Annotated in this window: 57 protein-coding genes and 1 tRNA gene (1 of these 58 cut by a window edge); 37 read left to right on the top strand and 21 right to left on the bottom strand. The window is 61.9% G+C overall.

Annotated features, from left to right (window positions below):
• From NKH28_RS16730 to NKH28_RS16710, 5 genes are all read right to left on the bottom strand, one after another.
• On the bottom strand, positions 1-1,626 hold the 5' portion of the coding sequence (locus NKH28_RS16730; RefSeq protein ID WP_352682898.1) for a monovalent cation:proton antiporter-2 (CPA2) family protein. 210 nt of this gene lie to the left of the window's left edge; only the first 1,626 of its 1,836 coding nucleotides appear in the window; it begins with the start codon at positions 1,624-1,626; its stop codon lies off the left edge, out of view.
• 365 nt (positions 1,627-1,991) lie between these two features.
• Positions 1,992-2,546, bottom strand: a complete 555-nt coding sequence (locus NKH28_RS16725; RefSeq protein WP_023674843.1) for a hypothetical protein — start codon at positions 2,544-2,546, stop codon at positions 1,992-1,994.
• An 87-nt stretch (positions 2,547-2,633) separates the two neighbouring features.
• A complete protein-coding gene (locus NKH28_RS16720) occupies positions 2,634-3,728 on the bottom strand; it encodes a YcjF family protein (protein ID WP_352471717.1) in 1,095 nt (364 codons plus the stop codon).
• Positions 3,725-5,203, bottom strand: coding sequence for a YcjX family GTP-binding protein (locus NKH28_RS16715; RefSeq protein ID WP_352502493.1), 1,479 nt, complete (start codon positions 5,201-5,203; stop codon positions 3,725-3,727). Before NKH28_RS16715 ends, NKH28_RS16720 begins: the two co-directional genes overlap by 4 nt.
• A 62-nt stretch (positions 5,204-5,265) precedes the next feature.
• Complete coding sequence (locus NKH28_RS16710; protein WP_352471715.1) at positions 5,266-5,769, bottom strand: SixA phosphatase family protein; 504 nt, start codon at positions 5,767-5,769, stop codon at positions 5,266-5,268.
• 260 nt (positions 5,770-6,029) lie between these two features.
• Here NKH28_RS16710 and dksA point away from each other — a divergent pair, with 260 nt between their 5' ends.
• A complete protein-coding gene (gene dksA, locus NKH28_RS16705) occupies positions 6,030-6,446 on the top strand; it encodes an RNA polymerase-binding protein DksA (RefSeq protein WP_023674847.1) in 417 nt (138 codons plus the stop codon).
• A gap of 83 nt (positions 6,447-6,529) precedes the next feature.
• On the opposite strand, the gene NKH28_RS16700 is transcribed toward dksA, so the two are convergent.
• Entirely contained in the window at positions 6,530-7,282 is a 753-nt protein-coding gene (locus tag NKH28_RS16700; protein ID WP_352979717.1) for a hypothetical protein, read from the bottom strand.
• A 203-nt stretch (positions 7,283-7,485) separates the two neighbouring features.
• On the opposite strand from NKH28_RS16700, the gene cckA reads away from it, so the two are divergent.
• A complete protein-coding gene (gene cckA / locus NKH28_RS16695) occupies positions 7,486-10,059 on the top strand; it encodes a cell cycle histidine kinase CckA (RefSeq protein WP_352979776.1) in 2,574 nt (857 codons plus the stop codon).
• An 83-nt stretch (positions 10,060-10,142) separates the two neighbouring features.
• Positions 10,143-10,853, top strand: a complete 711-nt coding sequence (locus NKH28_RS16690) for a purine-nucleoside phosphorylase (protein WP_352613778.1) — start codon at positions 10,143-10,145, stop codon at positions 10,851-10,853.
• 42 nt (positions 10,854-10,895) lie between these two features.
• Here NKH28_RS16690 and NKH28_RS16685 read toward each other — a convergent pair whose 3' ends face one another.
• Positions 10,896-11,291: a hypothetical protein gene (locus NKH28_RS16685; protein WP_352502497.1), complete on the bottom strand. Its 396-nt coding sequence runs from the start codon at positions 11,289-11,291 to the stop codon at positions 10,896-10,898.
• Between the two features lie 300 nt (positions 11,292-11,591).
• Here NKH28_RS16685 and urtA point away from each other — a divergent pair, with 300 nt between their 5' ends.
• The 6 genes from urtA to NKH28_RS16655 all read left to right on the top strand — a co-directional run bounded on the left by urtA (position 11,592) and on the right by NKH28_RS16655 (position 17,781).
• A complete protein-coding gene (urtA, locus tag NKH28_RS16680) occupies positions 11,592-12,902 on the top strand; it encodes an urea ABC transporter substrate-binding protein (RefSeq protein ID WP_352979715.1) in 1,311 nt (436 codons plus the stop codon).
• A gap of 100 nt (positions 12,903-13,002) precedes the next feature.
• Positions 13,003-14,619: an urea ABC transporter permease subunit UrtB gene (urtB, locus tag NKH28_RS16675; protein WP_352979713.1), complete on the top strand. Its 1,617-nt coding sequence runs from the start codon at positions 13,003-13,005 to the stop codon at positions 14,617-14,619.
• The gene (urtC, locus tag NKH28_RS16670) at positions 14,616-15,848 is read left to right on the top strand and encodes an urea ABC transporter permease subunit UrtC (RefSeq protein WP_352979711.1); all 1,233 of its coding nucleotides are present in this window, start codon (positions 14,616-14,618) and stop codon (positions 15,846-15,848) included. The genes urtB and urtC overlap by 4 nt, the downstream gene beginning before the upstream one ends.
• Before the next feature lie 7 nt (positions 15,849-15,855).
• Positions 15,856-16,602: an urea ABC transporter ATP-binding protein UrtD gene (gene urtD / locus NKH28_RS16665; RefSeq protein WP_023674855.1), complete on the top strand. Its 747-nt coding sequence runs from the start codon at positions 15,856-15,858 to the stop codon at positions 16,600-16,602.
• Positions 16,603-16,672: 70 nt separating this feature from the next.
• Positions 16,673-17,368: an urea ABC transporter ATP-binding subunit UrtE gene (gene urtE, locus NKH28_RS16660; protein WP_352979774.1), complete on the top strand. Its 696-nt coding sequence runs from the start codon at positions 16,673-16,675 to the stop codon at positions 17,366-17,368.
• Positions 17,369-17,580: 212 nt separating this feature from the next.
• Positions 17,581-17,781 carry a hypothetical protein gene (locus NKH28_RS16655; RefSeq protein WP_352471707.1) on the top strand — a complete coding sequence of 67 codons (201 nt, stop codon included), beginning with the start codon at positions 17,581-17,583 and terminating at the stop codon, positions 17,779-17,781.
• Between the two features lie 46 nt (positions 17,782-17,827).
• On the opposite strand, the gene NKH28_RS16650 is transcribed toward NKH28_RS16655, so the two are convergent.
• The 9 genes from NKH28_RS16650 to NKH28_RS16610 form a co-directional block, all read right to left on the bottom strand.
• Positions 17,828-18,634, bottom strand: coding sequence for a DUF72 domain-containing protein (locus NKH28_RS16650; RefSeq protein WP_352979709.1), 807 nt, complete (start codon positions 18,632-18,634; stop codon positions 17,828-17,830).
• 28 nt (positions 18,635-18,662) lie between these two features.
• A complete protein-coding gene (locus NKH28_RS16645) occupies positions 18,663-19,133 on the bottom strand; it encodes a GNAT family N-acetyltransferase (protein WP_352979707.1) in 471 nt (156 codons plus the stop codon).
• Positions 19,130-19,540, bottom strand: coding sequence for a DUF302 domain-containing protein (locus tag NKH28_RS16640; RefSeq protein WP_352540604.1), 411 nt, complete (start codon positions 19,538-19,540; stop codon positions 19,130-19,132). Before NKH28_RS16640 ends, NKH28_RS16645 begins: the two co-directional genes overlap by 4 nt.
• Positions 19,540-22,461: an excinuclease ABC subunit UvrA gene (gene uvrA / locus NKH28_RS16635; protein WP_352979704.1), complete on the bottom strand. Its 2,922-nt coding sequence runs from the start codon at positions 22,459-22,461 to the stop codon at positions 19,540-19,542. Before uvrA ends, NKH28_RS16640 begins: the two co-directional genes overlap by 1 nt.
• Positions 22,462-23,157: 696 nt before the next feature.
• A complete protein-coding gene (locus NKH28_RS16630) occupies positions 23,158-23,454 on the bottom strand; it encodes a hypothetical protein (RefSeq protein WP_352979702.1) in 297 nt (98 codons plus the stop codon).
• A gap of 98 nt (positions 23,455-23,552) precedes the next feature.
• Complete coding sequence (locus tag NKH28_RS16625) at positions 23,553-24,158, bottom strand: ATP-dependent Clp protease proteolytic subunit (RefSeq protein ID WP_352455702.1); 606 nt, start codon at positions 24,156-24,158, stop codon at positions 23,553-23,555.
• Between the two features lie 26 nt (positions 24,159-24,184).
• Positions 24,185-24,709: an SRPBCC family protein gene (locus NKH28_RS16620; protein ID WP_352979700.1), complete on the bottom strand. Its 525-nt coding sequence runs from the start codon at positions 24,707-24,709 to the stop codon at positions 24,185-24,187.
• On the bottom strand, positions 24,706-25,020 hold the full coding sequence (locus NKH28_RS16615) for an ArsR/SmtB family transcription factor (RefSeq protein ID WP_352448759.1): 315 nt from the start codon (positions 25,018-25,020) through the stop codon (positions 24,706-24,708). The genes NKH28_RS16620 and NKH28_RS16615 overlap by 4 nt, the downstream gene beginning before the upstream one ends.
• 82 nt (positions 25,021-25,102) lie before the next feature.
• A complete protein-coding gene (locus tag NKH28_RS16610) occupies positions 25,103-25,492 on the bottom strand; it encodes a cupin domain-containing protein (protein WP_352979698.1) in 390 nt (129 codons plus the stop codon).
• A gap of 208 nt (positions 25,493-25,700) precedes the next feature.
• Between NKH28_RS16610 and NKH28_RS16605 the strand changes: the two genes are divergently transcribed.
• Both NKH28_RS16605 and NKH28_RS16600 read left to right on the top strand, forming a co-directional pair.
• The gene (locus tag NKH28_RS16605; protein ID WP_352448761.1) at positions 25,701-26,213 is read left to right on the top strand and encodes a single-stranded DNA-binding protein; all 513 of its coding nucleotides are present in this window, start codon (positions 25,701-25,703) and stop codon (positions 26,211-26,213) included.
• Between the two features lie 123 nt (positions 26,214-26,336).
• A complete protein-coding gene (locus tag NKH28_RS16600; protein WP_023674868.1) occupies positions 26,337-26,762 on the top strand; it encodes an OsmC family protein in 426 nt (141 codons plus the stop codon).
• Positions 26,763-26,770: 8 nt separating this feature from the next.
• Here NKH28_RS16600 and NKH28_RS16595 read toward each other — a convergent pair whose 3' ends face one another.
• A complete protein-coding gene (locus NKH28_RS16595; protein WP_352979696.1) occupies positions 26,771-27,400 on the bottom strand; it encodes a MarC family protein in 630 nt (209 codons plus the stop codon).
• A 74-nt stretch (positions 27,401-27,474) separates the two neighbouring features.
• Complete coding sequence (locus NKH28_RS16590) at positions 27,475-28,005, bottom strand: hypothetical protein (protein WP_352816473.1); 531 nt, start codon at positions 28,003-28,005, stop codon at positions 27,475-27,477.
• 86 nt (positions 28,006-28,091) lie between these two features.
• Here NKH28_RS16590 and NKH28_RS16585 point away from each other — a divergent pair, with 86 nt between their 5' ends.
• Complete coding sequence (locus NKH28_RS16585; RefSeq protein ID WP_352979694.1) at positions 28,092-28,919, top strand: helix-turn-helix transcriptional regulator; 828 nt, start codon at positions 28,092-28,094, stop codon at positions 28,917-28,919.
• A 148-nt stretch (positions 28,920-29,067) separates the two neighbouring features.
• Positions 29,068-31,872 (top strand): DNA gyrase subunit A, encoded by a 2,805-nt coding sequence (gene gyrA / locus NKH28_RS16580; protein ID WP_352979692.1) that lies wholly within the window; start codon positions 29,068-29,070, stop codon positions 31,870-31,872.
• A 53-nt stretch (positions 31,873-31,925) separates the two neighbouring features.
• Here the strand turns inward: gyrA and NKH28_RS16575 are convergent, their stop codons facing one another.
• Entirely contained in the window at positions 31,926-32,078 is a 153-nt protein-coding gene (locus tag NKH28_RS16575; protein ID WP_352502504.1) for a hypothetical protein, read from the bottom strand.
• Between the two features lie 196 nt (positions 32,079-32,274).
• Here NKH28_RS16575 and coaD point away from each other — a divergent pair, with 196 nt between their 5' ends.
• The 8 genes from coaD to NKH28_RS16535 all read left to right on the top strand — a co-directional run bounded on the left by coaD (position 32,275) and on the right by NKH28_RS16535 (position 38,476).
• Positions 32,275-32,775: a pantetheine-phosphate adenylyltransferase gene (gene coaD / locus NKH28_RS16570; RefSeq protein ID WP_352448768.1), complete on the top strand. Its 501-nt coding sequence runs from the start codon at positions 32,275-32,277 to the stop codon at positions 32,773-32,775.
• 76 nt (positions 32,776-32,851) lie between these two features.
• Positions 32,852-33,442: a peptidylprolyl isomerase gene (locus NKH28_RS16565; protein WP_352471695.1), complete on the top strand. Its 591-nt coding sequence runs from the start codon at positions 32,852-32,854 to the stop codon at positions 33,440-33,442.
• Between the two features lie 29 nt (positions 33,443-33,471).
• The gene (locus NKH28_RS16560; RefSeq protein ID WP_254817363.1) at positions 33,472-33,984 is read left to right on the top strand and encodes a peptidylprolyl isomerase; all 513 of its coding nucleotides are present in this window, start codon (positions 33,472-33,474) and stop codon (positions 33,982-33,984) included.
• Positions 33,981-34,379, top strand: a complete 399-nt coding sequence (locus tag NKH28_RS16555; RefSeq protein ID WP_352540594.1) for a hypothetical protein — start codon at positions 33,981-33,983, stop codon at positions 34,377-34,379. The genes NKH28_RS16560 and NKH28_RS16555 overlap by 4 nt, the downstream gene beginning before the upstream one ends.
• A gap of 12 nt (positions 34,380-34,391) precedes the next feature.
• Complete coding sequence (gene queA / locus NKH28_RS16550; protein WP_352540593.1) at positions 34,392-35,477, top strand: tRNA preQ1(34) S-adenosylmethionine ribosyltransferase-isomerase QueA; 1,086 nt, start codon at positions 34,392-34,394, stop codon at positions 35,475-35,477.
• Complete coding sequence (locus NKH28_RS16545) at positions 35,467-35,736, top strand: hypothetical protein (RefSeq protein ID WP_352471691.1); 270 nt, start codon at positions 35,467-35,469, stop codon at positions 35,734-35,736. Before queA ends, NKH28_RS16545 begins: the two co-directional genes overlap by 11 nt.
• An 8-nt stretch (positions 35,737-35,744) precedes the next feature.
• Positions 35,745-36,875, top strand: a complete 1,131-nt coding sequence (gene tgt / locus NKH28_RS16540) for a tRNA guanosine(34) transglycosylase Tgt (protein ID WP_352979689.1) — start codon at positions 35,745-35,747, stop codon at positions 36,873-36,875.
• A gap of 221 nt (positions 36,876-37,096) precedes the next feature.
• The gene (locus tag NKH28_RS16535) at positions 37,097-38,476 is read left to right on the top strand and encodes a glycosyltransferase family protein (RefSeq protein WP_352682859.1); all 1,380 of its coding nucleotides are present in this window, start codon (positions 37,097-37,099) and stop codon (positions 38,474-38,476) included.
• 9 nt (positions 38,477-38,485) lie between these two features.
• Here NKH28_RS16535 and NKH28_RS16530 read toward each other — a convergent pair whose 3' ends face one another.
• Entirely contained in the window at positions 38,486-38,905 is a 420-nt protein-coding gene (locus NKH28_RS16530) for a DUF4864 domain-containing protein (protein WP_352455762.1), read from the bottom strand.
• Positions 38,906-39,141: 236 nt separating this feature from the next.
• On the opposite strand from NKH28_RS16530, the gene NKH28_RS16525 reads away from it, so the two are divergent.
• The 15 genes from NKH28_RS16525 to glpK all read left to right on the top strand — a co-directional run bounded on the left by NKH28_RS16525 (position 39,142) and on the right by glpK (position 55,614).
• Complete coding sequence (locus tag NKH28_RS16525) at positions 39,142-39,378, top strand: Lrp/AsnC ligand binding domain-containing protein (RefSeq protein ID WP_023674883.1); 237 nt, start codon at positions 39,142-39,144, stop codon at positions 39,376-39,378.
• Between the two features lie 172 nt (positions 39,379-39,550).
• On the top strand, positions 39,551-40,963 hold the full coding sequence (locus NKH28_RS16520; RefSeq protein WP_352925235.1) for a circularly permuted type 2 ATP-grasp protein: 1,413 nt from the start codon (positions 39,551-39,553) through the stop codon (positions 40,961-40,963).
• A 206-nt stretch (positions 40,964-41,169) separates the two neighbouring features.
• Positions 41,170-42,111, top strand: a complete 942-nt coding sequence (locus NKH28_RS16515) for an alpha-E domain-containing protein (RefSeq protein WP_352540590.1) — start codon at positions 41,170-41,172, stop codon at positions 42,109-42,111.
• 61 nt (positions 42,112-42,172) lie between these two features.
• A complete protein-coding gene (locus NKH28_RS16510; RefSeq protein ID WP_352455718.1) occupies positions 42,173-42,967 on the top strand; it encodes a transglutaminase family protein in 795 nt (264 codons plus the stop codon).
• Between the two features lie 31 nt (positions 42,968-42,998).
• Positions 42,999-43,730, top strand: a complete 732-nt coding sequence (locus NKH28_RS16505; RefSeq protein ID WP_352540589.1) for a proteasome-type protease — start codon at positions 42,999-43,001, stop codon at positions 43,728-43,730.
• A 58-nt stretch (positions 43,731-43,788) separates the two neighbouring features.
• The gene (locus tag NKH28_RS16500; protein WP_352979687.1) at positions 43,789-45,201 is read left to right on the top strand and encodes a pyridoxal phosphate-dependent decarboxylase family protein; all 1,413 of its coding nucleotides are present in this window, start codon (positions 43,789-43,791) and stop codon (positions 45,199-45,201) included.
• Positions 45,202-45,329: 128 nt separating this feature from the next.
• Positions 45,330-46,097, top strand: coding sequence for a DeoR/GlpR family DNA-binding transcription regulator (locus NKH28_RS16495; protein WP_023674889.1), 768 nt, complete (start codon positions 45,330-45,332; stop codon positions 46,095-46,097).
• A gap of 125 nt (positions 46,098-46,222) precedes the next feature.
• Positions 46,223-47,749 (top strand): glycerol-3-phosphate dehydrogenase, encoded by a 1,527-nt coding sequence (gene glpD, locus NKH28_RS16490; RefSeq protein ID WP_352833086.1) that lies wholly within the window; start codon positions 46,223-46,225, stop codon positions 47,747-47,749.
• A gap of 39 nt (positions 47,750-47,788) precedes the next feature.
• Positions 47,789-48,868, top strand: coding sequence for an ABC transporter ATP-binding protein (locus NKH28_RS16485; RefSeq protein ID WP_352979685.1), 1,080 nt, complete (start codon positions 47,789-47,791; stop codon positions 48,866-48,868).
• Between the two features lie 9 nt (positions 48,869-48,877).
• On the top strand, positions 48,878-49,945 hold the full coding sequence (locus NKH28_RS16480; RefSeq protein WP_352979683.1) for an ABC transporter ATP-binding protein: 1,068 nt from the start codon (positions 48,878-48,880) through the stop codon (positions 49,943-49,945).
• Position 49,946: 1 nt separating this feature from the next.
• A complete protein-coding gene (locus NKH28_RS16475; RefSeq protein WP_023674893.1) occupies positions 49,947-50,813 on the top strand; it encodes a carbohydrate ABC transporter permease in 867 nt (288 codons plus the stop codon).
• A gap of 1 nt (position 50,814) precedes the next feature.
• On the top strand, positions 50,815-51,729 hold the full coding sequence (locus NKH28_RS16470) for a carbohydrate ABC transporter permease (RefSeq protein ID WP_502896460.1): 915 nt from the start codon (positions 50,815-50,817) through the stop codon (positions 51,727-51,729).
• A 173-nt stretch (positions 51,730-51,902) separates the two neighbouring features.
• A complete protein-coding gene (locus tag NKH28_RS16465) occupies positions 51,903-52,169 on the top strand; it encodes a DUF2160 domain-containing protein (RefSeq protein ID WP_031211283.1) in 267 nt (88 codons plus the stop codon).
• 78 nt (positions 52,170-52,247) lie between these two features.
• Positions 52,248-53,975, top strand: a complete 1,728-nt coding sequence (locus NKH28_RS16460) for an ABC transporter substrate-binding protein (protein ID WP_352979681.1) — start codon at positions 52,248-52,250, stop codon at positions 53,973-53,975.
• 145 nt (positions 53,976-54,120) lie between these two features.
• A complete protein-coding gene (gene glpK / locus NKH28_RS16455; RefSeq protein WP_352502511.1) occupies positions 54,121-55,614 on the top strand; it encodes a glycerol kinase GlpK in 1,494 nt (497 codons plus the stop codon).
• A 78-nt stretch (positions 55,615-55,692) separates the two neighbouring features.
• On the opposite strand, the gene NKH28_RS16450 is transcribed toward glpK, so the two are convergent.
• Positions 55,693-56,166 (bottom strand): BA14K family protein, encoded by a 474-nt coding sequence (locus NKH28_RS16450; RefSeq protein ID WP_352979679.1) that lies wholly within the window; start codon positions 56,164-56,166, stop codon positions 55,693-55,695.
• A gap of 308 nt (positions 56,167-56,474) precedes the next feature.
• Between NKH28_RS16450 and NKH28_RS16445 the strand changes: the two genes are divergently transcribed.
• Positions 56,475-56,550 (top strand) — tRNA-Lys (locus NKH28_RS16445).
• The last annotated feature ends 148 nt before the right edge of the window (positions 56,551-56,698 follow it).

The raw sequence follows: 56,698 nt of genomic DNA, 5'->3' as shown, positions 1-56,698 counted from the left end.
TTCCGGATCGACGCCGAGAGCTTCCAGTGTCGAGCCGCCGAAGACAAGCGCCGATTCGAACGTCTCGCGGAGCTGATAGTCGACGCCGGCACGAATGAGCTGCAATGCCGTGCCGCGGTCGAAAGCCCGCGCCAGCACCGTCAGCAACGGAAACTCCGCCTTGATGAGCTCGGCGATGCGCACGGCGGCATCGGGCTTGTCAACGCAGATCAGCACGGCGCGTGCGCGCCCGGCTCCCGCGGCACGCAGGATGTCCAGCCGCGTGCCGTCGCCGTAATAGACCTTGAAGCCGAAATCGGCCGCCGCCTGGATCATCTCGACCTCATTGTCGATGATCGACACATCAATCCCGCGCAACAAAAGCGGCTGGCTGGCGATCTGGCCGAACCGGCCAAAGCCGATGATCAGCACGCTGCCGGTCAGGCCTTCGGCGACATCGACGCCTTCAAGCGACTGCTCGTCGCGTGGCGTCAGATACCGCAATGCTATGATCGCTAAGGGCGTCAGCACCATGGAAATGATGACGATGGCGGTCAGCATCGCATTGGCCTGGCTATCGATGATACCGACAGCCGCCGCTGCGGAATAGAGGACGAAGGCGAATTCGCCGCCTTGCGCCATGAAGACCGCGCGCTCGAGCGCTTCCCGGTGGCCGGTTTTGAGAATGCGGGCGACGATATAGATGCCGATCGCCTTCATCATCATGTAGGCGACGACATAGATGGCAATGAGCTGCCAGTTGACGACGACCACATGCAGGTCGAGCGACATGCCGACGGCGAGGAAGAACAGTCCGAGCAGAATGCCACGGAACGGTTCGATGTCCGCCTCCAGCTGATGGCGGAAGGTCGATTCCGACAAAAGCACGCCGGCCAGGAAGGCGCCCATCGCCATCGACAGGCCGGAAAGCTGCATGGCGAGCGCCGACCCGAGCACGACCAGAAGGGCGGCTGCGGTCATCACCTCACGGGCGCGCGCGTCCGCCAGGATACGGAAGAACGGATTGAGCAGATAGCGTCCTGCAAGCACCAGCCCGACGATCGCGGCAAGGCCGATGCCGACCTCCGTCAACCGATCCGACAGGCTCATGTCGGCGCCGCCCGGCGCGAGGAAGGCGATCAGCGCCAGCAGCGGCACGATGGCCAAGTCTTCCAAAAGCAGGACCGAGACGATGCGCTGGCCCTTGGGCGTGGCCAGGTCGCCGCGTTCTTCCAGCAATTGCATGACGATTGCCGTCGAGGTGAGTACGAAACCGGCGCCGGCGACGAAGGATTGCGCGATCGGGAAACCTCCCGCCAGGCCGACGCCGGTCAGCAGGACCGCGCAGACGCCGACCTGCAGCGCGCCAAGCCCGAAGATCTCGCGGCGCATGCCCCATAGCCGTGACGGCTGCATCTCCAGCCCGATAATGAACAGGAACATGACGACGCCGAGTTCGGCGACATGAAGAATGGCTTCCGATTCGGAAAAAATGCGCAGCCCGAACGGACCGATCACGACGCCGGCCGTCAAATAGCCGAGGATGGAGCCAAGTCCGATACGCCTGAAGATCGGCACCGCAACGACGCCGGCGGCAAGCAGCGCCACCACCTGGATCAGATCGCCGTTCGATGCCTCTGCCGCCATGCCTGCCGTTCCGCTCTCTTGCAACAAGCGGCCAAGATAGGGGCTTCGGGGCGGATCGAACAGTGCGAATCCGGCGCGTTGTGAAGGCGATATTGCAGGCGCACTGAACAGGATAATGGGCTCCCGCGCGTTGCTTGTTCCAGCAATCCGGCGCTAAGGACGCCCGGCTTCGGCCAGTGAAGGGCGAGCGACGATCAAGTCGCGGCCCTTTCAGGCGGTGACAACCAAGTATCAGGGCGGCACGACAGCAGCCGAGGCCTGCAAGGCCTATGACGAGGTGATTGCCGCGATCAAAGGCTGAGCACTTATTTGCAAATCAAAAGAGGGCGGCGCCGTTTGGCCGCCGCCCTTCTCACGCTGAAAGCTCAGTTCGGAGTTATGGAGCCGACCTCGACTGCATCGATCCGCTTCAGCTTCATGCCGATGACCGGGACCAGCTGCTGGTCGACGCGCACGGCAACGGTCACTGTCATCGAATTGTCGTCGGGGACAAGCGCCTGCATCACGCCGCGCAACTGATTGCGATTGATGGTGAAAACCACCTTGTGCGCATCGACGACATTGCCGCCGATAATGTCGAGGCCGGAGCCGGCGGCCCCGCCCATAAAGCTACCCTTGTAGCCCTGCCGGCCCTTGTGTTCGATCGTTGCCGACATCTGCTGGGTGAACATGCCTACCCGACAGCCGCCGTCGAGCGACATGCCGACCTTGCCGTCAGGCGTCGAGCCGATGAAGCTGCAGGTGAATTTCGTGCCCTTGTATTTGCCGGCAACGATTTCCCCGGGGCCGACCCATTTGCCTTCGACCGACCGAAAGAACTGCTTGTCCGGTTCCGCCGCCGAGGTCTTTCCGGCAATGCCGACGGTTGCGACAAGCGCGAGCGCCACGGGCAGCCCGCTGGACAGAATAACGCTTTTCATCGACGACACCCGGCAACAAAGAGACTGGTTTGGACGCTTCCGACCATGGACAAGATTGGTTAATGCTTTGTCACCCCAAGGCAATAGTCACGTTCCGGAAGCGGATGTTTCTTTTTCTTTCTTTGCTGCAAAGGAGGTCAGCGCGGAGAGGAAATCGCCCAATCCGGGCCGCCTGACCGCGTAAAAGGGCAGGGGCCTTGCGGTTTCCATCGCTGCAATGCCGATGCGCGCAGTCATCATGCCGTTGACGACGCCTTCGCCGAGCTTGGCCGAGAGCCGGGCGGCAAGGCCGTGGCCGACGATCTGCTGGACGAAACTGTCGCCGACGGCGATCGACCCGGTGACCGCGAGATGGGCCAGAACGCTGCGCGCCAGGCGAAAAAAGCCAAGCGTGCCGGGGCGGCCGCCATAAAGTTCCGACAGCCGGCGAATCAACCGGCCGGCTTCGAACACGACATAAGCGACGTCGACCAGCGCGCGGGGGCTGACCGCGGTCACCAGGGAGACGCGCTTCGCCGCTTCGAGGATCATCACCCTGGCGCGGGCATCGAGCGGGCCGAGTATCTCGGTCTCGGCCAGGCGCACCAGATTGCCGCCGTCAATGATCTCGCCGCGCAATTCGGCCAGCGAGCGCCTGCCGGCCGCGGTTTCAGGCTTGGCCGAGACAAAGACCGACAACTCGTCGACCACGGCGCGGGCGGCCTTCGGATCGTCACGGGCAATTGCATCGAGCGCCCGCTTCTGCAACTTTTCGACCTCGGCAAGGCGGGCAATCGCCATGAATTCGCGCACGAGGATGATCAGAAGCGCCAGGATGGCGATCGCGGCCATAGCGGCAGCCAGCCAGCCCAGCCACTCGGCGCGCTCGAACAGGTCGCGAATCAGCTGGTCGGTCCAGAGGCCGACGGCGAGCGAAACCAGAACGCCCAGCGCGCCGAAGAACAGGCTGCCAAGCAGCGAACGTTTTCGCGGCGCAATCGCCGGCGGCGGTTCGGCGGCGACGATATCAGGCTCGTCGAAGACGTCGATCTCCGCCGGTGTGACCACGGCAAGATCCGCCGTCACGGTACGCGGCTTTCGCGCCGGCGCGGCCCCGGACGCAGTATGGTGAGCCGTCGAATCTTCCTTCTGCTGGGGCTCCGGCTCGATGCGAAAGGCCGCCGGTCTGCGGGGCGCACTCATGCGAGATGATCTCCGATCAGGAACTGCAGCGCGCGATCGAGCCTGATATGCGGCAGCGACAGCGTGACGCCCTCGGCGGTGCGCTCGAGTTTCGGCGGGCGAAAGCGCACGAAGCGGATCGCGGGGTCGTCATCGTTCTGCCGGCGGGTCGATTCGGAAACATCGAACACCGCATCAACTTTCTCCGGCAAGTCACCGGGAAATATGGCTGTTTCTGTCTTTCCGTCAAAGGTTTCGCCATCGATTTTTTCGCCGCGCAACGGCATGCCGATAATGACCGGCAAAGTCTCGCGGCCCTGCTTGACCGTGCCTTCCCGGGTCGCGCGCATGGCAGCCATAGCGACGACGTTGACGTCGGCGCCGGTGAAATTCGCCCGCGCCACGGCTCGGTCGGCTAGCCGCCGCACGATCGCCTGCAGCCGGTCGTGGCTTTCGTGGTGCAGATGGTCGGCCTTGGTCGCGGCCACCAATATACGGTCGATACGCCTCGAAAACAGGTCGGTCAGGAAATTGCCCCGGCCGGGCCGGAAACAGGACAGGATTTCGGTGACCGCGCGCTCTAGATCGGCCATCGCACCGGGGCCGGCATTCAATGCCTGCAATGCGTCGATCAGCACGATCTGGCGGTCGAGACGCGTGATGTGTTCGCGAAAAAACGGTTTGACGACATGCGTCTTGTAAGCCTCGTAGCGCCGCTCCATCATAGCCTGCAGCGATCCCGAGCGGGCGCGCCGGCCGCCCAGATTCGGCAGCGGCGCGAAGGTGAGAGCGGGCGAGCCTTCAAGATCGCCGGGCATCAGGAAGCGGCCGGGCGGCAAGGTCGAAAGCGCCCGCTCGTCGAGTTTACAGGCCTTGAGATAGGCCGCGAAGCTCTCAGCGAGACGGCGCGCCGTCATCTCGTCGGCCTCGGCGTTGGGGTCGACCGGATCGGAGAGCGCCCGCCATTCCCGCGAAAGGTCGACACGCACCGCCAACACGGCCATCTCGAAGGCCTCACGCGAAAAATCGGCGTAGGACTTGCCGAGCAGCGGCAGGTCGAGCAGCCATTCGCCGGGATAATCGACGATGTCGACCGACAATTTGCCGGCGGAAAACATGCGGCTCCAGCCAGAGGCCGATTCGTATTCGATGGTGAGCCTCAGTTCGGAAATCGCACGCGTCGAATCCGGCCAGACGCGATCGTCGACAAGAGCTGCGATGTGATCCTCGTACTGGAAGCGTGGGACCGCGTCGTCCGGCTGCTCTTCGAGAAAAGCCCTGGCGATGCGCCCCGATTTTTGTGCCTCAAACAGCGGCAAGCGTCCGCCATGGACGAGATTGTGCACAAGGGCCGAGATGAACACCGTCTTGCCGGCGCGGGACAGCCCGGTCACGCCAAGACGCAGTGACGGAGCGAAAAGCCCGGCAGCGCGGCCTGACAACGTATCCAAGGCAATCTTCGCCTCGTCGGTAAAAGTCGTCAGCGCTGATGGCAAATCTGTTCTCGCGGGCCGGTCAGGATCCGATATAGGCTTTGATGCGCGGCTTTGAAATGGCCTCAGATATCGGCAGGTGTCAGGAAGGCTTCGAGATAGCCGGTGCCTGGCGCAGCCTCGGCAAGTCTGCCGTTGAACCGGACCACCGCAAGTGCGGAGGTCGGGAAGCCGTGGTTCAGCATGGCCCGCGCGGTCTCGTCGCCGTCGCCCGAGAGCGCCATGGCGAGATCCTCAATCATCGGATTGTGGCCGATGACGAGCAAGGCATCCAGCCCGCCATTCTGCCGGATGGCAGTGAGGTACGCGGCGGCATCGTCGCTGTAGAGGGTGTCACAGAACAGCACCCGGCCCGTGTCCGTGTGGCCAGCCAGGCTTTCCAGCGTCTGGCGGGCGCGCTTGGCGCTTGAGCAAAGGGTGAGGGCCGGTGCGTATTTGCGGGAACGCATCAGGACGCCCATCGCTTCGGCATCGGCGAAGCCGGATGGATCGAGCGGGCGGTCGAAGTCAGCCACGCCAGGCAGCGCCCAGCCGGCCTTCGCATGCCTCAGCAGGTACAGTCTGGTCACCGGATCCCCGTTGTGCCGGGCACCGAACCCGTCAGCACGCCGCAGGATTTGCCATCAGAAGAGCTCCGTGCGCAATGGCAAGCGCCCCTCAAGCATAGCGAATCATGTACGGATTCGGTCGTATTCTTCGCAAAAAGGGCATCGCCGATGCCGTTTTGTCCGAGACTAACAATTGCGTGAAACTGTCGTCGATTGACCTTGTGCAGCTTTCGGTCCGCGAATATATAGGCGCCAAATTTGGGGTTTGTTGGGTGAGTCGAATGAACGACATCGTTACCGCCGATTACGTACCCTCCGAAGACGAGCCGTTCATGAACGAGCGGCAGAAATCCTACTTTCGCATGAAGCTCGTCACCTGGAAGAACGACATCTTGCGCGAAGCGCGCGAAACTCTCGAAATCCTGCAGCAGGAAAACGCCAACCACCCCGACCTCGCCGATCGCGCCTCCTCAGAAACCGACCGCGCCATCGAACTTCGCGCCCGCGATCGCCAGCGAAAACTCATCTCCAAGATCGATTCGGCCCTCCAGCGCCTTGACGAAGGCACTTACGGTTATTGCGAGGAGACGGGCGAGCCGATCGCGCTGAAGCGGCTCGACGCGCGCCCGATCGCCACCTTGTCGATCGAGGCACAGGAGCGCCATGAGCGGCGCGAGAAGGTCTACCGCGACGACTGAGTCGCCGGGAAAAACAGCGGCATCGGTAAAGCGTTCACAATGGCCGGTTTTCCGGCCATTTTCATTGGCCGTTCGCTATCGGCCTATCTTTTCTGATTGGACAACTCGCCGAGGAGCTTCGTCATCTCGTCGTCGAGAGAGGGTGATGCCTTCGCCACCGGCTTGCTCGGCGTTTGGCTGAAGCGTGGCTCGTCGAGGGAAACCTCCAGCTCCTTCATCAGCGCATCGTCAATCGACTCGTGCTGTGCCGGCGGCTCGTATCTTGCCGGGGAGTCCTGTCTTGCCGGCGGCTGCGCATGCCGCGAGGCACTGGCGTTGACGGATCCATAACTTGGCAACGGCGTGACGTTCGATGCCGGTTTCGGCGCCGGCGCCGGCATTGTTGCCGGCATCGTCGCCGTCTGGCGGGCTCGGACAGGGGTCGCGGTTACGCTTGCCGGCTGCGGTGGCGCTTGCCTCACCGGCGCGGCTGGGGTCGAAGCAGACCTTGCTGCCGGCTGGTGGCCGTTGTCTCCGGTCAATGCCGGGCGCCGCAACGCCGAGAGCCTGATGTCGCGCTCGACGACGACGTCGGTCGGACCACCGATCAAGAGCAGGTGCTCGATATCGTCACGGCGCACCAGCACCAGCCGCCGGTGACTGTCGACCGCTGTGGCATCCATGACAGCCAGCCGCGTCTTGCGGTTCCTGCCGCCGGCGACGAATGTCCCGAACGTCAGGCTGCGGATCAGCCTGATGATAAGAAGAATGATGAGCAGAAGGACAAGTACTGCAAACGTCCATAGGATTGCTGCGGCATAACCAGGACCCGCCACGCCATCCAGCCATTGCAGCATTGGTTCCCCCAAAATCAGCTTTCGAAGAGAAGCGACACTAGACTGTTGCGGCAGGCCACCGCAAGTTGCCTTTCACGCTTCGTGAACAGCTTGAAACGCCGGGAGCCGAACGGCGTCATTTTTAGCGGACATCTGCAGCCGGGCCTTTTCCCAACCCTGAGAATATGATTCAACCGACACCGGAATTCACCAGCAGGGGGCACATGGCCAAGGAAGCGCGCGGCGATTTCTATCCGGTACCTATCGTCGACCAGAACACGCGACCGGGAGCGGTCACCCGGCTCATCGTCTTCATCGTCGTCCTGACTGGGGCAGCGATCGTCTTCGGCCTTTTCCGCGAGCGCCTTGGCGATCCATTCCTGCTTGGCATGCTTGGCGTGCTGGCGATGATCGGCGTCGGCTTTCTATTCGCCACTGCGATCGGCTTCGTGCACATCACGCCGCGCTCGACAAGCGACGAACTGTCGAAAGCTTTCGTCGATTCGATGTCGCAAGGTCTCCTGGTCACCGACACCAAAGGCCGTATCATCTACGCCAACCGGACCTATGCCGATATGACGGGTGCCGAGTCGGCCGCCGACCTCAAGACCGTCGAAGGTTTGCTTTCAGACGTTCCCGAGGCCTCGGTGACCATATACCGGCTGGCGTCAGGCCTGCGGGACGGCCAGCCGGGCGACGGCGAGTTTCGGCTCGCGCAGTCCATTCGGCCAGGCGCCGAACCGGGCGCGCGCTGGTACCGCGTTCGGGCCCGCGCCTTCAGCGTTCCCGGCCAGCGGCTGCCCATGCTTGCCTGGCAGCTTGCCGATATCTCGCGGGAACGGGCCGAGCAGGAGCGGTTCTTTCTCGACCTCCAAAAGGCGATCGATCACCTCGACCATGCGCCGGCCGGTTTCTTTTCGGCCGACCAGGAAGGCCGCGTCACCTATATCAACGCGACTCTTGCGGAGTGGCTGGGCATCGACCTGGCCAGCTTCACTCCCGGCGCCATCACGCTGCCGGAGATCGTCGCCGGGGACGGCATGGCGCTGGTCCGTTCGGTCAAGGCCGACGCTGGTACCACGCGCAATGCCGTTATCGACCTCGATCTGACGACGATGACCGGCGAGGCGCTGCCGGTGCGCTTCATGCATCGTGTCTCGGCCAGCCGAGAGGGTCTCAACGGCCCGACTCGCACCATCGTGCTCAACCGGACGCAAGGCGAGGACGCTTCGGCCGACCTCCGCGCATCGGAAATACGCTTCACGCGGTTCTTCAACTCGACGCCGATGGCGATAGCCGGCGTCGACCATGCCGGCCGCATCCTGCGCACCAATGCGCCATTCCTGTCGCTGTTTTCCTCGGTCGTCGACCGCGACGCGGTCGATCGGCGTGTGCGGCTGGATACGGTGATCCACGAGCGCGACCGGCCGGCTTTCGCCGCGGCCTTTGAAAAGGCACGCCAGCAACAGGCTGACATCGAGCCGATCGATACGGTGCTGCCCGGCAATGAGGAGCGCCACATACGCTTCTACGTCAACGCGGTCGCAGACGGTACCGGTGGCGAGGGCGCCGAGGAATCGGCCATCGTCTATGCCGTGGAGACTACTGAGCAAAAGGCCCTCGAGGGCCAGATGGCGCAGAGCCAGAAGATGCAGGCGGTCGGCCAACTCGCCGGCGGCATCGCGCATGATTTCAACAATGTGCTGACCGCCATCATCATGGCCTCGGACCTGCTGTTGACCAACCACCGGCCGTCCGATCCGTCATTCCCGGACATCATGAACATCAAGCAGAATGCCAACCGGGCGGCCTCGCTGGTGCGGCAGTTGCTGGCCTTCTCGCGCAAGCAGACGCTGCGGCCGGAGGTGCTCAACCTGACCGACGTGCTCGCCGATCTCAGAATGCTGCTTGCCCGGCTGGTCGGCAACGATATCAAGCTCAAGATCGACCATGGCCGCGACCTGTGGCCGGTCAGGGTCGATATCGGGCAGTTCGAGCAAGTGGTGGTCAATCTGGTGGTCAATGCGCGCGATGCGATGCCGGCCGGCGGCGACCTCACGGTGCGCACCCGCAACGTCAGCGCCGGAGAGTGCAAGACCTTTTCCTACCGCGAACTTACTCCGGCCGACTATGTGCTGGTCGAGGTCGAGGACAGCGGCAGCGGCATCGCGCCTGATGTGCTGAAAAAGATCTTCGAGCCCTTCTTCACGACAAAGGAGGTTGGCAAGGGAACCGGACTCGGCCTGTCCATGGTCTATGGCATCATCAAGCAGACAGGCGGCTTCATCTTCTGCGATTCCGAAGTCGGCAAGGGATCCGTGTTCCGCATCTTCCTGCCGCGGCACATTGCGGAGGCAAGGAAGGCGGGCGAGGCTGGAGAAGTGCCGGCCGCCCCTGCCAAGATCACCGACTCAGCCAAGGATCTGTCGGGCTCGGCCACGGTGCTGCTGGTTGAAGACGAGGACGCCGTGCGCATGGGCGGCATGCGGGCGCTGAAATCGCGCGGCTACACCGTCCACGAGGCGTCGTCGGGCGTCGAGGCGCTTGAAGTCTACGAAGCGCTCGGCGGCAAGGTCGACGTCGTGGTGTCGGACGTGGTGATGCCGGAAATGGATGGCCCGACGCTGCTTGGCGAATTGCGCAAACGGCAGCCCGACATCAAGTTTATCTTCGTGTCCGGCTATGCCGAAGACGCGTTCGCCAAGAACTTGCCGGCCGACGCGCATTTCGGCTTCTTGCCGAAGCCGTTTTCGCTCAAGCAATTGGCCACGATCGTAAAGGACATACTGGAATCCTGACCCTTCCAACGCTCCGCTTGCGCAATGTCGTGAGACTGCCATGATTACAGGCGAAACGGGCGACGGGTTTTGGAAAGCATGCCGTGACGCCACACAACGAGGCTAGCAAAGGCGACTACGCAAGCACGGTGCTGCTGCCGGGCGACCCGCAGCGCGCTGAATGGATGGCGGAGACCTTTCTGGAAGCGCCGCGCTGCGTCAACCGCCGCCGCGGCGCGCTCGGCTTTACCGGGTTGTTTCGCGGCAAGCCTGTCAGCGTCCAGTCCACCGGCATCGGCGTCCCGTCATTCCTGGTCTACGTGCACGAGCTGCTGGATTTCTACGGTGCGAAAACGTTGATCCGCACCGGCACCTGCGGTGGCCTGACCGCCGAGATGGCGCTGCGCAGCCTGGTGATCGCACAATCGGTGCGCGGCGAAAATGCGGAGAGCGGCCAGGTTTTTGGGCTCTATCGTGCCGATGCCGGCCCCGATCCTGCATTGTTGGCCCAGGCGTTGGCCCGCGCTGCGGAACTCGGCATCGACCATCGGGCCGGACTGACGATCTGCAGCGATATTTTTTATCATCCGCTGGGGCGCGAACGCTTTGCCGAAGCACAGGCACAGGGGGCGCTCGCCGTGGATATGGAAACCAGCGCACTCTACCGCATTGCGGCCGATTTCGGCGCCCGGGCGCTGTCCATCCTGACCGTCGTCGACAATGTGGCAACCGGCGAGCAGACCGACTATTCCGAACGCCAGGGCCTTTTCACCGATATGACCCGGCTGGCGCTCGACATGGCAGCGGAGAGCTAGGCGGCTTCTACTTCGGAGTACGGAACCTCGCCAGGTTCCTTTTCAACGCTTCGTGCAGGTCGAGGCGGTAAAGGCGCCGTCTGGCTGCTTCATGATGATGTCGAAGGACGGGGTGGTTCCGCTTTCCAGCGTCGCTTGCGTAAGCGAGATCGAGTTGCCACCGCTGGTGTAGCCGCCCAGCGGACCCAGCCAGGTAATCACCCCGTCTGCATCCATCTGGTAGTTATAACTCTGCGGCGCGGTGCCGAAGCTAACCGGACCGCTATAGACGTTTCCCTTGATGGTGATGTCGCCGAGGCTGAGGAACATGCCTAGCAGATAGACTTCGCAATGATAGGAGCCGTCCGGCAGCTTGCCGTCGCTGAAGCCGGCGCGCGCTACGGTTGTCGTCGCCAGCAGAAGCATGGTGATGAAAATGCAAGACGTTCGGAAGGCCATGGCGTCGCTCGTTTAGGGTTCGAACTTGCCCCATTTCGCTGCGGCGCTGCAATCCTCGCCAGCGCTCATGTGATGCTGCTCAAAATTCGGGCATTGGCCTGTATATGAGTAAAACTTAGGCTGGTACGCGTGATCTTTTCTCATTTCAAACCTGGCAGGCGAAGTTCATCTCCTGCGGCCAATACATTAACCGACTGACAGGGCTGGGAAATCTCAAACCCTCCGATCTTTCGCCGGTGATTGGCACAGCCGTTGCATGGTCTGTTCCGATGCAGTTAACCAGCTTGGGAGTTTAAAAGTATGAGGGGCAGTTTCTCGACAATAACAAAAATGTTTTCGGCCGGCGTGGTCGCCGCCGGCCTGCTGATGAGCGTTCCCGCCAAGGCGGCCGACGACACCATCAAGGTCGGCATCCTCCATTCGCTGTCGGGAACCATGGCGATCTCGGAGACGACGCTGAAGGACGCCATGCTGATGCTCATCGAAGAGCAGAATGCCAAGGGTGGCCTACTCGGCAAGAAGCTCGAGGCGGTGGTCGTCGATCCGGCTTCCAACTGGCCGCTGTTCGCCGAAAAGGCGCGCGAGCTGATCTCGAAGGACAAGGTCGCGGCGGTGTTCGGCTGCTGGACCTCGGTGTCGCGCAAATCGGTGCTGCCCGTGTTCAGCGAACTCGACAACATCCTTTTCTATCCCGTCCAGTATGAGGGCGAGGAGAGCGAACGCAACGTGTTCTACACCGGTGCGGCGCCGAACCAGCAAGCCATTCCCGCGGTCGACTATCTGATGAGCGAGGACGGCGGTTCGGTGAAGCGCTGGGTTCTCGAAGGCACCGACTACGTCTACCCGCGCACCACCAACAAAATCCTCGAGGCCTATCTGAAGGCCAAGGGCGTCGCTGCGGAAGACATCATGGTCAACTACACGCCGTTCGGCTTCTCCGACTGGCAGACCGAAGTTTCGGCGATCAAGAAGTTCGGCTCGGCCGGCAAGAAGACCGCCGTGGTCTCGACCGTCAATGGCGACGCCAACGTGCCGTTCTACAAGGAGCTCGGCAACCAGGGCATCAAGGCCGAGGACATCCCGGTCATGGCCTTCTCGGTCGGCGAGGAAGAGCTTGCCGGTCTCGACACTGCGCCGCTGGTCGGCCATCTCGCCGCCTGGAACTATTTCGAGAGCGTCGACACGCCCGAGAACGCGAAGTTCATCGCCGACTGGCACAAATTCATCAAGAACGACAAGCGCACCACCAACGACCCGATGGAAGCCCACTATATCGGCTTCAACATGTGGGTGAAGGCGGTCGAGAAGGCCGGCACCACCGATCCGGACAAGGTCATCGACGCCATGGTCGGCGTCTCGGTGCCGAACCTGACCGGCGGTTATTCGACCATGATGCCGAACCATCACATCACCAAGCCGGTGCTGATCGGCGAAATCCAGGCCGACGGCCAGTTCGAAACCGTTTCGCAGACGCCCGGCCTGGTGATGGGCGACGAGTGGTCCGACTATCTGCCTGACTCCAAGGACCTGATCTCCGATTGGCGCGCGCCTCTGTCCTGCGGCAACTTCAACGTTGCCACCGGCAAATGCGGCGGCAAGGGAACCAACTGATCCTCCCGGTCTGTCCTCCCAGACCCGCAAGCCTCCGGGCAGGCTCCTCCTCCAGCCTGCCCGGAGGCAACATTCAATCTTCAAGAGCCACCAGAAACCAATGATCCTGATCCGCGCGATTGGCCTGATGCTGCTCCTTCTCCTGGGGACGCTGCTGCCGTCGAACGCCAGCGAAGCAGATCTGCGCGTCGTCATCGCCAAATTCGCCACCGCCGCCAATTTTCCGGCGATAGAAGCCGTGGTGCGGGAGCTTGCGGCTTCCGGCGATCCGGCCGTAGAACGGCCGCTTGCCGCGCTTGCGGAGGGCAGCCTTTACGTGCGCAAGGCCGATTCACTGGTTTTTGTCGGCAAGGAGAGCGGCGACGGCATCGAGCTGCTCGATGCGCTTACCGGCGAAGGATCGGGCGAAGCTGCAAAGGCCGACATCACCAAGATCAAGGTCAACAACACGCTGCGCCGCGTCATTCGCGATGCGTTGGGCACGCTGACGCTCGGCTCCAAGGACCCGGCCGTGCGCATTGCCGCCGCCGACACAATGTTCAAGACGCCGGACGCGGCAAACATCGAGCCGCTCGACACCGCGATCGCCAATGAGAGCGTGGCAAGCGTCAAGGCGCTGCTAGAACAGGCCCGCGCCGCGTCGATTCTCGTTTCCGACAGGCCGGAGGCCGACAAACTGGGCGCGATCGCGCTCATCAGTGCGCGCGGCGACCGCGAAGCGGTGTCGCTGCTCACGTCGGTAGAGGCCAGTTCCGAAGGTGCGGTGAAGGACGCGGCGACCGCGGCGATTGCCGACATCAACTCGACGCTGGCGCTGTGGGATGCCGGCCAGAACATCTGGTACGGCATATCGCTCGGATCGGTGCTGCTGCTGGCGGCGATTGGCCTTGCCATCACCTTCGGCGTCATGGGCGTCATCAACATGGCGCATGGCGAGATGGTCATGCTCGGCGCCTACACGACCTTCGTCGTGCAGGAGGTTATTCGCAATTCCTTTCCCGGCCTGTTCGACTGGTCGCTGGTCATCGCCCTGCCGCTGGCCTTCCTGGTGGCGGCGCTCGTCGGCCTTGTCATCGAGCGCGGGCTGATCCGCTATCTCTACGGTCGGCCGCTGGAAACCCTGCTGGCGACATGGGGTGTGTCGCTGATCCTGCAGCAGGCCGTACGCACCATCTTCGGGCCGACCAACCAGGAGGTCGGCAACCCGTCCTGGATGTCCGGCTCGTTCAATATCGGCCAGCTTGCCGTGACCTGGAACCGGCTCTGGATCCTGGTATTCGCGCTCGGCGTGTTCGCGGTGCTGCTCTACGTGATGAAACGCACGCCTTGGGGGCTGCAGATGCGTGCCGTCACCGCCAATCGCCGCATGGCTGCCTCGATGGGCATCAGGACGCCGTGGGTGGACGCCCTGACGTTTGCACTCGGCTCCGGCATTGCCGGCATCGCCGGTGTCGCGCTCAGCCAGATCGACAACGTCTCGCCCAATCTCGGCCGCGGCTACATCATCGACAGCTTCATGGTCGTCGTTTTCGGCGGTGTCGGCAATCTCTGGGGCACGCTGGTCGGCGCTTTCTCGCTCGGCATCGTCAACAAGTTCCTCGAGCCTTATGCCGGAGCAGTGCTCGGCAAGATTGTCGTCCTGGTGCTGATCATCCTGTTCATCCAGAAACGCCCGCGCGGTCTGTTCGCGCTAAAGGGCAGGTCGGTGGAAGCATGATCACGGGACGCTTCTTTGCCGCCGGCGCCGACCGCCGTGTCGCCATCACCATCTTCATCCTGCTGGTGGTTGCAATCGTCGTGCCGCTGCTCAATCTTGCGGTCTCGCCGACAAGTGCGTTTTACGTGCCGTCCTATATCGTCGCGCTCACCGGCAAATACCTCTGCTATGCACTGCTCGCCTTGGCGCTCGATCTCGTCTGGGGCTATTGCGGCATCCTCTCGCTCGGCCACGGCGCCTTCTTCGCACTCGGCGGCTATGCGATGGGCATGTATCTGATGCGCCAGATCGGCTCGCGCGGCGTGTACGGCAATCCGCTGCTGCCGGATTTCATGGTGTTCCTTAACTACAAGGAATTGCCATGGTTCTGGCATGGCTTCGACCACTTCTGGTTTGCCGCGGTCATGGTGCTTGCGGTGCCCGGCCTGCTCGCCTTCGTCTTCGGCTGGTTTGCCTTCCGCAGCCGCGTCACCGGCGTCTATCTGTCGATCATCACCCAGGCGATGACCTATGCGCTGCTGCTTGCCTTTTTCCGCAACGACATGGGTTTCGGCGGCAATAACGGCCTGACCGATTTCAAGGACATTTTAGGCTTCAACGTGCAGGCCGACATGACACGCTCGGCGCTGTTCGCGGCCAGCGCCGTCATGCTGGCGCTCGCCGTCTTCGTCACCTGGGCAATCGTCGGTTCCAAATATGGCAAGCTTTTAATGGCGGTGCGCGACGCCGAAAGCCGTACGCGCTTCCTCGGCTGGCGGGCGGAGAACGTCAAACTGTTCGCGTTCACCGTGTCGGCGGTGATGGCCGGCATCGCCGGTGCGCTTTACGTGCCGCAGGTCGGCATCATCAACCCTGGCGAATTCGAGCCGTCCAATTCGATCGAGGTGGTGGTGTGGGCGGCCGTCGGCGGGCGCGGCACCATCGTCGGGCCGATCATCGGCGCGCTTCTGGTCAATGCCGGTAAATCCTGGTTCACCGGCGTGCTGCCTGAATTCTGGCTGTTTGCGCTGGGCGGACTGTTTGTCGCCGTCACGCTGTTCCTGCCCAAGGGCATCATCGGCATGTGGGATTCCTGGCGCGGCAACGCCAAGGCGCTGCGGGCGGCCTCGGTTGTCGAGGAAGCCGGCATCGATCCCGATGCGCCGGTGCCGTCGAAAACCGACCGCTCGGCGGCGAGAAGGCCGGGCGACTGGTCGGCCTCCGGCGCCGAACCGCAGCCGGCGGAGTGATGGCCTGATGTCGAAGAGCAACACCATCCTCTATCTCGACGGCGTGTCAGTTTCCTTCGACGGGTTTCGCGCCATCAACAACCTTTCACTGGTGCTCGACAAGGGCGAGATGCGGGCGATCATCGGCCCCAACGGCGCCGGAAAGACGACGATGATGGACATCGTCACCGGCAAGACGCGGCCCGACGCGGGTGAAGTTTTCTTCAACGGTGAGGTCGACCTGACCAAACACGACGAGGCCGAAATCGCCATGATGGGCATCGGCCGTAAATTCCAGAAGCCGACCGTCTTCGAAAGCCACACGATCGAGGACAATCTGATGCTGGCGCTGAAAGGCCCGCGCTCGATCTTCCCGGCACTGTTCCATCGTCGCTCGGCCGCGGACGTGCGGCAGATCGACGACATCCTCGGCATCATCCGGCTTGGCGACAAGCGTGACGAACTCGCCGCCAATCTGAGCCACGGCCAAAAGCAATGGCTCGAGATCGGCATGCTTCTGGCGCAGGATCCGAAGCTGCTGCTGGTCGACGAACCGGTTGCCGGCATGACCGACGCCGAGACCGAGGAAACCGCGCGGCTGCTCCGGGATATCGCGCGCGACCATTCTGTCATCGTCGTCGAGCACGACATGCATTTCGTGCGCGAGCTCGGCGTCAAGGTTACCTGCCTGCACGAAGGCTCGGTGCTTTCCGAGGGCAGCCTCGACTTCGTTTCGGCCGACGAGCGCGTCGTCGAAGTCTATCTGGGGAGATGAACATGGCCTGGCGCGTTCCGTTCCATCATTTCGACCTTTCGTTCTTCACGCGTTGGAGAAAGCGCTGACCATGCTCGAAGTCTCCAATGCCACGCTGCACTACGGCGCTGCCCAGGCGCTGCGCGGCGTCTCGCTGAAGGCCGGCGCCGGCAAGATCACCTGCGTTCTCGGCCGCAACGGCGTCGGCAAGACCAGTTTGATGAGATCGATCGTCGGCCATCACCGGCTGACGAGCGGAAGCGTTGCCTTCGAGGGGAAGGCGCTCGACCGGAGCGCGGCGTATGATCGCGCCCGGTCGGGCATCGCATTCGTGCCGCAGGGCAGGGAGATATTTCCGCTGCTTACGGTGCGGGAAAACCTCGAATCGGGTTTTGCGCCGTTGAAGCGCGCCGATCGCAACATTCCCAGTCACGTCTTCGAATTGTTTCCGGTGCTGAAGCAGATGCTCGCGCGCCGCGGCGGCGATCTTTCCGGCGGCCAGCAGCAGCAGCTTGCCATCGGCAGGGCGCTGGTGATGCGGCCGAAGCTGCTGGTGCTCGACGAGCCGACCGAAGGCATCCAGCCGTCGATCATCAAGGACATCGGCCGCGCCATCCGCTATCTGCGCGACCAGGCCGGTATCGCCGTGCTTCTGGTCGAACAATATCTCGACTTCTGCCGGGAATTGGCCGATGAGGTCAACATCATGGACCGCGGTCAGATCGTCCATACCGGCCCAGCCGAGGATCTCGACCGGGCGGACGTCCGCAAATTCCTGACTGTCTGAATTCCTATTGATTCCGTTACTTTGCAACTCTGGCGCGCTGCAGATTGCGTGCTAGATTTTGCTTGGCCTTGGTGAGTCGGCCGCTTTCCGTAGCAGTTTCAACTTGGCAGATCAGGGGAAGGCGCGGCCCGCGTCGGCACGCTTGCGCGCAAGCCCTTCCAGCGATCTGTTGTCGTCCAACATTTCGGGTGCTTGGGAGCCAGGGCCAGTCAATGGAGCGCTATGTCGAGGACTACCAGAAACGACGGCTCACGGAGCGCGTCGATATCCTGACAGCCATCAACATTCTGAAATCGCAGGGGTATGACCACGACGAACTCATCGCGGAGATCACCAAGGTCTTCTATATCGATCTCGATGCTTTCAACGAGATCGTCAGGGTTGATCGGCGTCCGGACGAACGCGCCGCATAGCCGGTAATTGAGGACCCGGCCAGGCAGATCACCGACAGCGGGGGCGTCAGCCTGCGACCCGCTTCATCAGCGCGATGGCGCCGAATGGAGCGCGGACCTTGCCCTCGGTGATGAAGTAGACGAACACGTCGCGTGGCTTGACCGGCACGTCGGTTGAAGGAGCGACACGCGGCAGGTCGGCCGGCACCTTGCCTTCCGCCCAGGTTTTTGCGCGCGCCGCCCATTCATCGAGCGCCTTTGGCGTGTAGCAATCGGGATTGTCGTCGCTGCCGGTCTGCAGCCGGGCATAGATGAAATCGCCGGTGACGTCGGCAATCCCCGGATATTTGGCGTGGTCGGCATAGACGATGGCGGCCTTGTGCTTTCGCGCCAAGGCGGCGAACTCCGGCACGACGAAGCTGTCGTTGCGCACCTCGACGGCGTGGCGCAGCGCAACGCCGTCCTGCTTTTCCGGCAACAGCTTGAGGAAGGCCTCGAAATCGTCCGGGTCGAATTTCTTGGTCGGCGCGAACTGCCACAAGATCGGCCCGAGCTTGTCGCCAAGTGCCGCGACGCCCGACCCGAGGAAGCGCATGATCGATTCCCCGGCCTCGCCGAGCACGCGGCGGTTGGTGACGAAGCGGTTGCCCTTCAGCGAATAGACGAAACCATCCGGCGCCTCGTTGGCCCATTTGACGAAGGTCGGCTCCTTGAAGCTCGAATAATAGGTGCCGTTGACCTCGACAGTGGGCACCTGCCGGCTGGCATAATGCAGTTGCTTGGCCTTCGACAATTTGTCCGGGTAGAAGGACGTGTCCCACGGCTCGAAGGTCCAGCCGCCCATGCCGGCGCGGATTGTTCCTGATTGAGTCATGGTCGTCCTCCCGGTTTGCAGAAAAGGATCACGCGATGGCGGTCGTCTCGACGGCTTTCGCCATGTCGACGACCGTCCATCCTGGCCGATATGGATTGGGCCGGCGACCCGTTTCGCGAAAGCCGTAGGCCTTATACAACGAAACGTTCCGTTCCATTCTGGCATTGGTGTAGAGTCGGATTTCAGGCAAGCTCCACAGGCGCGTCTGTTGCTCGGCCCAGTCGAGCAGCCCGATGCCGAAACCCTTGCCCTGAAAGGCGGGCGCAACGGCGACGCTGAAGATCATTGTATGGTCCGCATGTCGTTCGAGAACGATCAACCCGGCCGGCTGTCCGTCCTGCTCCGAAAGCCAGACCTCGCCGCGTTCTATGCGCGGCGCATAGTCCTCGGTGACGGGGATCGGCGGCGCTCCGAACAGGGCAGTGTAGGGCGCGTAGGCGTCGGTGGTGAGCGAGATCACCATGGGGAGATCATCGGCCCGAGCGGCTCTCATGATCAAAACTGGCCCGCGCCGGCAGCGGCCGCAATCACCTTGTCCATACCGGCCGCTATCGCGGCGACGGCATTGCGACTGGCGTCGCCCAAGCCGTGGCGCTCAGCGAGCCAGTGCGCGTCATTGTAGGAGAGCCAGACCTTGCCTTGCTCGTCCTCCCAAGCCAGTGCCTTGACCGGCAGATCGATGCCGGCAAGCTGCCGGTCCTGCATCAGCGGCGTGCCGCCTTTCGGGTTGCCAAAAATCAGAAGCTGGGTCGGACGCAGGGAAGCTTCGACAATGCGCGCACCGGCGGCGTGGTCAATGCGGGCGAAGACCAGCAATCCTGCACGTTCCACAGTCCCGACCAGGCGATCGATCGTTTCGGCCACGCCGAAGCGGCTTTGGACCGTGATGAGACCGTTCTTTGCCATCACTCCGCCGCTTCGCGCTTGCCTCCGGGGCGCCGCTCCAGCAAGTCCCTCAGGAACTGCCCGGTATAGCTGCGTTTTTCGCGGACGATGTCCTCCGGCGTGCCGGACGCTACCAGCTCGCCGCCGCCGTCGCCACCTTCGGGGCCAAGATCGAGCACCCAGTCAGCGGTCTTGATCACCTCTAGATTGTGCTCGATGACGACGACCGTGTTGCCCTGGTCGACCAGCTCGTGCAGCACTTCAAGCAGCTTGGCGACGTCGTGGAAATGCAGGCCGGTGGTTGGCTCATCGAGAATGTAGAGCGTCTTGCCGGTCGCCTTGCGTGATAGTTCCTTGGCGAGCTTGATGCGCTGCGCCTCGCCGCCCGACAAAGTCGTTGCCTGCTGGCCAACATGGATGTAGCCGAGGCCGACCCGTTTCAGCGTCTCCAGCTTGTCGCGCACGCCGGGCACGGCGGCGAAGAAATCGACGCCTTCTTCGACCGTCATGTCGAGAACGTCGGCGATCGATTTGCCCTTGAACAGGACGTCGAGCGTCTCGCGGTTGTAGCGCTTGCCGTGGCAGACGTCGCAGGTGACATAGACGTCGGGCAGGAAATGCATCTCGATCTTGATGACGCCGTCGCCCTGGCAAGCCTCGCAGCGGCCGCCCTTGACGTTGAACGAGAAGCGGCCCGGCTGGTAGCCGCGCGCCTTGGCCTCCGGCAGGCCGGCGAACCAGTCGCGGATCGGCGTGAAGGCGCCGGTATAGGTGGCGGGGTTGGAGCGCGGGGTGCGCCCGATCGGCGACTGGTCGATATCGATGACCTTGTCGAGGAATTCGAGCCCCTCGATGCGGTCGTGCTCGGCCGGATGCTCGCGCGAGCCCATGATGCGGCGCGACGCCGCCTTGAACAAGGTCTCGATCAGGAAGGTCGACTTGCCGCCGCCGGATACGCCGGTGACGGCGGTAAAGGTGCCGAGCGGGATTTCGGCGGTGACGTTCTTCAGATTGTTGCCGCGCGCGCCGACGACCTTCAGCCGGCGGTTCTTCTTGGCCTCACGCCGCACTGCCGGCGTCGCCACTTCGAGCTCGCCCGACAGATATTTACCGGTGATCGAAGCGGGCGTCGCCATGATCTGCTGCGGCGTGCCCTGGGCGATGATGTGGCCGCCATGGATGCCGGCCGCCGGGCCGATATCGACGACGTAGTCGGCATGCAGGATGGCGTCCTCGTCATGCTCGACGACGATGACCGTGTTGCCGATGTCGCGCAGATGCTTCAGCGTGTCGAGCAGGCGGGCGTTGTCGCGCTGGTGCAGACCGATCGACGGCTCGTCCAGCACGTAAAGTACGCCGGTCAGGCCGGAGCCGATCTGCGAGGCAAGACGGATGCGCTGGCTCTCACCGCCCGACAACGTGCCGGAGTTGCGCGACAGCGTCAGATAGTCGAGACCGACATCGTTGAGGAAGCGCAGCCGCTCGCGGATTTCCTTGAGCACGCGCACCGCGATCTCGTTCTGCTTGTCGTTGAGCGATGCAGGCAGGTCGGTGAACCACTGGTCGGCCTTGCGGATCGACAGCTCGGTGACCTCGCCAATGTGCTTGCCGGCGATCTTGACCGCGAGCGCCTCGGGCTTCAGCCGATAGCCGCGGCAGGCCGGGCAGGGCGTGGCCGACATGAAGCGCTCGATCTCCTCGCGCATCCAGGCGGATTCGGTTTCCTTCCAGCGGCGCTCGAGATTGGGGATGACGCCCTCGAAGGTTTTCGTCGTTTTGTAGGAGCGCAGACCGTCATCATAATGGAAGGTGATTTCGCGCTCGCCGGTGCCGTGCAGGACGGCTTGCTTTGCCTCCTCGCTCAAATCCTTGAACTTGTCGCCGAGCTTGAAGCCATAGGCAACGCCCAGCGCTTCCAGCGTCTGCGCATAGTAGGGCGAGCTCGACTTCGCCCAAGGGCTGACGGCGCCGGCGCGCAGCGAGACATTCTCGTCGGGCACGACTAGGCTGGCATCAATGGCGCGTTGGCTGCCGAGCCCGTCGCAGGTCGGGCAGGCGCCGAACGGATTGTTGAAGGAGAACAGCCTGGGCTCGATCTCGGGAATGGTGAAGCCGGACACCGGGCAGGCGAACTTTTCCGAGAACAGCATGCGTTCATGCGTCTCGTTCTTCGATTTGTTGACCGAATCCTCGCCGGTCTGGCTGGCGTCGAGCGGCTTGTCGGCAAATTCCGCCACCGCCAGCCCGTCGGCCAGCTTCAGCGCGGTCTCGATGGAATCGGCGAGCCGCGTCGCCAGATCGCCGCGCACGACGATGCGGTCGACGACAACGTCGATGTCGTGCTTGTACTTCTTGTCCAGCGCCGGCACGTCGGCGATCTCGTAGAAGACGCCGTCGACCTTGACGCGCTGAAAACCCTTCTTCTGCAGCTCCAGCAGTTCCTTGCGGTACTCGCCTTTGCGGCCGCGCACCATCGGCGCCAGAATGAACAGCCGGGTGCCTTCCTCGACCGCAAGCACCCGGTCGACCATCTGCGAAACCGTCTGGCTCTCGATCGGCAGGCCGGTGGCCGGTGAATAGGGTACACCGACGCGGGCGAACAAAAGCCGCATATAATCGTAGATCTCGGTGACGGTGCCGACCGTCGAACGTGGGTTCTTCGAGGTGGTCTTCTGCTCGATGGAGATGGCCGGCGACAGGCCGTCGATCTGGTCGACGTCAGGCTTCTGCATCATTTCGAGGAATTGCCGTGCATAGGCCGAAAGGCTCTCGACGTAGCGGCGCTGGCCCTCGGCGTAGATGGTGTCGAAGGCAAGCGACGACTTGCCCGACCCCGACAGGCCGGTCATGACGATCAGGCTGTCACGCGGCAGGTCGAGATCGACATTCTTCAGATTGTGTTCGCGTGCCCCGCGAATGGAGAGATATTTATGGTCGGCCATCGCCGGTCGCCGCCTCAGAATCTGGAATTCGTGGGATGGGCGGGTTTTCCCGACCATCCCCTATGTAGGTAATTTCGCCGCCTTTTCGAGAGACGCCACAACTCTCGACCAAAGCGTTTAACCGCCTTTCGCGCGAACGGGCAAGCGGAAAGAACAAAGGCCGAACACGCTCCTGACAAAAGCTGCCCGCGCAGCCGGCTTCACAAAGCGTCTCGCGATCACATTTTTCGGCAACCCGGCTATTCAAGGTTGACGTCCCCGCGTCATGGGGGCAGAATCCAATTGTCAACGAAGCCGGCCGTCTTTCGATGGCCTCGCGGCCTGGGGCTAGCCTGCGAGACGCCGCGGGTTATGCGATGAGCGCTTCGACGACAGTCGCAACGAACAGAAGGAGAGCAGAGGCATGACTCCACCGGATTGTTCCTTGAGGCTCCACGTGTCGCTGGAGCCGCGGCAGGTATAAGTAGCCAGGTCAGGCGTTTAGCGCTACCTGCCCACGTTGACCTGCCGATCCCCACAACAATCAGAGACTGCTAGTCGGATCGTCGGCTGAACGCCGCGAAGCATCCGAAATAAAAAGCCGGCAGTACACTCCCGGCAATTTGGATTTCAGATCCAAGAAAGCCCCGTCAGTTGCAAAGCAATGGCGGGGCTGTTCGTTTGAAGCGCAATATTTGTGGTTCACACCAGGCGAACTTAGCGGCTGGAGGGCCTGATCCCGCCGGTAGCGACATCAATGGTGATGCTACCGGAAATCCGAACGTCGGTATCGCCAATCTTGAAGGTGCCGTTGCCGCTGCCTAGAGCCATATCGTCAGGCTCAGGCCGCGGCGCTGGCTCGGCGATGCGATAATCGCTGGTCACACCGGGCAGAGCGCGCTTTTGCGAAGACGTCGAATTATCTTGGGCAAGTGCCATACCCACCAGCATGTTCGTGCCGGCAACGGTAGCGATGGCAAGGCATAACAGGCTGGATGAGCGGCTGGCGGTCATCGCCGGACTATAGTGCCGCGATAGCGGCAAGACCAGACCGATGGCGCTGAAATTGCGGGCGCTCAATCGCCTCAGTTCCGTCCGCCGGCCCGGCTCGTTCATGCGGCCTGCTTGCGAGTGTCGAAAACATGGTCGACGAGGCCCCAATCCTTGGCCTCCTGCGCGGTCATGAAAAAGTCGCGGTCGAGCGTGCGTTCCACTTCTTCGTAGGTGCGGCCGCAATGGCGGGCGTAAAGATCGGTCATGCGCCGCTTGGTGCGAAGGATGCCCTCGGCATGGCGCTGGATATCGGAGGCTTGGCCCTGGAAACCGCCGAGAGGCTGATGCAGCACGATGCTGGTGTTGGGTAGCGCGATGCGCCGCCCCGGTGTGCCGGCCATCAAAAGGAACGAGGCCATCGAGGCGGCGAAGCCCATACAAACCGTGGAGACCGGGCAGCTGATATACTGCATCGTATCGTAGATGGCGAAACCGCTGGTCACTACGCCGCCCGGCGAGTTGATGTAGAGCGAGACCTCCTTGTCGGGATTGTCGGATTCCAACGACAGAAGCTGGGCGCAGACCAGCGCCGAGGTGCCGTCATCGATCGGGCCGTTGATGAAGACGATGCGCTCGCGCAGCAGCCGCGAAAATATGTCGAAGGCACGTTCGCCGCGGCTCGACTGCTCGATCACCATCGGCACCAGATTGGCAAGGCCGCTCATCGGTTGTCTCCGTTGACTGTTGTCGTTCAGGCCGCGCGCAGGAAGAGGCGCGGGGTGTTTGCGGCGATCTGCTTGTGCCTGGGAGTGTGCGCGTCAAAGGAAAGCCGGCAACCGGCGCCTGCCATCGCGATCTCCGGCACTGCTGCCCGAGCAAAACCATCATGGACGATGCGCAGATGCGTGCCGCCGGAAACGGTACGGTCGAGCGTAAAGGTGACGATGCTGTCCACTGGGCTGTCGTTCATTGCGCTGTCCAGGGGGCTGCCGGGCGGCACCTGCGTATCGCCGGGCGCCGGGCGCTCCCGCCAGGAATAGCGCAGCAGCCGTCCGGGATCCGCGTCGAGGATTTCGCACTCGATCGGCGCATTCGGCGCTTTAAAGGCAAAGCGGTTGCCGATTTCGGGCTTGATGTCGTTCGGCATCATCCAGGCCGCGAGCAGGTCCGGCACCGTCAGTGCCCGCCACACCTTTTCCGGCGGTTCGGGCAGCTCGCACTCGAACTCGATCTTGTCTGCGGCCATTTCGGCGCGTTCTTTGCCTCGGCTGGTCATTGGTCCATGTCCTTCAAAACCGTCTTGAGCCTTTCGATGCGCTCTGGCCAGAACGCACGGTAGCGTTCGATCCAGCCGAGCAGTGGCGCAAGCCCCTTCGGATCGACGCGGTAATAGGCGTTGCGACCGGCCCGGCGCTCGACCACGAGGCCGGCGCCGCGCAGCACTGCGAGATGTTGCGATACCGCCGGCTGCGATACCGGTATGCCAGTGCGCAGTTCCGACACCGTCATCTCGCCGTCGGCGAGCCGCTCATAGACGGCGCGACGCGTTGGATCCGCTAGTGCCCGAAAAATGTCTGCTTCGATCATGCCGAAAGCATAAGTCAATACTTATCGGTTTGGCAAGCCGTGTTCTTTAAGACAGGCGGTGTTTTTTAAGACAGGCGAGGTTTTACAAACTCGCTGGAAGCCAGCGTCTCACCATGTCGGGGGATCCGTTGAACGTCGCCTCGAAAACTGGTGACGCGAGCACAGCATGAATATGAAGCAATTCGGAGCCGACGTTTCGGAAGCCATGTTGCCTGTGCGCGGCGACAACAAGCGACTGTCCGGCAGTCAAGACGAGATGCTCTTCGTCGATCCACATCTCGGCCCTGCCAGCGATGACGGTAAGCACTTCCTCGACCGGGTGCCAATGTGTCGGGGCGCCAACCGCCGGTTCGACCCATTGTTCAAACATGCAAAGTTGAGTTGCGCCGTTGCGGGCAGAGACATGCATGCGGGTCTTTACTCCCGTCCGCCATTCTTCTTGCGGCTGATCGTCATGCGCAACCATCTTCATGCGTTCGCCTCGATCCCATGGTCTGTGGAAATTCGACGCCGAGACACTACTTCTTACTGACAACTATTGACAGTGCAAGGCCTCTCCTATAGAACGAAAAGAGAACAAAAACCTTGTGGGAAAAGGCAGCGACGGCAGGCAGGGATTGTCCATCGCCTGTAAGGTGCGGCGACAAAAATTCGGTTTCGGATGAGCGCGGAGAAGTATCATGGCGGGTAGCGTCAACAAGGTCATTCTGGTGGGCAACCTCGGGGCGGACCCTGAAATCCGCCGCCTGAATTCGGGTGACCCGGTCGTCAACATCCGCATCGCGACGTCGGAAAGCTGGCGCGACAAGACGTCCGGAGAGCGCAAGGAAAAGACCGAGTGGCACAATGTCGTGATCTTCAACGACCAGATCGCCAAGGTGGCCGAGCAGTATCTGAAGAAGGGCATGAAGGTCTATGTCGAGGGCCAGCTGCAGACGCGCAAATGGCAGGACCAGACCGGCAATGACCGCTATACGACCGAAATCGTGTTGCAGAAATTCCGCGGCGAGCTGCAGATGCTCGATGCGCGGGGCGAGGGCGGCGGCCAGGTCGGCAACTATGCCGGTGGTGGTGCGAGCCGCGGTTCCGATTTCGGCCAGTCCGGCCCGGGCGAAAGTTTCAATCGCGGTGGCGCCAACAAGGGCGGCGGCGGTGGTTCGTCGCGCGAGCTGGACGACGAAATCCCGTTCTGATTTCTCGGAGCGGACTGCCCTTGCGGCGAAAAGCGCCGGCACCTTGGCCACGAAATGGCGTCCCGAAAATCTGTCTTGGATTTTTGGGACGTTGTGCGTTTGAGCGGTGAAAGGACGTATCAGGTGAAGGCAAGGGTCAAATGGGTCGAGGAGCGCACTTTCGTTGGCGAGTCCGCCAATGGGCACAAGCTGGTGCTAGGCACTGCGTTCGGGCCGGAGGGCAAGACGCCGGGGCCGAGCCCAATGGAACTGGTGCTGATCGGCACTGGCGGCTGCTCGGCCTATGACGTGGTCCATATCCTCGAAAAGGGGCGCGAGGCGGTCGAAGATTGCGTGGTCGAACTCGATGCCGACCGTGCAGAAGCCGATCCCAGGGTGTTCACCCGCATTCACATGCATTTTGTCGTCAAGGGCCGGGCGCTGTCACACGACAAGGTAAAGCGGGCGATCGGGCTTTCGATCGAGAAATACTGCTCGGCCTCGGCAATGATGGCCAAGACTGCCGAGATTACCCACGACTTCGAAGTCATTGAAACGACAGCGAAGTAGGGCTGTCCCTACGTCGCCATCAGCGCCTTGATGCCGTCGGCGACGAACTGTACGGCGAGCGCCGCCAGGATGACGCCGAGCAGCCTTGTCAGGATCGAACGGCCGGTTTGGCCGAGGATACGGTCGATGCGCTCTGACAGCACGAACACCAGGTAGGTGATGACGAGGCAGATGGCGATGATGCCGACAAGGGCTGTCTGAGCGCCCAAACCCTGAAACGAGCTTGAGAGCAGGACGGTCGCCGAAATCGCGCCGGGACCGGCAATAAGCGGGATCGCCAGCGGAAAGGCGGCGATGTTGTGGATCATGTCCCTGGTGATGGCGACGTCGCCGATCTTCTCCTTGCGGTCCTGCCGGCGCTCGAACACCATTTCGAAGGCGATGAAGAACAGCAGAAAGCCGCCGGCGACGCGGAAGGCCGGCAGAGTGATGCCGAAGACTGACAGGATCGACGCGCCGGCGATTGCGAACAACGCCATTACCAGGAAGGCGATGACCGAGGCGCGCACGGAGACCTGGTTGCGCTCCTCGCTGTTCATGCCGCGGGTAACGGCGAGGAAGAGCGGCGCCAGGCCGGGCGGATCGATCGTCACCAGTATGGTGACGAAGGCGTTGAACAGGCTGTCGAAGCTCGGCATGCTGACCCTCCCCGCCGGCAAAGCCGGATAACGGGATTGGTAGAGCAAAGCGGAGCCAGTGGAAACCGTGCGGATCAGGGGCTGGCGGTGCGGCGCGCCAGAAACTCGACTTCGAGACGCCAGGTGGCGCCGTCGTCCTGTGAGCGTTCGCCCAGCCAGCGGAACGAATTTTCGGTGATGCGCGAAAAGCTCCAGCGCACAGCAGATCCGGTGCCGTCTGCGCCTTGCTGGATGATGGTATCGCCCTCGGCACGGCCGAGCTGGCGGCTGTAGTACTGATTGCGCGGATCGCTCCAGAAGATGTGCCAGGCGTCAACGCCGGGATCGTAGACGCGCAACGTCGTGCCATAGAAGGTCCATTTGCCGAGCGAGGGCGAGGGGCCGGCGTCACGGGCAGGCAGGATCCATACGTCCTGGATCGCGCGGCCTTCGAGCACCCAGCCGAAATGCACTTCGCCGCGCCCGGTCAGCACCTGACCGTCCTCGAGATGGCGCGTGGCGTCGAACGTCCAGGCGCCGACGAAGCGGCCATAAAGATTCAGTTTCTCGGCAAGGGCCGATACGGGCCCATCGCTGTGCAGGGCCTTGGCAAAGGAATTGGACATGGCTTCGCTCTCATCTTGTCAGGAGACCGGCAAGCATAGAGGCCGACAGGGGTTCTGCGCTTGGGAAAAGTTGCTATGTTTCGGCGATGACGACGAGCGCGCACAGGCTGGCGTCGGGCCGAGGCTGGCAGGTGTCGGATGTCATCTGCACCGCCAGCGCCGCCGACAGGCCATTCGAAGAGGAGCATCGGGATTTCTGCGTTGCCGCCGTAACCAACGGCACCTTCCGCTATCGTGCGCGCGAGGGCACGGCGATGCTGGCGCCGGGCGCGCTCCTGCTCGGCAATCCCGGCACATGCTACGAATGCGGGCACGAGCATGGCGCCGGCGACCGTTGCCTCTCCTTCCATTTCGGACCAGCCTATATGGAGCGGATCGTCGCCGACGTGCCGGGCGCCAAGACGCTCGATTTCGGCACGCCGCGCCTGCCGCCCTTGCCGGCGCTGGTGCCGCTGCTTGCCGAAGCGGAGGCGGCGCGCGAGATGGCCGACACCGGCGCGTTCGAGGAACTCGCCCTGCGCATTGCCGGTGCCGCGGTAACAGCGGCTTGCAGCGCTACGGATCGGGGACGGACGCCGAGCCGCCGTGACCAGAAGCGTGTCGCCGAAGCGGTGCGGCGCATCGAAGTCGATGCCGACCGGCCGATCTCGCTTGCCGAACTCGCCGACGAGACCGCCACCAGCCCTTACCATTTCCTGCGCACCTTCCGGCACGTTGCCGGCATGACGCCCTACCAGTTCCTGCTGAGAGCGCGGCTGCACAGGGCAGCCGTGCGGCTGCGGACGTCGGATCAGGCGATTTCGGCGATTGCCTTTTCGGCGGGGTTCAACGATCTATCAACCTTCAATCGCCGTTTCCGGCGGCTGATGGGCGAGGCGCCGGGTACTTATCGCGCCCGCCGGCGACGCCCGTGAAAGGGTGCCACGGCCATATCGTCGCAATTGGTTTATCCTTTTGAATTTGCCGCTAAAAACCACACTGGAAAACTGCCACGATTGTTGGAGTTTCGGGCCGGCTTCCTATATAAGCACCAAGTGATTCCTGATTAGATTGTGATCCGATTTGACCGACCAAAAGACACCGCGCGGCGCCGACGGCGGCCCCACCGGCATCGAGCCGATATCCATCATCGAGGAGATGCAGCGCTCCTATCTCGATTACGCCATGAGCGTGATCGTCAGCCGCGCGCTGCCGGACGTGCGCGATGGCCTCAAGCCGGTGCATCGCCGCATCCTCTACGCCGCCTATGAGAGCGGCTATCACTGGAACCGCAAATATGTGAAATCGGCACGCCCGGTCGCCGACGTGATGGGTAAATACCATCCGCATGGCGACGCCTCGATCTACGACGCTTTGGTGCGCATGGCGCAGGATTGGTCGCTGCGCGTGCCGCTGATCGACGGGCAGGGCAATTTCGGCTCGATCGACGGCGATCCGCCGGCGGCGATGCGCTACACGGAATCGCGGCTGACCAAGGTCGCGCATGAGTTGCTGGAAGACATCGACAAGGACACCGTCGATTTCCAGGACACTTACGATGCGTCGGGCAGCGAACCGAAAGTCCTGCCGGCGCGCTTCCCGAACCTCTTGGTCAACGGCTCCGGCGGTATCGCCGTCGGCATGGCAACCAACATCCCGCCGCACAATCTGGGCGAGGTCTGCAACGGCGCCATTGCCCTCATCGATAATCCGGCCATCGACCTTCCGGCGCTGATGGAGATCATTCCGGGGCCGGATTTCCCGACCGGCGGCATCGTGCTCGGCCGCTCCGGTATCTACAGCGCCTATTCGACCGGCCGCGGCTCCATCGTCATGCGCGGCCGCGTCAACGTCGAGGCGCGCGGCAACGATCGTGAATCGATCGTCATCACCGAGGTTCCCTATCAGGTGAACAAGGCGTCGATGATCGAGAAGATGGCCGAGCTGGTGCGCGACAAGCGCATCGAAGGCATTTCCGACATTCGCGACGAGAGCGACCGCCAGGGCTACCGCGTCGTCATCGAACTGAAGCGCGACGCGGTCGCCGATGTCATCCTCAACCAGCTTTACCGCTTCACCCCGCTGCAGACGTCCTTCGGCGCCAACATGGTGGCACTGAACGGCGGCAAGCCGGAATTGCTGACGCTGACCGACATGCTGAAGGCGTTCGTCGCCTTCCGTGAGGAGGTGATCAGCCGGCGCACGAAATTCCTGCTGCGCAAGGCGCGCGACCGCGCCCATGTGCTGGTCGGCCTTGCCATCGCTGTTGCCAACATCGATGAAGTCATCAAGCTGATCCGCAGCGCTCCGGACCCGCAGACGGCGCGCGAGCAGTTGATGGAGCGGCGCTGGCCTTCGGGCGACGTGGAATCGCTGATTCTTCTGATCGACGACCCGCGCCATCGCATCAACGAGGACGGTACCTACAATCTCTCCGAGGAGCAGGCGCGCGCCATCCTCGAACTCCGCCTGCAGCGCCTGACCGCGCTCGGCCGCGACGAGATCGCCGACGAGCTGAACACGATCGGCGACGAGATCAAGGACTACCTGGACATCCTCTCGTCGCGCGCCCGCGTCCAGCAGATCGTCAAGGACGAGCTCATCGCCGTGCGCGACGAGTTCGGCACGCCGCGCCGTACCGAGCTCGCCGAGGGCGGGGCGGACATGGAAGACGAGGACCTGATCCAGCGCGAGGACATGGTCGTCACGGTCAGCCATTCCGGCTACATCAAGCGCGTGCCGCTGTCGCTCTACCGGGCGCAGCGCCGCGGCGGCAAGGGCCGCTCCGGCATGTCGACCAAGGAAGAGGATTTCGTCACCCGGCTGTTCGTGGCCAACACGCACACGCCGGTGCTGTTCTTCTCCTCGCGCGGCATCGTCTACAAGGAAAAGGTCTGGCGCCTGCCGATCGGCAACCCGCAATCGCGCGGCAAAGCGCTGATCAATATGCTGCCGCTCGAACAGGGCGAGCGCATCACCACGATCATGCCGCTGCCGGAGGATGAGACGAGTTGGGGCGAGCTCGACGTCATGTTTGCCACCACGCGCGGTACCGTGCGCCGCAACAAGCTGTCGGACTTCGTCCAGGTCAACCGCAACGGCAAGATCGCCATGAAGCTGGACGAGGAAGGCGACGAGATCCTCGGCGTCGAGACCTGCACCGACAATGACGACGTGCTTTTGACGGCAAGTTCCGGCCAGTGCATCCGCTTTCCGGTTAGCGACGTACGCGTCTTCCAGAGCCGCAATTCGGTCGGCGTGCGCGGCATTGCGATGGCCGATGGCGACCGGGTGATCTCGATGGCGGTGATCGAGCATGTCGATGCGCCGCCGGCGGAGCGTGCCGCCTACCTCAAGCGGGTGGTGGCCGAACGCCGGCTCGCTGCTGACATCGCGGCCGGCGAGGAGGAAGAAATCCAGCTCACCAATGAAGAGGTCGGCGAAGAGGCAGAGCTTTCCGACGACCGCTATGAATTCCTCAAGGCGCACGAGCAGTTCGTGTTGACGGTGACGGAATATGGCTACGGCAAGCGTTCATCGTCCTACGATTTCCGCCTGACTGGCCGTGGCGGCAAGGGTATTCGCGCCACCGACGTCTCGAAAACGGCCGAAATCGGCCGCCTGGTGGCGACCTTCCCGGTCGGCAATGACGATCAGATCATGCTGGTTTCGGATGGCGGCACCGTTATCCGTGTTCCAGTGAACGGCATTCGTTTCGCCAGCCGCGCCACCAAGGGCGTTACCATCTTCAATACCGCAGAGGGCGAGAAGGTCGTTTCGGTGGAGCGAATTTCAGAACCGCAAGCGGATGAAGAGATCGAAGAGAATGCTGAAAGCGGCGCTGTTGCCGATACCGATGGTAGGGAGCCCGATACTTCCGTCGAGTGAGTTTGGCACGACGACGCCAGCCCTGTGGGCCGGCGTGTGAAGACACCCGCAATCTAGAAGCGGCGATAAGGCCTGCGGTTGCCGAAGCCTTCGAACCGCTTGGTATTGGCCTTGGCGCGGACGCGCTGTGCTTCCTGATGCAACCCGAATAGGGTGGCGATCAGCATGGCGACGGTCATTGCGGTGGCGAGCATGTAGATCAGCATGTGCGTGTTCTCCTGCGCCTAACAACGATTAGATGGGTGTTTGGTTTCATCTCCTGCAGCTGCAACTTTAGTGAACACTGCGTGAAGCTGTTGTGAGCGGCACATTCATCTGTCGTTCACGTCGGCCAAAAGGTTCACGGCGCGGGCTGGCGATCGGATTTGCCTTTAGGAGAGAGGCTCGCTAGAAGCACCTGCCATGACCGAACGCATCGCCCTTTATGCCGGCTCTTTCGACCCGCTGACCAACGGCCATCTCGACGTGCTGAAGGCGTCGCTGGCCGTGGCGGATACAATCTATGCCGCGATCGGCATCCATCCCGGCAAGAAGCCGTTATTTTCCTTCGAGGAACGGGTTGGCCTGATCGAAACGGCCGCGAAGGCGGAATTCGGCAGCGACGGTGCGCGTATCAAAGTAGTCGCCTTCGACGGGTTGGTAATCGACGCGGCCAGGAAGCATGGCGCCTCGATCATGATCCGCGGCCTGCGCGACGGCACCGACCTTGACTATGAGATGCAGATGGCCGGCATGAACGAGACCATGGCGCCGGAGCTGCAGACGGTGTTCCTGCCCGCCAGCCCTTCAGTGCGCACCATTACCGCCACACTTGTGCGCCAGATAGCTTCGATGGGAGGCGACATCCGCCCCTTCGTGCCGGCGGCCGTGGCCGGCGCGCTCACCGCCAAATTCGCGAAATAAAATGCATGTCACCCAAAAGTGGAACCCGGCTTTGGGTAACGACATGCATGAACGAAGATATTCGGAGAAAGATCCCATGCAGCTGAAAAAGCTTGCCTTCTTGCTTGCCGTGCTTGCCGGTCTTGTGACCGCATCCGTGTCGGCCTTTGCCGCCGATCCGGAAAACACCATGATCGTAACGCTGAAGGACGGCGACGTGACCATCGCGCTGAGGCCCGACCTTGCGCCGAAGCACGTCGCGCAGATCAAAAAGCTGGTGCGCCAGGGCGCCTACGACAACGTCGCCTTTCACCGCGTCATCGACGGCTTCATGGCGCAGACCGGCGACGTCAAGTTCGGCAACATGAAGAGCGGCTTCAATGCCGACGCTGTCGGCACCGGCGGCTCCGATCTTCCTGACCTGCCGGCCGAATTCTCCAGCACCGAGCACTACCAGCGCGGCGTGGTCGGCATGGCCCGCTCCGACGATCCGAATTCCGCCAATTCGCAATTCTTCATCATGTTCGCGCCGGCACCGCCGCTCGATGGCCAGTACACCATCGTTGGCAATGTCGTCAGCGGCATGGAGTTGGTGGACCACATCAAGAAAGGCGACGAGGCGCAGAACGGGACGGTGACCGACCCCGATCGCATGATCAAGGTGCGCATCGCCGCGGACGGCAAGTAACCCCAATTGTTCAAAAGGATATTTCTGACATGGCCGAAATCAAGGACCGCGAGAACGCGCTTATCATGGACACGACCAAGGGCAAGGTCGTCATCGAATTGTTTCCAGATCTGGCGCCCGGCCATGTCGGCCGTATCAAGGAGCTGGCGCGCGAAGGCGCCTATGACGGCGTGGTCTTCCACCGCGTCATCGACGGCTTCATGGCGCAGACCGGCGACGTGAAGTTCGGCAATTCCAACAAGCCGTCTTTCGCGCCATCGCGCGCCGGCACTGGCGGTTCCGACAAACCCGATCTGAAGGCCGAGTTCTCCAACGCCAACCACGGCCGCGGCACCTGCTCGATGGCGCGCTCGCAGAACCCGAACTCGGCCAATTCGCAGTTCTTCATCTGCTTCGACGATGCCGCCTTCCTCAACCGCCAGTACACGGTATGGGGCCAGGTCATCGAAGGCATGGACAACGTCGACAAGATCAAGCGCGGCGAACCGGTGCAGGATCCTGACAAGATCGTATCGCTCAAGGTCGCGGCCGACGTGAAATGACCAGCCGGGCTGTCGCGGCCATCGCAATTATGCTCGCCGCGGCGGCCACTCCGGCGCTGGCAACGGAATCGATCGTCTGCAGCGCCGACGGCGGCGCGGCATCGATTGATGTTTTGATGGGACACACGGCCGTCATTGCGGTGGCGCGTGTGTGGCTGGATGCCGGCGGCAAGACATGGACCACGGACGGACAGCCAGGCTCAACGAAAGTCATCGTTGGACAGGCATTCGAAGACGGCGAGCGCTTGCTGATCGATCTCACTGATGAGGGCCTCAGCTCGATCGTCGCCAAATTGCGGCTGGTCAAGGCCAGCGAGCAGTCCAGCTTCGCGATGGGCGGCACGTTGAGCATAGACGGTGTCGGCGCCTGGGCGGTGACCTGCCCGGAACCTTGAGGCGGGGATCTCTTGCGCGTCGACCTTTTCGACTTCGATCTGCCGGAGGAGCGCATCGCGCTTCGCCCAGCCGAGCCGCGCGACAGTGCCAGGATGCTGGTGGTCAGGCCGGGTGAGGGGCTCGAAGACCGGACGGTGCGCGACCTGCCGGCCCTGCTCAAGGCCGGTGATGTGCTGGTCTTCAACGACACCAAGGTCATTCCGGCACAGCTGAAAGGCATCAGGCGGCGCGGCGAGGCGGCGGCGCAGGTCGAAGCCACGCTGCATATGCGGATGGCGCCCGACCGCTGGCTCGCCTTCATGCGTCCGGGCAAGCGCATCGCCGCCGGCGATCGTATCCATTTCGGTCATGACGCCAATTCCTGCCTTCTCGGCCAGCTCGACGCGACCGTGATCGAGAAGGGAGAAGGCGGCGAGGTGCTGCTCGGCTTCGACCTGTCAGGTCCGTTCCTCGACGAGGCGCTGCATGCAGTCGGCCACATCCCGCTGCCGCCCTACATCGCCTCCAAGCGTGACGACGACGAACGCGACCGCAGCGACTATCAGACCATTTATGCGAGGGAGGAGGGCGCGGTCGCCGCGCCGACGGCAGGGCTGCATTTCACGCCGGAGCTGTTTGCGACGCTCGACGCCAAGGGCATAGAGCGCCGTTTCGTCACGCTGCATGTCGGCGCCGGCACGTTCCTGCCGGTGAAGGCGGACGACACCGCCGACCACAAGATGCACGCCGAAACCGGTTCGGTCAGCCCGGAAACCGCCGAGGCGCTGAATGCGGCGAAAGCAAAAGGAGGGCGCATTATCGCCGTCGGCACGACATCGCTGCGCTTATTGGAGAGCGCGGCTGGCGAGGACGGCAGGCTGGCCGCATGGTCAGGCCCGACAGACATCTTCATCACGCCCGGCTATCGTTTCAAGACCGCAGACTTGCTGATGACCAATTTCCATCTGCCGCGTTCGACGCTGTTCATGCTGGTTTCGGCCTTCTGCGGTTTGCAGACGATGCGGGCGGCCTATGCGCATGCCATCGAGAATCGCTACAGGTTTTATTCCTATGGAGACGCAAGTCTTCTGTTCAGGGAGGATACCGATGGACGATGACCTGGAAACCTTCGACCGGGAAGCCTTGATCGCCGAGGTCAGGAAACTGCGCGCCGGCATCCGCCAACACCGCGACGCCACCGGCCATGATCTGTGCTGGCACCATCCCGACCTCTGGTCACTTTTGCCCGAAAAGACCGACCCGGCGATTGCCGTGCCGCCGTGGCCGAAATTCATGCGCGGCTGCATCCGCTACCGGCAATCACTCGACAAGCAGGCCCCGGACGCGCCGGTATTCGACAAGGAGTTCGATGGCTAGGGAATTCAATGACTGACGCATTCACCTTCAAGGTGCTGGCGACCGACGGCAGGGCGCGGCGTGGTGCAATCACCATGCCGCGCGGGGAAATTCGCACGCCTGCCTTCATGCCGGTCGGTACCGGCGGCACGGTGAAGGCCATGTATATGGATCAGGTGCGCGGCGTCGGCTCGGACATTATCCTCGGCAACACCTACCACCTGATGCTAAGACCCGGCGCCGAGCGCGTGGCGCGGCTCGGCGGCCTGCATGAATTCGCCCGCTGGCCGCATCCAATCCTGACCGACAGCGGCGGCTTCCAGGTGATGTCGCTGTCGAAGCTGCGGAAACTGACCGAGAACGGCGTTACCTTCCGTTCGCATATCGACGGCGGCCCCTACGAGATGTCGCCGGAGCGTTCGATAGAGATCCAGGGGCTGCTCGATTCCGACATCCAGATGCAGCTCGACGAATGCACGGCTCTGCCGGCCAAGCAGAACGAGATCGAGCGTGCCATGGAGTTGTCGTTGCGCTGGGCCGAGCGTTGCAAGACGGCATTCGGCGAGCAGCCCGGCAAGGCGATGTTCGGCATTGTGCAAGGCGGCGACGTGCCGGATCTGCGGCTGCGCTCGGCGCAGGCGCTGAAGGCAATGGAGCTGAAGGGCTACGCGATCGGCGGGCTGGCTGTCGGCGAGCCGCAAGCGGTGATGCTGGAGATGCTCGACATCACTTGCCCGGAGCTGCCGGCTGACCGGCCGCGCTACCTGATGGGCGTCGGCACCCCGGACGACATTTTGAAGTCGGTGGCGCGCGGCATCGACATGTTCGACTGCGTGATGCCGACGCGGGCAGGGCGCCACGGCCTAGCCTACACACGGCGCGGCAAGGTCAATCTGCGCAACGCCCGCCATGCCGACGATCCGCGTCCGCTCGATGAGGCAAGCGACTGCCCGGCCGCACGCGACTATTCGCGGGCCTATTTGCATCATCTGGTGCGCTCGCAAGAGGCGCTTGGGGCGATGCTCCTGACCTGGAACAATCTGTCCTATTACCAGCAGCTGATGCGCGACATTCGTGAAGCGATCGAGGCTGGCAGGTTCGCCGAAGAAGCCGAGATCATCACGCAGCAATGGGCAAACGGTGACCTCGCCGTCCGGTAGGCATGCTCGCCAGGAATCCGGCTCCAGGGAGGAGTTGTCCCTGCCATGAACCGTTTTGAAACGACTGCCCAATAAGCATTGCCGGACGACATCGGGCGAGGATCAAGAACCTGTTCGTTTCGCGGCAAGTTTCAGTTCCTGGCACGACGGTGCGGACGAACGGCATCGCCGAGCCTTCGCCTTCGACCCCCATCGCGGTTCAGCGATGGACGGCTGGGTCGTTGCTTGCGATTCTGGCGATCGCAGTGACCGGCCTGGTCTTGCGCTTGCTTGGCGCGCGCGGCGACCTTTGGCTGGACGAGATCTGGAGCTTTGCGCTGATCGAGCCGCTGACCTCGATCGACCAGATATTCTGGCGCGTCAATCACGACAACAATCATTTCCTCAACTCGGTCTATCTCTATCTCATTGGCCCCGATGCTTCGCCGCTGATCCAGCGAGGTCTGTCGATAGCATTAGGTGTTGCCACGATCGGTGCGGCGGCAGCGAGCGCCGCATCGCGCGGACGACAGGCGATGATTGCCACAAGCCTGTTGTTTGCCGTGAGCTACCCAATGGTCCATTACGGCTCGGAGGCGCGCGGCTATGCCGGCCTTGTGCTGTTCACGCTGCTCTCGGTGGTTTTTCTGGAGCGCCGGCTCGACAATAGACGGTGGTCTGGCGCGGCCTTGGCAGCGGCGATCCTTTTCGGCTTCCTGTGCCATCTCACAATGATCGGAATGGTGGCGGTCCTCGCAATCTGGACCGCCTGGCTCGCCTGGCAGCGTACGGCGAAGGTCGGCCGCGTCGTTGCGGACCTGGCGTCGATCTTCCTGCCGGGCTTGCTTGCCGTGCTGCCGCTGGCTGTCGGCGTGTTTGTCGGCTGCAGGCTGTTCGGCTTCAGTGTCGGTGGTGTTTCGCCATTCTCGATTGCCGCCTTCGCGCAGGGCTATGGCGGGATGATCCGCTCTCTGTTCGGCCTGCCACCCTGGTTTGGCGACGGGCCCTATATCGTTGCCGCCTGCGGTCTTGTCGGCCTCTCCGCCGGTGTCTGGCGCGGTCGTCGAGCCAGCCTTTATGCCATCGGGATTATCGGACTGCCTTTGCTCATGGCGGCGGCGCATCTGCCCAACCTTGAGTTCCCGCGCTATTTCATCATCAGCGGAACATTGCTGCTGCTCTGGGCCGGCGAGATGATTGGCCGCGGCCTGGATGCTCGCGGAACTGCCAGGCTGCTTGCGATGGGAGCGCTGGCGATCGTGGTGAGTGGAAGCATTTCGTCGCTGCTTCAGTTCTATCAATATGGACGCGGCTCCTACGCCGCTATCGTTGATGAAATGACCAGGAACGGCGCAACCACCTATGCCAGCGACGGTAATTTCCGCACCCCCATTGTCGTCAACTATTTTGCGGCGCGAATGGATCGTCGGGCATTGCTGGTCACAGACGACGGGATGTGCACCGAACGGCCCGCCTGGCTGGTCCTCGAAGGGGACGTGGACAAACAAGCCGAACATGTCCAACCTACGGCCGCATGCGCTCTGGCGTATGAACGGGCCGATGCGTCGAGGCATTGGGGGTTTTCAGGCCTGAGCTGGACGCTCTACCGGCGACAGGATTGAAACACCCCTTTAGGTGCTGAGCGACGTGGACGCACGCAGGCTGCAGCCGGTGATCCGAAAGCTGCCGTCAGGCTGTAGTTCGAGCGTGTAGACCGCCTCGTAGTCCTTGCCATCCGGGCCGACGATCAGCACTTGCTGGATGATCGAGGTCGGGCTCGTCTCGCGAACTTTGCCGAAGGAGTAGGTCTGCGGTTGGCGCACCGGCGGATAGCCTTTTGTCACCATGTTCATGAAGGTATCGACGGTCGGAAAGATGCGTTTCACATTCGGTGCGGCAAAGCTGTAGGCCGTCATTCCGTCATTGGCGATGAACGCCCTCAACTGCCCATCGATGACTGTCTGCGCCGCTTTGACTTCGGCGTCGCCAGCAAAGGCCTGGGATGCGAAAATGAATGGAACGACTGCGAATGCGAAAAACGCGCGGCGCATGGCCTGTCTCCGTTGTCCCTGAGAAATCGCTGCCTGAAGGTACATGATACCATACGCTTTGCAGTGCTTCAGGGTTTCAGCCGAGCGCAAACATTCGGCGTGGCAGTCCGTGTCCGAGCCGAGAAAGCATTGTCGAGGCGAGAACAGCCTGAGCGATTGCCGATGCTTGAAAGCCGGGCGGCAGTCTGCCACAAGGGCCGCTCGATTAGAGCGTGCGATGTGAGCAGGACCAGGCAATGAAGGCATTTTTCGTGCAGATAAAATGCGATCTGGGCAAGGCCTACGACGTTGCCAGCGCCCTGGCCGATGCCGAGATCGCTTCGGAAATCTACTCGACAGCCGGAAACTACGACCTGCTCGCCAAATTCTATGTCGACGACGAGGAAGACATCGGCCACTTCGTCAACGAGAAAGTGCAGATTCTTCCCGGCATCAAGGACACGTTCACGGTCGTCACCTTTCGCGCGTTTTGATCCGCATCCGGCATGTGCCCGGACACCAGGCAAAGCCTGATCAAGGCCCTATTGGTGCTGCCTTAATTTTAGGCAAGTGCGATATACTGATCGCCGGCGCCCAACAAATCACCGATTGCGCTTGATTTTCTCCAGCCAGGCCAGTGAAATGGCGCCACAGGGGAGTATGCGATTGGCAGCGTTCGATGAAATGCTTCCGGAAGTTTCCGGGCTGAGAAAACCGTATTCGGCTTACGATCGCTGGCTGAAGGAACAGGACCCGGCCAGACTTACCGAGAAGATGCAGGACGCCGAACGCGTCTTTCGCAAGACAGGCATCACTTTCGCCGTCTACGGCGAGCAGGAAGCATCGGAGCGGCTGATACCCTTCGATATCGTTCCGCGCATCATTTCGGGCAACGAATGGCGACGGCTGACGCAAGGCATCGAACAGCGCGTCCAGGCGCTGAACGCCTTTCTCGACGACATCTACCATCGCCAGGAGATCTTACGCGCCGGCCGGGTGCCGAAGGAGTTGATCGCCAAGAACGAGGCGTTCCTGCCCGAGATGATCGGGGTGCGGCCGCCGGCCGGCGTCTATACCCACATCATCGGCGTCGACATCGTACGCATCAGCGAGAACGAGTTCTACGTGCTGGAGGACAACGCGCGCACGCCGTCCGGCGTCTCCTACATGCTGGAGAACCGCGAGACGATGATGCAGCTCTTTCCCGAGCTGTTCCAGCAGATCAAGGTGCGGCCGGTTGAGAATTACCCGCAGCTCTTGCGCCAGTCGCTGGCGGCAGTGCGGCCGCAAAGCACCAAGGGCGCGCCGACCATTGCCGTGCTGACGCCGGGCAGCTTCAACTCGGCCTATTTCGAACATGCTTTCCTTGCCGACCAGATGGGCGTGCAGCTTGTCGAGGGGCAGGATCTGCGCGTCGTCGATGGCCATGTCGCGATGCGCACCACCGAGGGCTACAAGCAGATCGACGTGCTTTACCGTCGTGTCGACGACTCGTTCCTCGATCCGCTGACCTTCCGCCCCGACTCGGCACTTGGCGTGCCGGGCATTATGGACGTCTACCGCGCCGGCAACATCACGATCGCCAATGCGCCGGGAACCGGCATCGCCGACGACAAGGCGATCTATTCCTACATGCCCGAGATCGTCGAATTCTACACCGGCCGCAAGGCGATCCTCGGCAACATCCCGACCTGGCGCTGCTCGGAGCCGGACAGCCTGAAATACGTGCTCGAGCATATCGATGAATTGGTGATCAAGGAAGTCCACGGCTCCGGCGGTTACGGCATGCTGGTCGGCCCGGCGGCGACCAAGAAGGAATGCGAAGAGTTTTCCAAAAAGGTCGCGGCAAAACCGTCGAACTACATCGCCCAGCCGACGCTTGCGCTGTCGACCTGTCCGATCCTGACGGACAAGGGGCTGGCGCCGCGCCATGTCGATCTGCGCCCCTATGTGCTGGTTTCCGACCGTATCCAGATCGTGCCCGGCGGGCTGACCCGAGTAGCGCTCAAGGAAGGCTCGCTGGTCGTCAATTCCTCGCAAGGCGGGGGCACGAAGGATACGTGGGTGTTGGATGATTAGAGTGGAAGTAGTGAATAGTGAATAGTGAATAGTGAATAGTGAATAGTGAATAGTGAATAGTGAATAGTGAATAGTGAATAGGTAAGGATATGGGTCGTTGATGTTGGTGAAATGCCCGAAAGTGAAGCGCGCGGAATCGTGCCCTGGAATCCGGATAGTCACCATTCACCATTCACCTTTCACTATTCACCACAGGACCGCCTGACATGCTTCTCGGCCGCACCGCCAACGGGCTCTACTGGATGAACCGCTACATCGAGCGGGCGGAAAACATGGCGCGGCTGGTGGATGCCGGCTTGCGCATGGCGCTGACTCGTACTCAGAACGCTTCGGAGGAGTGGAATTCGGTGCTGCTCAGCGCCGGTTCGGACGCCAGCTTCACGCAGAAATATTCCGACTACACCGCCGCCAATGTCGCCGACTATCTGCTGCGCGACACATCGAACCCGTCGAGCACGATGTCGTCTATCGAAACGGCCCGTAACAATGCCCGCATGGTGCGTACCGCACTGACGCGTGAGACCTGGGAAAGCATCAACGAAGCCTGGATGTCGCTGAAGCGGATACTGGCCAAGCCGATCGACGAGCGCGACCTGCCCAACGCGCTCGACGCAATCAAGCGCGAGACGGCGCTGATCCGCGGCTCGTTCTACGGCACGATGCTGCGCAACGAAATTTTCGATTTTTCGCAGCTCGGCACGTATGTCGAACGCGCCGACAACACCGCGCGCATCCTGGATGTGAAATACTACGTGCTGTTGCCGTCGATCTCCTGGGTCGGCTCGACGCTCGACAACTACCAGTGGGAATCGATCCTGCGCTCGGTGTCGGCGCACCGTTCCTATCGCTGGGTCTATGATGCCGACTACAAGCCGAGCAACATCGCCGATTATCTGATCCTCAACGTCCGCATGCCGCGCTCGCTGACCTTTTGCTACCGCTTCCTGACGGAGCATCTCAAATTCCTGGGTGACGACTATGGGGAGCGCCACGCCTGTCATGCGACGGCTGCCAAGACCCAGGCCATGCTGACGGCCGGGTCGATCAAGGATATTTTCGACGCCGGCCTGCACGAATTCCTGGCCAATTTCATCCGCGACAACACCAGGCTCGGCGACGAGATCGCGCAGGATTACAGGTTCTATTGAGCATGATCCCAAAAAGCGGAGACCGGTTTTCGGAAAAGCTCATGCTCCAGGGACGAGTGCGATGCGGCTGAAGATCACCCACCGGACCGAATACCGCTACGATGCGCCGGTGCACTATCTGTTGCAGCGTTTGCGGCTGCTCCCGGTGAACGGGCGCACCCAGACGGTACTGTCCTGGGCGCTGAAGATCGAAGGCGCACGCGAGGAAGTGCGCTTCACCGACCATTTCGGCAATGATACCCGGCTGTTGAGCGTCGAGGGCGAGCGCGACTTCATCACCGTCGAAGCAGCCGGCGAAGTGGTGACGCGCGACACCGCTGGCGTCTGCGGACCGCACCAGGGTTTCGCGCCGCTCTGGCTGTTCGGCCAGGAAACGCCGCTGACGACGATCGGCAGCGGCATTCGCGAGCTTGCTGCCTCGGTCGGCAAGGGTACCGACATCGAAAGGCTGCACCGGTTGATGGCGGTGATCGGCGAGCGCGTCGCTTATACGCCGGACACCACCAACGTGACGACGCCGGCCGAAGAGGCCCTGGCGCTCAAGACCGGCGTTTGCCAGGACCACAGCCACATCTTCGTTGCCGCGGCGCGTGCCATGGATTTTCCGGCCCGCTATATCAGCGGCTACCTGATGATGGATGCGGCCATCGAGCAGGCGGCAAGCCACGCCTGGGCCGAGGCGCATGTCTCGGGCCTCGGCTGGGTCGCCTTCGATGTCGCCAACGGCATTTCTCCGGACGAGCGTTATGTGAAGGTGGCGACCGGCCGCGATTATCGCGACGCCACGCCGGTATCTGGAATTCGGCTGGGACAGGCGGAAGAACAGCTTGCGGTCACCGTCACCGTGGAGCAGTAATCCCCGGCAAGATTGTTGCCAAAGAGATTCGATGACCTATTGCGTCGGCCTGAAGATCGATCGCGGGCTCGTGTTCATGTCGGACACGCGCACCAACGCCGGCATGGATTCGATCTCGACCTTCAGGAAGATGCATGTCTGGGAAGAGCCGGGCGAGCGCGTCATCGTTTTGATGTCGGCCGGCAATCTGGCGACGACGCAGGCCGTGGTCAGCCTGCTCGACGAACGCACCAAGGCAGTGGCGGAGCGCCGTGCCACACTGCTCGAAACGCCCTCCATGTACCAGACAGTCCGGTTGGTCGGAGACACCGTCAAGGAGGTCATCGCCAGTTCGTCGCCGGCGGGCGAAAAGGCGGATTCCTACTTCAACGCCTCCTTCATCCTCGGCGGTCAGATCAAGGGCAGCGCGCCGCGCCTGTTCATGATCTATCCGGAAGGCAATTTCATCGAATCCACCGAGGACACGCCGTTCTTCCAGATCGGTGAGACCAAATACGGCAAGCCGATCATTATCCGCGCTTATGAAAGGACGATGAGTTTCGCCGAGACGGTGAAGTTACTGCTGGTGTCGTTCGACTCGACGCTGAAGTCGAACCTGTCGGTCGGCCTGCCGCTCGACCTGCTGTTCTATGAAAAGGACACTTTCAAGGTCGGCCTCAAAAAGCGAATAACCCAGGACGATCAATACTATCGTACGATCTCGGATAGCTGGTCGAACGCGCTGAAGACCGCCTTTGCCAGTCTGCCTGATTTTCCCGAATGAAAACCTTCGTTTTTCGTGCTCTTTGATCGCGGCTCGATGAGGCGCTACGGAGGCGAAGATGAATAGCAACGAATTCCGCGAATGGTCGCTGCGAGCGGCTGAATGGGGCGCCGACTACAGAAACAGCCTTCGCGAAAAACCGGTGCGGCCGCTTGTCGAGCCGGGCGAAATCTTCAAAAGCATCGATGCCGCGCCGCCGGAAGACGGCGAAACGATGCAGGCAATCTTCGCCGATTTCGAACAAAAGATCTTGCCGGGCATGACGCACTGGCAGCATCCGCGTTTCTTCGCCTATTTCCCGGCTAACGCGGCACCGGTCTCCGTCGTGGCCGAGTATCTGGTTTCCGCGATGGCCGCGCAATGCATGCTCTGGCAGACCTCGCCGGCGGCAACCGAGCTCGAGACGCGTGTCGTCGACTGGATGCGGCAGGCGCTTGGTTTGCCGGAGGGATTTTCCGGCGTCATGCAGGATTCGGCTTCATCGGCGACGCTTGCCGCCGTGCTGACAATGCGCGAGCGCGCGCTCGACTGGCAAGGCAACAAGAACGGCTTGCAAGGGCAGCCGGTCGTGCGGATCTATTCTTCCGACCAGGTCCATACTTCTATCGACCGGGCGATCTGGGTGTCGGGCATCGGCGAGGCGAACCTCGTGCGCATTCCGGTCGCCGGACGCTTCCGCGCCATGCAGACGGCGGCTCTGGAAGCCGCGATCGTTACCGACCGCGAAAACGGCATGCTGCCGGCGGGCATCATCGCCAGCGTCGGCGGCACAAGTACCGGCGGCACCGACAATGTGGCGGCTGTTGCCGAGGTGGCGAAGCGGCACGGGCTCTACCTGCATGTCGATGCCGCATGGGCCGGCTCCGCCATGATCTGCCACGAGTTCCGGCATTTCTGGACCGGCGCCGAAAATGCCGATTCCATCGTCTTCAACCCGCATAAATGGTTGGGGGCACAGTTCGATTGCTCGATGCAGTTCATCCGCCAGCCGGAAGAGCTGGTCCGCACGCTGGCGATGAAGCCCGAATTCCTGAAAACGCATGGCCGCGACGGGGTCATCAACTACTCCGAATGGTCGGTGCCGCTCGGACGGAGGTTCCGCGCTCTGAAACTTTGGTTCCTGCTGCGTGCGCATGGCTTGGAAAATCTGCGGAACATGATCCGCAACCACGTTGCCTGGAGCGAGAGCCTCGCCGCGCGGCTGGCTCGGGAACCGGATTTCGAGATCGTCACGGAACCCATGCTGTCGCTATTCTCATTCCGCCATCTCGCGGCTGCGGCCATCGACTCTGACGAGCACAATTTGCGGTTGGTCAGCGCGATCAACGATGACGGCCGCATTTACCTGACGCAGACCCGGGTGGACGGGCAGGTGGCGATCCGCTTTCAGGTCGGGCAGTTCGAAACGACTGCGGCGGACGTCGATACTGCTTTCGAGGTCATCACTGAGATCGCGCGGGGGCTGAGTTGATAGCCTCGTCGAGATTGCGCCGGAGCTTTTCTCGCTGCAGTCGCCCGATTTTCATTAGCCGGCCCATACCTGTTCATGGCTTTCGTTTTCAGCTATAGACGAGAAAAACGAAAATGAGAGGTTGCTAGATGTATCTGTCGCCGCGTCATTCCGAAATCATCCAGATGGCCAAGGACCATGGCCGCGTACTGGTCGAGGAGCTGGCGACGCATTTCAACGTGACGCCGCAGACGATCCGCAAGGATCTCAACGATCTCTGCGACCAGCGGCTTTTGTCCCGCATCCATGGCGGGGCATTGTTCCCCTCCGGCATCGAGAACATGGAATATGAGGCTCGGCGCAAGATCGCTGCCGAGGAGAAGGAGGCGATCGGCCGCGCAGCAGCCCGGCTGATCCCCGATAACGCGTCTCTATTCATCAATATCGGGACAACGACGGAAGCTGTCAGCAAGTCGCTGCTCGATCACAGCGGCCTGATGGTCATCACCAATAACATCAATGTTGCCAACAGGATGCGTATATATCCTTCGATCGAGGTGGTGATCGCCGGCGGTGTCGTGCGCGGTTCCGACGGCGGTGTGGTCGGCGAGGCCGCGGTCGATTTCATCAGGCAGTTCAAGGTCGATTTTGCGGTGATCGGCGCCTCGGCCATCGACCATGACGGCGCACTGCTCGACTTCGATTTTCGCGAGGTGAAGGTGGCTCAGGCGATCATCGCCAACGCCCGACATGTGATCCTGGTGTCGGACCAGACCAAATTCGAGCGCACCGCGCCCGTCCGCATCGGCCATCTGTCGCAGGTCAACACCTTTATCACCGATCGTTGCGACATCCCGTCGGTGCGTAAGATCTGCCAGGAGGCAGAAGTTCAGCTGATCGAAACGTCGCTATCCTAGAGATGCCGTCGCGGCATCTTCCGCCTATCACATTTCGTTTGACATTCGTTATCATTTCGAAATAATTCCCGTACGGTTTCGCAAGAACCCAAAAATGCTGCAATGCGAAATCGAGGGAGGATTCTTTGAGCGCATCACCGATTCATGACATTTTCGTCATCGGTGGCGGCATCAATGGCTGCGGCATCGCCCGCGATGCCGTTGGACGTGGCTTTTCGGTCTTTCTTGCCGAGATGAACGATCTGGCCAGCGGGACCTCTTCCGGCTCGACCAAACTGATCCATGGCGGCTTGCGCTATCTCGAATTCTACGAATTCCGCCTGGTACGCGAAGCGCTGATGGAACGCGAGGTCCTGTGGAGGAACGCGCCGCACATCATCTGGCCGATGCGCTTCGTGCTGCCATACGCCAAGGGGCTGCGTCCGGCCTGGCTGATCCGGCTCGGGCTTTTCCTCTACGACCATATTGGCGGGCGCAAATTGCTGCCGCCGACGAAAACGCTGGACATGGCTAAGGATCCGGCCGGCAAGCCGCTGAAGCCGCTGTTTCGAAAGGCGTTCGAATATTCGGACGGTTGGGTCAACGATGCCCGGCTGGTTGTGTTGAACGCCCGCGACGCTGCCGAACGCGGTGCAACCATTCGAACCCGAACAAAGGTCGTCAGCGCACGCCGCGAAGGCAATCTCTGGACGGTCAGGCTTGAAAATGTGCGGACCGGCGATACCGAGGAGGTCAAGGCGCGGCTGCTGGTCAATGCCGCCGGCCCGTGGGTCGATCAGGTGCTGTCGGCCACCGTCGGCCTGAACGACGTGCACAATGTCCGCCTCGTACAAGGCAGCCATATCGTCGTGGGCAAGAAATTCGACGACCCACGCGCCTATTTCTTTCAGAACAAGGACGGGCGCATCATTTTCGCCATCCCTTACGAGGACGAATTCACGCTCATCGGCACCACCGACCGTGACTATCCCGGCGATCCGCACGACGTCAGGATCAGTGACGCCGAGATCGGCTATCTCTGCGCTGCGGCAAGCGAATATTTCGCGCAGCCGGTCAAGCCGTCGGATATCGTCTGGACCTATTCCGCGGTGCGACCGCTCTACGACGATGGCGCCTCAAAGGCGCAGGAAGCCACCCGAGACTATGTGCTGAAGGCCGATGGAGGCGAGGGTGCCGCCCCGATCGTCAACGCCTTTGGCGGCAAGATCACGACCTACCGCCGATTGTCGGAATCGATGCTCGAGAAGATCGAGGGTTTTCTCGGCAAGCGCGGCAAACCATGGACGGCAAACGCGCCGCTGCCCGGCGGTGACTTTCCCGTCACCGGCTTCGATGCCGAGGTGGCGAAACTGAAAACGGCGTACCCGTTCCTCGACGCCCGGCTGGCCCGCCGGTTGACCCGGCTCTACGGCACCCGCGCAAGGAAGCTGCTGGGCCTCGCCAAGTCGAACGTCGATCTTGGCCGCAACTTTGGCGCCGATCTCTACGAAGCCGAGGTGCGCTACCTCGTCGAAAACGAATGGGCGATGACTGCCGAGGATGTATTGTGGCGCCGGACCAAGCGCGGCCTGCGTCTCAGCCGTGAGCAGGCGGCAGTGCTCGACGAGTTCATGCGCGGAATAAGCCGGCAGCACGTAGCGGCTGCCGAATAGGAACGGCCGACTGATGGAGAAAGCCTGGGAGGAGGCATCATGCTTGAACTGAGAAACGTGACGAAGACGGTGGGTGCGGCGGAACATATCCGCGAGGTCTCGCTGACGCTTCAGCACGGCTCGCTCAACGTCCTGCTCGGGCCGACGCTCTCCGGCAAGACCAGCCTGATGCGGCTGATGGCGGGCCTCGACGTGCCGACCTCGGGCTCGGTCTGGTTCGATGGCAAGGATGTCACCGGCATGCCGGTGCAAAAGCGCAACGTCGCCATGGTCTACCAGCAATTCATCAATTATCCGGCGATGACGGTCTACGAAAACATCGCCTCACCGCTGCGGGTGGCCGGCACTGAGCAGGCAACGATCGACACGGAGGTGCGCAATGCCGCCGCCCTTCTCAAACTAACGCCCTATCTCGATCGGACGCCTCTCAGTCTGTCGGGCGGCCAGCAGCAGCGCACCGCGCTGGCCCGCGCCATCGTCAAGAATGCCAGCCTCGTGCTGCTCGACGAGCCGCTCGCCAATCTCGACTACAAGCTGCGTGAAGAATTACGCGCGGAACTGCCGAAAGTCTTCGCGGCCGCCGGTACAATCTTTGTTTATGCCACGACCGAGCCGCACGAAGCCTTGCTGCTCGGCGGCAACACGGCGACGCTTTCCGAAGGCAGCATCACCCAGTTCGGGCCGACCATCGAAGTGTTCCGCAAACCGGTTGATCTGGTGACGGCGAGAACCTTCGCCGATCCGCCGCTCAACACCATCGTGCTTGCCAAGAAGGGCCTGGATTTCCTGCTCGAGGGCGGCGTGAAATTGCCGGTGCCGGCGGAACTCTTCGGCATTGCCGATGCGATCTATACGATCGGCTTCCAGCCGCATCACCTGTCCCTCGATCGGCCCAATGCCGCCGCAGTGCCGGTGCGCGCAAAGGTGACGATCACTGAGATCACCGGATCGGAAAGCTTCATCCATCTCGATTTTGCCGATGCGCGCTGGGTCATGCTGACCCACGGCATTCGCGACTTCGAGCCGGACGAGGAGGTCGAGGTGTTCATCGACCCGCGCCACATCATGGTCTTCGACGAGCACGGCCGCGCGATGGCCGCGCCGAAGCTGGCGGCTTAGGAGGAAGCGATGGCGCGCATCGATGTCAATCATATCCGCCACTCCTATCTGCAGAACCCGCGCACGGATGCCGATTTCGCGCTGAAGGAAGTGCACCACACGTTCGAGGATGGCGGCGCTTATGCGCTGCTCGGCCCATCCGGCTGCGGCAAGACCACGCTGCTCAACATCATTTCGGGATTGCTGCATCCCTCGCATGGCCAGCTGCTGTTCAACGGCAGGGACGTGACCAATCTGTCGACCCAAGAGCGCAACATTGCCCAGGTCTTCCAGTTCCCGGTGATCTACGACACGATGACCGTCTACGACAATCTGGCGTTCCCGCTGCGCAATCGCGGCGTGCCGGAGGCCGACGTCGACCGCAAGGTGCGCGAGACGCTGGAGATGACCGGGCTGGCCGATATGGCCAAACGAAAGGCGCGCGGACTGACCGCCGACCAGAAGCAGAAAATCTCGCTCGGACGCGGGCTGGTGCGCTCCGACGTCAATGCCATCCTGTTCGACGAGCCTTTGACAGTCATCGACCCGCATATGAAATGGGTGCTGCGCTCGCAGTTGAAGCAGCTTCACCGCCGCTTCGGCTATACCATGGTCTATGTCACGCACGACCAGACCGAGGCGTTGACCTTCGCCGACAGGGTGGTCGTCATGTATGACGGCGAAATCGTGCAGATCGGCACACCGGCGGAGCTGTTCGAGCGCCCGCGCCACACCTTTGTCGGCTATTTCATCGGCTCGCCCGGCATGAATGTCATGCCGGTGGCGATCGACGGCAAGACAGCGAAGCTGGGCTCGCAGCAGATCGAACTGCCGGGCGTGCCCAAGGCGGGCGGCGGCGCCATCGAACTCGGCATCCGTCCCGAATATGTGCGCCTGGGCAGTAAGGGCATGGCCGTCCGGATCAGCAAGGTCGAGGACGTCGGCCGCCACAAGGTGGTCCGTGCCAATCTTGAAGGGCGCGAGATCGCCGCCGTCATCGGCGAGGACGAGACAGTTCCGGCTGATCCGAAGGTGCGGTTCGACCCGGCCGGCATCAACATCTATGCCAATTCCTGGCGCGTCGAGATGGGAGCCTGAAGTGGAAAAGACCTGGAACAACAGAGCCTGGTTCCTGGTGCTGCCGGTGCTGCTGCTGGTGGCGTTCTCGGCGGTCATACCGCTGATGACCGTCGTCAATTATTCGGTGCAGGACACTTTCGGCAATAACGTCTTCTTCTGGGCCGGCACGGAATGGTTCGAGGAACTGCTTTCCTCCAGCCGCTTCTGGCAGGCGATGATCCGCAACCTTGTCTTCTCCTTCATCATCCTGGCGATCGAAGTGCCGCTCGGCATCTTCATTGCGCTCAATATGCCGAAGAAGGGTTGGGGCGTGCCTGTTTGCCTTGTTTTGATGGCGTTGCCGCTGCTGATCCCGTGGAACGTCGTCGGCACCATCTGGCAGGTGTTCGGGCGCAACGACATTGGCCTGCTCGGCTATTACGTCAACGCGCTCGGCATCGACTATAATTATGTGCAAGACCCATACGACGCCTGGGTCACGGTCATCATCATGGACGTCTGGCATTGGACCAGCCTCGTCGTTCTGCTCTGCTATGCCGGCCTGGTCTCGATCCCGGATGCCTTTTATCAGGCGGCCAAGATCGACGGTGCCTCGCGCTGGGCGGTGTTCCGCTACATCCAGCTGCCGAAGATGAACCGCGTGCTGCTGATCGCCGTGCTGCTGCGCTTCATGGATAGCTTCATGATCTACACCGAACCGTTCGTGGTGACCGGCGGCGGACCCGGCAACTCGACGACCTTTCTTTCGATCGATCTCGTCAAGACGGCGCTCGGCCAGTTCGACCTCGGCCCGGCGGCGGCGATGTCGCTGGTCTACTTCCTTATCGTCCTGTTGTTGTCATGGGTGTTCTACACCGTGATGACCAATTACGACGCGGAGCGCTGAGATGAGCCGCACCGAAGAGAGAGCCGATAGGGTGAGCGAGACGACAGCTTCGGAAGGGCTCGCCAGCAGGCTACGGCAGGACGAGATCGCACGGCTGATGCGCCGTCGCGGCGAGGAGTCGCGTTGGTGGTGGATCGTGCCGACGCTCTACATCATCGTTCTGCTTTTGCCGATCTACTGGCTCATCAATATGAGCTTCAAGACCAATGGCGAGATCGTCTCGTCGCTGACGCTCTACCCGCACGCACCGACATTGGCGAATTACCGCACCATCTTCACCGACGCGTCCTGGTATTCGGGCTACATCAACTCGATCACCTATGTGGTTATGAACATGGTGATTTCGGTGGCTGCGGCACTGCCTGCTGCCTATGCCTTTTCGCGCTATCGCTTCCTCGGCGACAAGCATCTGTTCTTCTGGCTGCTGACCAACCGCATGGCGCCGCCGGCGGTGTTCGCGCTGCCATTCTTCCAGCTTTATTCGGCCTTCGGCCTTATCGACACCCACATCGCCGTGGCTCTGGCGCATTGCCTGTTCAACGTGCCGCTGGCGGTGTGGATCCTCGAAGGCTTCATGTCGGGCGTGCCCAAGGAGATCGACGAGACCGCCTATATCGACGGCTATTCGTTCCCGCGCTTCTTCATCAAGATCTTCATGCCGCTGATTGCGAGCGGCATCGGCGTGGCGTGCTTCTTCTGCTTCATGTTCTCGTGGGTGGAGCTCTTGATCGCCCGTACGCTGACGACAACCGATGCCAAGCCGATCGCCGCGACCATGACCCGCACCGTTTCGGCCGCCGGCATGGATTGGGGGCTGCTCGCCGCAGCCGGCGTGCTGACGCTGATTCCCGGCGCGCTCGTCATCTGGTTTGTGCGCAACTACATCGCCAAGGGCTTTGCCCTGGGGAGGGTATGATGGAGCAGGTCGACAGAAGCCCATGGTGGTGGGCCGTGCTGCTTCTCGCCCTGGTCGTCGTGGCCTGGGTGGCACTTCAAATCGATTTCGTGGCAATAACGGTAGGCTTCAGCGATCCGGCCAATATCCGCCTGTGGGGATTTAACCTCTCGTCCAACCTCGATTTTTCGTGGATGGCCTGGACGTGGCCGACCGCGGCCTTCTTTGGAACCATCTTTCTGCTGCTTTGCGGCATGGCGGCGTGGGAATACGTCTCGCCGGGCGGCAATCCGCGCGTCGGCGTGCTGCGGTTCGAAACGACGCGTGGCGACCGCCTGTTCCTGTCGCTGCTTGGCAGCGCCTTTATCCATCTCGCTTGGCTGGGTCTAGTCGGACCCAATCTGTGGTGGGCTCTCGCTCTCTCCGTGGTCTACGCCGTCGGCGTGTTCCGCTACGTATAGAGGGGGAAACTGTTGGAACGGCGGCGTGCCGGCCGCCGATCCAGATCGCACTTTGAACTTTAACAGTGGAGGAAATACATGCGACGGCAATTCTTGACATCAACAACTGCGCTTGTCCTGTTGCTCGGGGCAAGCAATGCCTATGCCGGAATGGACGAGGCCAAGACCTTCCTCGATAAGGAAATCGGGCCCCTTTCGACGCTTTCGCGCGCCGACCAGGAAGCCGAGATGCAATGGTTCATCGATGCCGCGAAACCTTTCGCCGGCATGGATATCAAGGTGGTTTCCGAAACCATCGCCACGCATCAGTATGAATCGCAGGTGCTGGCGCCGGCCTTTACGGCCATCACCGGCATCAAGGTTACGCATGACGTCATCCAGGAAGGCGACGTCGTCGAGAAGATCCAGACCCAGATGCAGACCGGCCAGAACCTCTATGACGGCTGGGTCAACGATTCCGATCTGATCGGCACGCACTGGCGCTACCAGCAGGTGCGCAACCTGACCGACTGGATGGCAGGCGACGGCAAGGATGTCACCAACCCGAATCTCGACCTGAAGGATTTCATCGGCACTTCGTTCACCACCGCGCCCGACAAGAAACTCTACCAACTTCCCGACCAGCAGTTCGCCAACCTCTACTGGTTCCGTTACGACTGGTTCAACGACGAGAAGAACAAGGCGGACTTCAAGGCCAAATACGGCTACGACCTTGGCGTGCCGGTGAACTGGTCGGCCTATGAGGACATTGCAGCGTTCTTCACCGGGCGTGAGATCGACGGCAAGAAGGTCTATGGCCATATGGACTATGGCAAGAAGGACCCGTCGCTCGGCTGGCGGTTCACCGACGCCTGGCTGTCGATGGCCGGCAATGGCGACAAGGGCATTCCGAACGGTCTGCCCGTCGACGAATGGGGCATCAAGGTCGACGAGAATTCGCGTCCGGTCGGTTCCTGCACGGCGCGCGGCGGCGACACCAATGGTCCGGCTTCCGTCTATGCCATCCAGAAGTACCTCGATTGGCTGAAGGCCTATGCACCGGCGGAAGCCCAAGGCATGACCTTCTCCGAATCGGGGCCAGTTCCGGCGCAGGGCGCGGTTGCCCAGCAGATCTTCTGGTATACCGCCTTCACCGCCAGCATGGTCGACGCCAGCGCCAAGGCGGTGCTGAACGACGACGGCACGCCGAAGTGGCGCATGGCGCCGTCGCCGCATGGCGTCTACTGGAAGGACGGCATGAAGCTCGGCTATCAGGACGTCGGTTCCTGGACGCTGATGAAGTCAACGCCGACCGACCGCGCCAAGGCCGCCTGGCTCTACGCGCAGTTCGTCACCTCGAAGACGGTCGACGTGAAGAAGAGCCATGTCGGCCTGACCTTCATCCGCGAGAGCACGATCCACGACAAGAGCTTCACCGAACGTGCGCCAAAGCTCGGCGGCTTGATCGAGTTCTACCGCTCGCCGGCGCGCGTCCAGTGGTCGCCGACCGGCACCAACGTGCCGGACTATCCGAAGCTGGCACAGCTCTGGTGGCAGGCGATCGGCGATGCTTCGTCGGGTGCCAAGAGCGCGCAGGAAGCGATGGACTCGCTCTGCGCCGAGCAGGAAAAGGTGATGAGCCGCATCGAGAAGTCGGGCGTCCAGGGCGATATTGGCCCGAAGATGGCCGAAGAGCATGACCTCGCCTACTGGAATGCGGACGCGGTCAAGAAGGGCAATCTCGCTCCTCAGCTCAAGATCGAGAACGAGAAGGAAAAGCCGGTCACCATCAACTACGACGAGCTGGTGAAGAGCTGGCAGCAATAGGGCCGTTTGATGCGGGCGTCCGCGCCCGCATCGCCATGCTCAGGGGAGGCGGCATGTTGCCGTCTCCCCTGTTTGCGTAAACGGCTCCGCGCCATCTGGCGTCGAGACATCGCAGCACCTTGAATTCGCTTCGACGGGAGAGAGAATGACCGGATATATCCTTGCAATCGACCAGGGGACGACATCGAGCCGGGCGATCCTGTTCGACGACAAGATGATGGTCGTCGGCAGCGGGCAAAAGGAATTCACCCAATATTATCCGGCCTCCGGCTGGGTCGAGCACGATCCCGAGGAGATATGGGCAAGCGTCGTGGAAACGGTGAAGGCCGCGCTGAAGACAGCCGGCCGCAACGCAGCGGAAGTCGCCGCGATCGGCATCACCAACCAGCGCGAAACGGTCGTCATCTGGGACAAGGAGACCGGCAAGCCGATCCACAACGCGATTGTCTGGCAAGATCGTCGCACCGCGCCGCTATGCCAGAAACTGAAGAAGCTGGGGCTGGAGAAGAAATTCACGAAAAAGACCGGCCTGCTGCTCGATCCCTATTTCTCCGGCACCAAGATCGCCTGGATGCTGGACAAGGTGAAGGGCGCCAGAAAATGCGCCGAGAAGGGCGAACTGCTGGCCGGCACCATCGACAGTTTTTTGATCTGGCGGCTGACCGGCGGCAAGGTCCACGCCACTGACGCCACCAACGCCTCGCGCACGCTGGTCTACAACATCGAACAAAACGCCTGGGACGACGAGCTGCTGGCCATTCTTGGCATACCTGCAAGAATGCTGCCACAGGTGAAAGATTGTGCCGACGATTTTGGAATCACGGACAAGAGCCTGTTTGGTGCGGAGATCAGAATCCTCGGTGTGGCCGGCGACCAGCATGCGGCGGCAATCGGCCAGGCCTGTTTCGAGCCAGGCATGATGAAGTCGACCTACGGCACCGGTTGCTTTGCGCTGCTCAACACCGGAAGCGATCTGGTGCGTTCTAAGAACCGGCTTTTGACCACCATCGCCTACAGGCTGAACGGCAAGACCACCTATGCGCTGGAGGGCTCGATCTTTATCGCCGGCGCCGCCGTGCAATGGCTGCGGGACGGCATCAAAGTGATCGGCAAGGCCGAGCAGAGCGGCAAATTGGCTGCGGAAGCCGATCCAACGCAGAACGTCTATCTGGTGCCGGCTTTCGTCGGGCTCGGCGCACCGCACTGGGATGCCGAGGCGCGCGGCGCCATCTTCGGGCTAACCCGCAATTCGGGGCCGGCGGAATTTGCCCGCGCGGCACTGGAATCCGTTGCGTTCCAAACGCGCGATCTGCTTGACGCCATGCGCCGGGACTGGAAAGGCGCCTCGGTCAAGACCGTGCTCAGGGTCGATGGCGGCATGGTGGCGTCGGACTGGACGATGCAGCGGCTGGCCGACATTCTCGATGCGCCGGTCGACCGGCCGACAATTCTCGAGACGACAGCACTCGGTGCGGCTTGGCTGGCCGGCTCGAAGGCGGGTGTCTGGCCGAAGGCCGCGGAATTCGCCAGGAGCTGGGCGCTCGAGCGCCGGTTCAAGCCGGACATGGATGCTTCGACACGTGCCGCCAAGCTGGCAGGTTGGCGCCACGCTGTGCGCAGGACGCTAAGTGCGCAATAGGCAGGGATGCCACCGGATTCGCACCAATGAAAAACCCGCGCCGTTGCGGGCGCGGGCTTGCAGCCTCTAATCTGGGACTCAGTAAGGCGACCGGCACTGCCGGCGCGGACCGTAGTTGGGCTGGTAAGTGTTGTCAGAAGCGCGATAGCTCCGATAACGGTCATAGCACCACTGCACGTGGGCATCGCCACGATAGACACGATTCTGGTTGACGATTGCGCCGGTAATCAGCGCTCCGGTAGCAAACGCAGCCAGCGGGAACCAGAAGTCGCCGTGACGGCGATAGCCGCGACGATATTCGCGATAGCCGCGATGGCCACGCCAGTACATGCCGTCATCACGCGCAAAATTGCGACGGAAATCGCGACGCGAGAAATCGCGATTGAAATTCCGGTGCCTCCGCCACGGCTCGTACTGGACGGTCTGGACATTCGAGGTGAGCCCCTCGGCCGGGGGCGCATAGCTGGGCTGAGCGTTGACTGGCACGATCTCCGCGGCAGCGAATGAGATCGAAAGAGTGGTCGCCAGTAGGCCCGACATGATCCTATTCATGGTCTTCTCCTTGAAACGCATGTCCCTTATCGCGGGAAACGGGCAGGCTGCGCAAATTGTTCCGCCAAAAATCCCAAGCTGCTGATCCGCAAAGGTTCTTCCGATTTGCTGCTTGCCTTTGTCGGCATAGAGGGCGAGCTTCGGTCTTGCGCGAGAACGAGGCCGTTCCGTCGACGCCGAAGCGCTCCGCAAGGCATGATGACACTGCAGGACAGTCCGGTTTGCGAGCCGTCTTTTTCCGGTTGACCGGCAGAGGCACTCTCCCTATGTTCCGCGCAATTTCGAGGGCGGCCTTTCTGAGCCCGCGGGAGCGCGTAGCTCAGCCGGTAGAGCAACTGACTTTTAATCAGTAGGTCATGGGTTCGAATCCCATCGCGCTCACCATCAATAAAATTGTCCAACCCGGAGACATGGGTAACAGATTGTACTTAAGACATGGGTGACAACCTCGTGCCGAACGGGTTGTCGATGGTCTGCAAGGTCCTCTGTTCCAAGTCGATATAACCGAGATCGTAATGCATGAAGCTGACGA

The sequence above is a fragment of the Mesorhizobium sp. M1227 genome (genome assembly GCF_040318315.1).
Lineage (GTDB): Bacteria > Pseudomonadota > Alphaproteobacteria > Rhizobiales > Rhizobiaceae > Mesorhizobium.
The sequence above is the reverse complement of the archived record's forward strand: the minus strand, read 5'-3'. Positions and strand labels throughout refer to the sequence as shown.

Coding starts and splice junctions, on each gene's coding strand:
- NKH28_RS16620 (WP_352979700.1), bottom strand. CDS start 24,709: ATGACCAGCCGAGGCAAAGAACGCGCCGAAATGGCCGCAGACAAGATC.
- NKH28_RS16610 (WP_352979698.1), bottom strand. CDS start 25,492: ATGAAGATGGTTGCGCATGACGATCAGCCGCAAGAAGAATGGCGGACG.
- NKH28_RS16555 (WP_352540594.1), top strand. CDS start 33,981: ATGACCAGCCGGGCTGTCGCGGCCATCGCAATTATGCTCGCCGCGGCG.
- NKH28_RS16725 (WP_023674843.1), bottom strand. CDS start 2,546: ATGAAAAGCGTTATTCTGTCCAGCGGGCTGCCCGTGGCGCTCGCGCTT.
- NKH28_RS16485 (WP_352979685.1), top strand. CDS start 47,789: ATGCTTGAACTGAGAAACGTGACGAAGACGGTGGGTGCGGCGGAACAT.
- NKH28_RS16615 (WP_352448759.1), bottom strand. CDS start 25,020: ATGATCGAAGCAGACATTTTTCGGGCACTAGCGGATCCAACGCGTCGC.
- glpK (WP_352502511.1), top strand. CDS start 54,121: ATGACCGGATATATCCTTGCAATCGACCAGGGGACGACATCGAGCCGG.
- NKH28_RS16655 (WP_352471707.1), top strand. CDS start 17,581: ATGGAGCGCTATGTCGAGGACTACCAGAAACGACGGCTCACGGAGCGC.
- NKH28_RS16530 (WP_352455762.1), bottom strand. CDS start 38,905: ATGCGCCGCGCGTTTTTCGCATTCGCAGTCGTTCCATTCATTTTCGCA.
- uvrA (WP_352979704.1), bottom strand. CDS start 22,461: ATGGCCGACCATAAATATCTCTCCATTCGCGGGGCACGCGAACACAAT.
- NKH28_RS16565 (WP_352471695.1), top strand. CDS start 32,852: ATGCAGCTGAAAAAGCTTGCCTTCTTGCTTGCCGTGCTTGCCGGTCTT.
- coaD (WP_352448768.1), top strand. CDS start 32,275: ATGACCGAACGCATCGCCCTTTATGCCGGCTCTTTCGACCCGCTGACC.
- NKH28_RS16495 (WP_023674889.1), top strand. CDS start 45,330: ATGTATCTGTCGCCGCGTCATTCCGAAATCATCCAGATGGCCAAGGAC.
- NKH28_RS16595 (WP_352979696.1), bottom strand. CDS start 27,400: ATGCCGAGCTTCGACAGCCTGTTCAACGCCTTCGTCACCATACTGGTG.
- urtA (WP_352979715.1), top strand. CDS start 11,592: ATGAGGGGCAGTTTCTCGACAATAACAAAAATGTTTTCGGCCGGCGTG.
- urtE (WP_352979774.1), top strand. CDS start 16,673: ATGCTCGAAGTCTCCAATGCCACGCTGCACTACGGCGCTGCCCAGGCG.
- NKH28_RS16650 (WP_352979709.1), bottom strand. CDS start 18,634: ATGACTCAATCAGGAACAATCCGCGCCGGCATGGGCGGCTGGACCTTC.
- NKH28_RS16640 (WP_352540604.1), bottom strand. CDS start 19,540: ATGGCAAAGAACGGTCTCATCACGGTCCAAAGCCGCTTCGGCGTGGCC.
- NKH28_RS16480 (WP_352979683.1), top strand. CDS start 48,878: ATGGCGCGCATCGATGTCAATCATATCCGCCACTCCTATCTGCAGAAC.
- NKH28_RS16515 (WP_352540590.1), top strand. CDS start 41,170: ATGCTTCTCGGCCGCACCGCCAACGGGCTCTACTGGATGAACCGCTAC.
- NKH28_RS16585 (WP_352979694.1), top strand. CDS start 28,092: ATGACGACGAGCGCGCACAGGCTGGCGTCGGGCCGAGGCTGGCAGGTG.
- NKH28_RS16470 (WP_502896460.1), top strand. CDS start 50,815: ATGAGCCGCACCGAAGAGAGAGCCGATAGGGTGAGCGAGACGACAGCT.
- urtD (WP_023674855.1), top strand. CDS start 15,856: ATGTCGAAGAGCAACACCATCCTCTATCTCGACGGCGTGTCAGTTTCC.
- urtB (WP_352979713.1), top strand. CDS start 13,003: ATGATCCTGATCCGCGCGATTGGCCTGATGCTGCTCCTTCTCCTGGGG.
- NKH28_RS16590 (WP_352816473.1), bottom strand. CDS start 28,005: ATGTCCAATTCCTTTGCCAAGGCCCTGCACAGCGATGGGCCCGTATCG.
- NKH28_RS16605 (WP_352448761.1), top strand. CDS start 25,701: ATGGCGGGTAGCGTCAACAAGGTCATTCTGGTGGGCAACCTCGGGGCG.
- NKH28_RS16525 (WP_023674883.1), top strand. CDS start 39,142: ATGAAGGCATTTTTCGTGCAGATAAAATGCGATCTGGGCAAGGCCTAC.
- NKH28_RS16545 (WP_352471691.1), top strand. CDS start 35,467: ATGGACGATGACCTGGAAACCTTCGACCGGGAAGCCTTGATCGCCGAG.
- NKH28_RS16450 (WP_352979679.1), bottom strand. CDS start 56,166: ATGAATAGGATCATGTCGGGCCTACTGGCGACCACTCTTTCGATCTCA.
- urtC (WP_352979711.1), top strand. CDS start 14,616: ATGATCACGGGACGCTTCTTTGCCGCCGGCGCCGACCGCCGTGTCGCC.
- NKH28_RS16560 (WP_254817363.1), top strand. CDS start 33,472: ATGGCCGAAATCAAGGACCGCGAGAACGCGCTTATCATGGACACGACC.
- dksA (WP_023674847.1), top strand. CDS start 6,030: ATGAACGACATCGTTACCGCCGATTACGTACCCTCCGAAGACGAGCCG.
- NKH28_RS16465 (WP_031211283.1), top strand. CDS start 51,903: ATGGCCTGGACGTGGCCGACCGCGGCCTTCTTTGGAACCATCTTTCTG.
- tgt (WP_352979689.1), top strand. CDS start 35,745: ATGACTGACGCATTCACCTTCAAGGTGCTGGCGACCGACGGCAGGGCG.
- cckA (WP_352979776.1), top strand. CDS start 7,486: ATGGCCAAGGAAGCGCGCGGCGATTTCTATCCGGTACCTATCGTCGAC.
- NKH28_RS16720 (WP_352471717.1), bottom strand. CDS start 3,728: ATGAGTGCGCCCCGCAGACCGGCGGCCTTTCGCATCGAGCCGGAGCCC.
- NKH28_RS16500 (WP_352979687.1), top strand. CDS start 43,789: ATGAATAGCAACGAATTCCGCGAATGGTCGCTGCGAGCGGCTGAATGG.
- NKH28_RS16630 (WP_352979702.1), bottom strand. CDS start 23,454: ATGACCGCCAGCCGCTCATCCAGCCTGTTATGCCTTGCCATCGCTACC.
- NKH28_RS16685 (WP_352502497.1), bottom strand. CDS start 11,291: ATGGCCTTCCGAACGTCTTGCATTTTCATCACCATGCTTCTGCTGGCG.
- NKH28_RS16510 (WP_352455718.1), top strand. CDS start 42,173: ATGCGGCTGAAGATCACCCACCGGACCGAATACCGCTACGATGCGCCG.
- NKH28_RS16625 (WP_352455702.1), bottom strand. CDS start 24,158: ATGAGCGGCCTTGCCAATCTGGTGCCGATGGTGATCGAGCAGTCGAGC.
- NKH28_RS16505 (WP_352540589.1), top strand. CDS start 42,999: ATGACCTATTGCGTCGGCCTGAAGATCGATCGCGGGCTCGTGTTCATG.
- NKH28_RS16700 (WP_352979717.1), bottom strand. CDS start 7,282: ATGCTGCAATGGCTGGATGGCGTGGCGGGTCCTGGTTATGCCGCAGCA.
- NKH28_RS16460 (WP_352979681.1), top strand. CDS start 52,248: ATGCGACGGCAATTCTTGACATCAACAACTGCGCTTGTCCTGTTGCTC.
- NKH28_RS16575 (WP_352502504.1), bottom strand. CDS start 32,078: ATGCTGATCTACATGCTCGCCACCGCAATGACCGTCGCCATGCTGATC.